Here is a 50,754-nt window from a genome sequence, read left to right on the forward strand (position 1 = left end):
TAGCGCTGTTCAACTGGTACAGATTGCTCGATTGATCGGGAGTCAGATGGTGAACCGCAGGGAACTGGACCCCGAGAGCGGCCCCGGGGCAGCTTTCGGCGCGCGTCTGCGGAGATTGCGGGATGAGCGTGGCTGGACACAGGAGGAGCTAGGGGAACTGCTTGGGTGTACCGGGTCGCACATTTCCGCCGTGGAAATTGGTCGGCGTCCGCCAACTCGACGCTTCGCGACGAGTGTCGATCGGGCGTTTGGCACCGGAGACCGGTTCGAACGTCAGAGCCTCGCCGTGAGGCAAACGGCGCTTCTGGAGGGGTTCCCGGAGTACGTCGCGCAAGAGGCGAGAGCGGCAGAGATCAGGCTCTACGAAGTGGGGGTGATACCGGGATTGCTCCAGACGCCGCAGTACGCATCAACCATCGAAGATCATGAGGTCATGCGCGGGGCCGCTACGCCTGAACAAGCCAGTGAACGAGTAGCACTGGTAGCGAGTCGGCAATCCTCACTCCTCCGAACCCCTCCACCCCTGGTGCTTGTGGTGCTGGACGAAAGCTGTCTCCGTCGCCCCGTGGGCGGACACGCGGTCATGGATGAACAGTTCGATCGTCTCGTTGAGTTCGCAGAACTCCCGAACACGGCGCTACAGGTGGCCCCGTTCACCATGGCGGAACGTCGCCCGTTCACTCTGCCGATCACCGTCCTGACGCTCCCGGACCGCTCGCTGATGTCCTATGCGCAGTCGTCCCACCGGGGACACCTTGAGCGTGACAGTGGATCAGTAGTGCCAATACTCACCACCTACCATCAGCTACAGGTAGGGGCGCTCTCACAGGACGCTTCTGTTTCCATGATCAATCAGATTCGAAAGGGCACTAAGTGACCGTCGACTCGGTGAACCCCCAGTGGTTCACGTCCACATACAGCGGCCAGGGTGGGCAGTGCGTAGAGGTTGCCGCCAACCTCGCAGCCTCGCACGGCGTTGTCCCTGTCCGTGACAGCAAGCGGACTGGCGGACCGGTCCTCATGGTCTCCAGCGACGCGTTCGCCGGACTGGTCGCACTCGCACAGACCAGCGCCGTCTAGCCTAACCTCACGGCCCCGAGCCCCGTCGATTCCAATCCTCCGGAGTCGGCGGGGCTTATGTCACTCGTCGCGGGCAGCGCGGTGCCTTGGCGGTGCGCGGCGGCACCAGGACGGCCCGGTTCCGTCGGGTGCGGGTGCCGGTCTCGGCCCGGGGTGCTGGGAGGTGGCTTCCTGGGGTATATTGATCTTGTGCTCGCGGCCGGGAATCCCGGTTGTGGGACCGGCGTTGGTGGTCCAAGGAAAGACACCCCACTTCCCGTGGGGGGATGCAGGTGCAAGGCCTGCCCAGCGCTCGATCAAGGCCCCGGCCTCCTCAGGGAGGCCGGGGTTCTTTTTGATCCGCTGCGGCCCCCATCGCCAGGCCCGTCAACCTCACCCCAGCAGCGAAGTGATCCGGAACGCCGAAGTGCCGAGCCCGGTCGGGTGGAAGGAACGGGCGGCCGGGCCGTGGTCGCGGCGGATCTCGGTCTCGCGGTAGCGCCGGGTGGTGCGGTGCCACTCCAGATTCCCGGCCAGGTACTGCTTGAGGTCCTCCGAGTACCGCTCCAGGGCCGCCCGGGCCTCCGGGGTCAAGTCGAACTCGTCGAACAGCGTCGGTAGGTCCTCCGCGATCAGGAGCTCGAACTGTCGTACGCGAGCGGTCGTCAGCCGCGCGACGATGTCCCTGGCCCGGAGCCGGTCCACCCCCAGGAAGTTCTCCACGACCAGCACCATATTGTGCATCTCACCGTCGAACTCGATCTCCCGCTGGTAGGAGAAGAGATCGTTGGTGAAGCTGTTGCAGTCCTGTACAGCGGTCTCCAACTCCCGGATCACACCGGTCTGATACACCTCGGACGGGACGGCGTCGGAGCGTGTGAACGCCGCCAGCTGCATGATCAGATCAGTCCCGAAGGTCCTGCGCCGCATCTCGACGTAGTCGATCGGGTCGGGGATCCGGCGCTGGGCCTGGTTGTCCAACTCCCATACCCAGCTGTCGGTCATATCGAGCACCGACGCACGGTAGGCCCGTCGGGCGGACTCCGTCAGCGGACCGGCGGTGCGCCGCCACAGGTCGGCGAGGCCGCGTTCGACCGGACTCATCGGAGTCGGGGTCGGGGTCGGGGTCGGCCCGGCGTCCAGCGGCATGAACTCAGCGAGCCGGCCGTGCCAGATCCTGCCCGCCACCGCGTCGCCGGTGGTCATGAAGGCCCGTACGAAGTAGTCGTCGGAGTAGGTGCCCCACAGGGCCCAGTCCGCGGAGAGCGTGAGCTGCTCGGGACTCGCGTCAGGGTAGAACACCGCGGTGAGGTAGGCGAGATCGTACTCCCGGCAGCGCCGCTCGTCCCACACCTCGCCGCCGTCGACCCCGGGCACCACGTCGAAGCAGCCCATCTCCCGCGACCAGGCCACCGTGGTCTCCCGCGCGAGGTCCACATGCGGGCTGGTCCGGAAGCCGAAGGGCATGTAGAACTCCGGCAGCGGCAGGGCGCCGACGGGTTGGCACGGCTGGTGGGCGTGCTGTCGGAGCCTGCGCGCCGTACCGTGGGCCAGCCCGGCCGGGAGCAGCGCCGCCGAGGTGCCCAGCCCGGTCGGCCCGCCCAGGCGCGGCGCAGACCCGTGGGCGGTGCCCCCGCGCATATACCGGCTGGACCTGAGATGCCACTCATGCCCGCCCGACTGCCAGTCCTGTAGCCCCTTGGCGTAGCCGGTCACGGCCGCCTGCTGGTGCGGGGGCACGGCCTCCTCCGCCAGCAGCGCGGGCACCTCGGTCAGGGCGGTGTTCTCGAACTGCTGGAGCCGCGAGGTCAAGAGGTCGTTGACCAGGTCGGCGGCCTGCTGGGTCGAGCAGTCGAGGAACCGTTCGAAGACGAGCACCGCGTTGGAGTTCTCCCCCTCCTGCTGCACCTCGCGCTGGTACGAGAAGAGGTCGTTGCGCAGGTGCACCGCGTCGGCGAAGGCGTCCGCCAGGACCGTCATCGGCCTGGCCCCGGCCACCTGCTCCGGTACCTCGGCGCCCGTGGCGTACTCGACGAGATTCGCCGACCAGGGGGCCCCGCCCACCCTGCGCCGCATCTGCACATACTCGATGGGGTTGGCGATCCTGCCCCGGTCGATGTTCTCCAGCTCCCACATCGACTCGACCATGAGGTTGTGGGTGCTGGTGCGGAACCGTCGCCGCCACTGTGCCGACATCGCCGGAGCGGTACGCCGCCACACGTCGGCCAGCCCCGCTTCGGCGGGGTTGGCCGGCTCCGGCGCCGCCCCGTCGGCGGTCATGAACAGATTGAGCCGGTCCAGATACGCCTTGGCGCCGCGCAGGTCGCGCGAGTACTTGAACTGCTCCAGGAAGTGGTCGTCGAAGAAGAAGACCCACACATACCAGTCGGTCACCAGGTCCAGGGTGGGACTGTCGCAGTCCGGGTGGGTGTAGGCGCAGAGCAGCGCGTAGTCCATCGCGTCCAGCGCGGCCTTGTCCCAGACCACGCCGCCACCGGGCCTGGGCGTGTCCAGCATGCCCATCCGGAGCGCCCACTGTCCCGAGTGCGCCCGGGCCTCTTCCAGATGCGGGTTCAGGCGAGCCGGATGGGGCACATAGAAGACCGGAAGCTCGAACGGCTGTGTCACGATCCATGACCTCTCGTCGGGAGTCGAGATATGACGGTCATTCACAGCTCAAGCGGTCCAGGAGGGTCCTGGTGCCGTGTCAGCCCGCCCCTTGCTCATTGCGGACCGGTCAACCGCTCGCGGCCCCCGCACAGTGTGGGCGCCGACCTGGGCGCCGCGCCGAGACTCCCCTCCGCATTCACACGTACGAGGTGCGAGCCGTCCTTCCGTCCGACTCGGCTTCCTTCACGGCACCTTCGGCCCGCCGATGAAGCTCCCGTCCTCGTCGTGCACCCAAGGGTTGGCAACACAGCCCTTGAGCCCCTTGATCTGCTGCATCATCGCCGACGCGGGCCGCCCGGGACCGGCGCAGCCCCGGTGGCCGTAGCCGAGCACATGGCCGACCTCGTGGTTGATGATCAGCGCGTGGTAGTCATGGGCCCGGTCCGGGTACTGCTCGCTCAGCTCGACCCAGCGCCGTACGTTGACCACCAGATCGGGCGCGTTGGCGCAGTTGACCTCGCCGCCGGTGTCCAGCCCCCAGGCCCCGCAGAGCCGGTCGGTCGTCCCCGGCGAGACCACGTGCACCACCATGTCGTACGGCGGTGAGCCGACCCGCTGGAAGGACGCCGCGCCCTGCCGGGTCCAGCCGCGCCGGTCGCGGAGGATGCCGTCGATCTCATCGGCCGTCTTCCCGGCGTCCAGGCCGGTGCCGTCCTCCACCTTCACCCCGTAGCGGATGAGCCTGCCTCCGCTGCCCACGCGCCGGCCGGTCCCCTCGGCCCAGGTATAGGTGCCGGGCCCGTTCTCCTGGTACCGGGGGGCCTTCGGCGGCTCGGGGGAGTCCCTCGGCTTCGGCGAGGGCGGCTTGGGATCGTCCGTCACGGTGTCCGCCGGAGTCGACCGCTCCGCCTGGTCCGGCGGAGCGGGAGCCGGAGCGGGAGCCGGGTCTGAGGGGCCGGGGGAGTCAGGCCGTACCGCGTGTGCGGCCCAGGCCACGGTCCCCGCGCAGAGCAGCGCGGTCAGCGCCCGGAACGCCTTCTTCCGGGGGGAGGCGCGCTTACGTCTGCTCATCCGCCGCCGGGATCGCGGAGCGGAGTCCGGACGGGCACGCCGCTGTCCGGCATCGGCGCGATCACGGTCCGGGGCGGTGGCGAGCAGGTCTGGCGACATGGTGGATCTGCCTCTGTGAGGGGGCGAGCGACCGCGGTCCACGCGGGGACTGGGAGCGTCGGGGGGACGCTCACCAGTGGACTCCATGGGCCGTACTGCCGCGGTGAGCAAACCCGCTCACACGGATTTCACCTCGGACCCGGATACTTGTCGCAGGTCATCCGGGTGAGGAGCGGGCGGGAACGCATGAGAGTGCTGCTGGTCGAGGACGAGGAGATGCTCGCCGAGGCGATGGCGGAGGGGCTCCGTCACGAAGGGTTCGCGGTGGACGTGGTCCACGACGGCGCGGCGGCGCTGGAGAACACGGCCGTCCACGCCTATGACGTCATGGTCCTCGACCGTGATCTCCCTCTGGTGCACGGGGACGAGGTCTGCCGGCGCACCGTCGCCTCCGGAGCCGAGGTGAGGGTCCTCATGCTCACGGTCTCCACCACGGTGGCCGAACGGGTCGCGGGGCTCGGGCTCGGCGCCGACGACTATCTGACCAAGCCCTTCGCGTTCGCCGAACTCGTCGCGCGGATACGGGCCCTGGGCCGCCGCTCACGGCCCGCGGTTCCCCCCGTGCTCGAACGGGCCGGCATCCGGCTCGACACCCATCTGCGCCAGATCACCCGCGACGGCCGGTACATCCCCCTGTCCCGCAAGGAGTTCGCGGTGCTGGAGGAGCTGCTGCGGGCCGAGGGCGCCCCGGTGTCGGCCGAAGCGCTGCTGGAGCGCGCCTGGGACCAGAACGTCGACCCGTTCACCACGGTCGTCCGGGTCACCATGCGCTCCCTGCGGCGCAAGCTCGGGGACGAGCCGGTCATCGAGACCCTCACCGGCGTCGGCTACCGCATCCGGTGATCCTGCGCGCGCTCGGCGGCAGCCTCAGGGTCCGGCTCACCGTCGTCTTCGGTCTGATGTTCTTCGTGGCCGGGGCGGCGATCTTCGGCGGCGCCCTGATCCTGGTGGGCAACAGCATGGAGTACACCCTCAATCTGCCGTTCACCGCCGTCCAACCGGTCCCTGTGCCCCCGTCCCCGGACGAGCCGCTGCCCACGGACAGGACGTCCCCCACCGCGCAGCCCTCTCCCGGGCGGACGGTGCTGCCCGACGGGAAGCGGCCCGCGCCGCCGGAGAGCTCGGAGCCGACCATCCGGCCGTCGGAGGAGCGGTGGGGGTACGCGACCTCGGAGCCGGTGCTGATCGATCCGGCGTCCCGCGCGACCGTGCTCGACTCCATGCAGAAGAACCTCATGGCCAAGGGCGGACTCGCCGTCCTCGGCGTGGGGATCGTCGCCACCACCTCGGGCTGGCTGGTCGCGGGCAGACTGCTGCGTCCGCTCAACCGCATCACCTCGACGGCCGAGCGCATCGCGGGCCGCACCCTGCACCGGCGTATCGACCTCGATGAACCGCCGGGCGAGGTGAAGCGTCTCGCCGACTCCTTCGACAGCATGCTCGACCGTCTCGACGAGGCGTTCGCCGGGCAGGACCGGTTCATCGCCAATGCCGCGCATGAGCTCAAGACGCCGCTGGCCGTGGGGCGGACCCTGGTCGAGGTCGCCGTGGCCCGGCCGGGTGCGCCCGCGGAGGTGCAGCGGCTGGGGGAGAACCTCCTCGCCGTCAACGAACGCCATGAGCGGCTGATCGACTCGCTGCTGACGCTGGCGCGCGCCGAGAGCACGGTCACCGGGGGGCTGCCCGTCGATCTCGCCGCGATAGCCGGGGCCGTGGTCGGCCAGGCGGGCCCGGCGGCCACGGCGCGGGGGATCACGATCACGGTCGAGGCGGGGGCCGCGCCCGCTGTGGGCGACCCCGTACTCCTCGAACAGCTCGTCCGCAATCTGGTCGACAACGCCGTCAAGTACAACCGTCCCGAAGGCTGGATCCGGGTGACGACCGGCACCGGCCGCGCGGGTGTCCGCATCACCGTCGCCAACACCGGCGCGGTCATCGGGACGCATGAGATCCCCGTGCTCTTCGAGCCGTTCCGCCGGCTGACCGACCGGGTCGGCTCCGCCCGGGGCAGCGGGCTCGGTCTGTCCATCGTGCGGGCGGTGGCGCGGACGCACAACGGCGACGCCACGGCGGTTCCGCTGCCGGACGGCGGCCTGGAGGTGACCGCGACCCTGCCCCCGGCCGACGGCACGGCCACCGGGCCTCGCGCCTCCGGCCGCCGCCGTCCGGCGGGGTGACGACGGACCGGGTGACGACGGACCGCGTGACGACGGACCGCGTGACGACGGACCGGCCCCCGGGACCGTGGACACGCGCCGGGCCGTGGACGCGCCTTGGGCGGCAGTACGGCAGCCGGCCCCGGAACCGAGCACCGGCCCCGGCTGCCGGGAGGCCCTGCCCGGCCACGGCTCGCGCCCGCCCCGGTCACTCCCGCCACCAGCGGCGCAGCACCTCCTCGGCGGGCTTGCCGTGCGGGGTGTAGGCCAGCCGTCGTTCGGTCTCGCCGCTGTCCGGCCAGTCGTCCCACATCCACCAGCACACCCCGGCCCACCACGCCCGGCCGTCGAACGCGGTCAGCAGGGCCTGATAGGCGGCGGACTGCTCCGCGGCCCCGGTGCGCTCGCTGACGGTCCAGGAGTACGGCGCGGACGCGGTGCCGCGCTGGCTGACATATCCCGCCTCGGTGAACAGGATCCTTCTGTTCTGCCGGGCGGCGAACGCGGCGAGTTCCGCGACGATCGGCCGCCAGCCCTTCGCGAGCCGCGCGGGGTCGGCCGTGGCGGACTCGGCGAGCGGCCAGTAGGCGTCCACGCCGATCAGATCGAGCGCGCCCCAGAACCGGACGCGGGCGTATTCGTCATAATTGGCGGCATAAGTCAGCGGGCCGTCGTAGACCTCGCGCACCGCGGTGATCACCTTCGTCCACCGCCGGCGGTCGCCCGAGGTGCCGGCCAGCTCGGTGCCCACGGCGAACTGCTCCACGTTCAGCTCCCGCGCCAGCCGCCCGTAGTGGGTGATGAAGCGCTCGTACGCGGTGAACCAGGCGTCCCGGTCGGCGGGCCGGATCTCCGCCCGATCACCGCCGTCCACCAGATCCACATGCGGTTTGAGCATCACCTTCAGCCCCATGGAGCGGGCCAGTGCGACGATCCTGCGCACACTGTTGTCGCTCGCCGTCTCCTCGCTGGTGCGCGGCAGGGAGCGGACGGTCCCGTTCTGGTACCAGGTGGGGGTGAAGACCACCCACCGCGCGCCGGTGTCGGCGATCTGCCGCAGATACTCCCGGGCCTCGGGCCGGTCGTAGTCGTCGACTCCCCAGGCGGGCAGGGTGACCCCCTGTATCCGCTCGTCCGGCGCGGGCGGGCCGTCCCCGCCCGCGCCGCATCCGGTCAGTACGGCCAGTACGGCCATGGCCGCCGCCACGGTGGCCGCCCGCCTCAGCGCTCTCATCGGGACCGGGCCTTTCCCGGGCCGGAGCGGGCCCGGATGACGCGAGCCGTTCCCGGCCCGCGCGAGGCGGACCGGGAACGGCGGGCGGTGCGAGTTGGAGCAGGGGTGGAGCAGAGGTGGAGCAGAGGTGGATCAAAGGTGGAACAGGCCGTGGAGCAGAGGTGGAACAGGCCGTGGAGCAGGCCGTGGAGCAGGCCGGATCAGAGCAGGCTCTCCGGGCTGACGAAGGTGTAGCCGAGGGCCACGATGCCCTCCACGACCTTCTTCAGCGGCGCCACATCGTGGTACGGGTGGTAGTAGAAGCTGGCGAAGCCGTCCCGTACGGCGAGGTTGGCCTTGGCGTTGTTGATCAGGTCGGCCTCAAGCCGGGGCGGGTTGTTGTTGTGGCCCACCGGCTCGTAGCTGCCCATGTTCTCCGGCAGCACCTTGGTGCCGTAGACGTCCGTCACCGGGTACGGGAAGAACTGGCCGAGGTAGCGGCTGGAGTCGACCGGGGTGCCGGTCAGCGTCCCGGCGAAGTACAGCGAACGCTCCAGCCGGGCCTCGAAGTTGCGCGCGAACACCTTGTAGTCGGTGGCCGAAGCGGCGTAGTGCGGGGTGGTCCACAGCCGGGGCTTCGGCAGCCCGACCCGCGCGAACTCGGCCAGCGCGGCGGTGACCCTGCCCTGGGCCCAGGCGTCGGAGTCCTCGGTCACCGGACCGTCGTAGATCACCGCGCCGTTCGGCGTCTCCTCGTGAGCGCGGAAGAACTCGAAGTCGTCGGCCGACAGACCGTTGTACGGGTTGTTCACATTCGAGTACTGATGGGTGTAGCCGTGATCCATCAGCACCGCGCCGTTGGCCAGCATGTACTTGATGGTGCTCACCAGACCGGGCCGCTGGGAGAGCCGCACGGTACGCGGCACACCGTTGCTCTGCACGCCCTTGGGGTCGTTGTAGACCGGGATGACGTTGATGCCGTAGGGGATGTTCTGCGACTTCAGATAGTCGGCGATCGCCCGGAGCCGGGTGGCGTCGGACAGCGGTGTGATGTCCTCCAGGCGCACCATGGCCCGGTGCTGCTCCGCCGTCTGCGGGGCGAGCGCGTCGAACAGCAGATCATGGAAGGCGATGATCCGGTCCGACTCCGAGACGAAGGTGAAGGGGATCTCGCCGAGGTAGGTCAGATTGCCGGAGCGCAGCCCCCACGGGAAGGTCGCGGCCCCGCCGCCGGTGGTGTCCACCGCCGTGGCGATCTCGGTGACCGGCGCGGCGCCCGGGTTGGTGCTGATCTTGGGACGGAGCACGCCGGCGTCCTGGCCGAAGGGCATTTTGCGGGTGAGCGTCTGGCCCTTGTAATTGACCTTGGTGACCTGGCCGATTCCGCTGCCGTTGTCGTAGTAGGACGACGTCGGATCCCAGCCGTACCGGAACTCGAACTCCTGGATGCTGATGGAGTTCGCCATGTTCCAGATATTGCCGCCCATCCAGATCACCGGACGCTCGGATAACAAGGTGTCCAGGTAGAAGTCCTGGGGCACGGCGTCCGGAAGCGTGTCGCTGTAGTAGGTGGAGCCGATGTAGACGGTGGCGTCGTAGGTCTCCATCAGGGCGGGGGTGTACTCCTGGACCGGCTTGGCGGTCACGGTGCCGAAGCGTCCGCCGAGGTTCGCCACCCCCATCGCGTACAACTCGCCGAGGTGGCCGAACGGGCCCGCGTTGTCGTACAGGACCAGCGTCTTGGCCTGGCCCGGCAGCGGTGCGCGCGGCGCCCGCCTCGGCATCGGCCCGGCGGCCTCGGAGCGCCGGATCTGCTTCGATGTCCGCTTTTCGCTGGAGCTCTTTCCGGCCGATTCGGCGCGGCGTTCGGCGTCGGCCGACCGCTGCGCGGCGGCCCAGCCCTTGAGATCCTTGGCGTCCAGACCGGTGGCGAGGTCCTGCGAGGCCATCCGGTCGACGTCCCCCCGGCCGCCCCGGGCCGCCGCGGCCGTCGGAGTCAGCAGGCTGCTCGCCATCAGAGTGGCGATGGCGAGAGCGATCAGAGCCAGCCAGGCCGGCCGCGATCTTCTCCAGCTTCTCCAGGGTTCGCGCATACTCTTTTTACCCCCTCGATTCTGGTCCCGCATTGCGTGGAACAAGACTCTGAGAAGGCGACGGATCATGGCCGATTCGTAGCGCAAGAGGCCATGCCCGGGCCACCACAGATTTCCACAAGCGGATTGTGGAGCTCAACGACCCGGGATTCTTCTGACGATTCCGGTCGGCTGTCAATGGGGCATGGGGGCAGAAAAATCAAGCCTTGAAATTTCAACAGAATACCCCCTCCGGGTGGATCCGTCTGGTACTTTCCGTAGGCGCGCAGAGGCCGGTCCGTTGGGGACGCGCCAGCCGCTCCTGCGCAGAGTTGAAGGTGGGGGGACGATGTACGGTAGGTCTGCTCTGGGATCAACGCTGCCCTTGGTGGGCTTGGCGGTGGCACCGGACGAGATACCCGGGATCGAGGTGGCCAGAGTTCTACAGGCGACCGCCGGCGCGGGGTTTCTGCTGTACTGCCTGGTCGCTCTCGGACTGCTGGCGGCGCGTCTGCGATTACGAGCACGAACCTCCGTGACCGGTGTCGGCCCCACAGGGTGGCAGGACCGGGCCGCGGCGGACCGGTCGTGACCGATGTACCGCTGATATGGGCAAGTGTCGGCCTCATCGCGATGGCCGGAACATATAATTTTGGCCTCTTTCTGCTCTCCCGCCGTAAGGTGCCGCACCGCCCCGACACCGGCGACCAGCGCTTCTATGTCTTTATGCTCGCCTGCCTCAATGAGGAAATGGTGCTCGGCGAGAGCCTCGCCCGGATCACCGCGCTGCCGGCCGGGAACTGCGTCGCCCTGGTCATCGACGACGCGTCCGAGGACCGCACGGCCGAGATCGCGCGATCGGCGGACCCCCAGCGGGTCTGGCTCCACCAGCGCCATCTGCCCGACGCCCGGCGGGGCAAAGGCGCGGCGCTCAACGACGGCGTCCGGCTGCTACGCGCGTCGAGTCTGCTCGGCGACCGCGATCCACACGATGTCATCGTCTGCGTGGTGGACGCCGACGGCAGGCTGGACCGCCATGTGATCGACGCCGTCGACCCGTTCTTCAACGACCCGTGGACCGGCGCCGCCCAGATCGGTGTCCGGATGTACAACCGCCGGGAGGGGCTGCTCGCCCGGCTCCAGGACATGGAGTTCGTCGTCTACGGCGATATCTTCCAGAGCGCCCGACGATTCATCGGCAGCGTCGGCATGGGCGGCAACGGCCAGTTCATGAGGCTGTCGGCGCTCGACTCGCTGGGCGAGAACCCCTGGAGCGACAGCCTCACCGAGGATCTGGACCTGGGCGTCCGGCTGATCGCGCGCGGCTGGACCAATCAGTACTGCACCACGGCCGCCGTCTCCCAGCAGGCCGTGCTCGATCTGCGGCGGCTGGTCCGCCAGCGCTCCCGCTGGTTCCAGGGACATCTCCAGTCGGCCCATCTGGCCCCGCTGATACTGCGTGAGGTCCCCGGCCGCCGGGCGGCGATGGACCTCATCTACCACCTCTCCAGCCCGGTGCTGATCCTGCTCACCTCGGTACTGCCGCTCTCCTTCCTGGTCGCCGTGCTCGGCGCGATCATCGGAACGATCCGGACCGGTCATCCCATGGTCTCCACGATGTGGTTCATCGGCCCCTATGTGCTGTCGTTCACCTCCGCCTGGATCTACGGATTCGTCTACCACCGGCGCGAGCGGTCGATCAGCGCACTCCACGCGGTGCGCCTCGGCCACGCCTTCGTCCTCTACGGCTATATCTGGTTCGCGGCCGGGTGGTGGGGGCTGTGGCGGGCGATCACCGGCAAACGGACCTGGCTGAAGACCGACCGCAGCTGACCCCGTACGACACGACTCCCCGCGCCGGTGCACCCCACGCTCGTTCCGCACCGCCCTGTTCCGCTCCGTAACGCGCTCCTTCCGCTCATCTCGCCAAGGGAGACCCATGTCCTTATCAGGCAGACCGCACTCCCCGTCCACGGACGGCGGCGTCCGCACCATGGTCGTGCTCGGCACCCGCCCGGAGGCCATCAAACTGGCCCCGGTGGTACGGGCGATGACCGCATCCCCGCTGTTCCGGCCGATGGTGGTGACCACCGGCCAGCACCGGGAGATGCTTCAGCAGATGCTCGGCCTGCTCGGCGTCGGGGTGAAGACCGATCTGGCGGTGATGCGGGAGCGGCAGCGGCTCTCGGAGCTCACCGCCCGTCTGGTGGAACGGCTGGGCGAGGTGATCCGCGCCGAACAGCCCGATCTGGTGGTGGTCCAGGGCGACACCACCACAGCTTTCTGCGGCGCGCTCGCCGCGTTCTACGAGCGCACACCCGTCGCCCATGTCGAAGCGGGCCTGCGTACCGGCGTACCGGACAACCCCTTCCCCGAAGAGCTCAACCGCCGGCTGATCGGCCGGGTGGCGCGCTGGCACTTCGCCCCCACCGCGCGGTCCGCCGGCCATCTGCACGCCGAGGGAGTGCCGGCCGGTCAGGTGATCACCACGGGCAACACCGTGGTCGACAATCTGCTCTGGGTACGGGAGCAGGGCGGCGGGCTCAGCGCCTTCCGCACCGGCCTGCGGAAGGTGCTGCTGACCCTGCACCGCCGGGAGAACCAGGGCGACCGGATGCGTGCGATGGGCGCGGCGCTGCGCCGGCTGGCGGACCGGGGAGATGTGGAGATCGCGCTGCCGCTGCACCGCAGCCCGGCGGTGCGCGAGGCCCTGCTCCCGGAGCTGGCGGGCCACCCCGGGGTGACGGTGGTGGACCCGCTCGGCTATCTGGACTTCGTGGCCACCCTGGCCGACTGCGATCTGGTGCTGACCGATTCCGGCGGGCTCCAGGAGGAGGCCCCGAGCCTGGGGAAGCCCGCGCTGGTGCTGCGGACCACCACCGAGCGCCCGGAGGCGGTGGAGGCGGGGGTGGCCCGGCTGGTGGGCACCGACCCCGAGCTGATCCTGGCCGCCGCCCAGCGGCTGCTGGACGATCCGGCCGAGTACCGGAGGATGGCGGCGCCGGGGAACCCGTTCGGCGACGGCCGGGCCGCCGACCGTATCGTGGCGCGGCTCAACGGGGACTTCGGCGGCGCCCCCGGCCCGGGGATCGCGCCCTTCGGCGCCGGGGCCGGTGCCCAGGGCGCTCCGGGGGACGGCGCGCGCCCGCCGGGTGATCCGGCCGCCTCCTCCGTACCAGGGCACGGCGATCCGGCCGGCTCGTATGATCCGGTGGTATGAGGCCCACGCGATGGCGTCACCGTCTGCGGATCGGAGGGCTCGTCCTGGCCCTCGCCCTGACGGCGGCCGTCGGCATGGCGGTGGTGGACCGGTGGGACGGGGAACGGCGGACGCCGTCGGTCGAGTCCTGGCGGGACGGATCGGTCCACGGCCCCTGGCGGTCGGTGTTCCACGGCTATGGAACCAACACCGGCGGAGCGGACGAGCTGACGCTCACCCCGCACGCCGCGAGCGAGCGCAAACGCACCCATGCCTGTCTGGTGATCTCCACCGAGCGCTATGAACGGCTGGACTACCGGGCCCGGATGCGCACCGCCGAGCAGCTCAGGGCGGCGAGCCCCAATCCGTGGGAAGTGGCCTGGCTGGTGTGGGCGTACACCGACCCCGAGCACTTCTACTATCTGGCGCTCAAGCCCAACGGCTGGGAGCTCGGCAAACGGGATCCCGAATACCGGGGCGGACAGCGGTTCCTGGCCACCGGTCTGCCCCGCTTCCCGGTCGGCGACTGGTCGCAGGTCCGGGTGCGGCAGCGCGGCGCCCGGATGACGGTGTCGGTGGACGGACGCACGGTGGTCGCCTTCACCGACCGGGAACGCCCCTATACGGCGGGGAGCGTGGGGGCCTACACCGAGGACGCGCGCGCGGAGTTCCGGGAGATCGCCGTCGCCCCGGAGCGGTGAGCCGCGCTCGCCCCAGCCGCCCTCCCCGGTGCCGCACCGGGGAGCGGGCGACCGCGTGCGGCCCGGCGCCCGCCGTCTCGTATGCTCCCGGCCATGAGCGGCGGGGAGAGCGGCAGACGGGTCATCGACGGGCGGTTCGCGCTGGAGACGCGCCTCGGCGGCGGCGGCATGGGCACGGTGTGGCGGGCACGCGATCTGGTCCTGGACCGGGCCGTGGCGCTCAAGGAGGTGAGGCCGCCCGATCCCGGGCTCGCCGAGTACGACCCGGAGTCCGCGCTGCTGCTGCGGCCGGACGGCCGCCCCGTCCTCACCGACTTCGGCATAGCCGCCATCCGGGAGTCGACCGCGCTGACCGCGACCGGGTCCATGATCGGCACGCCGGACTATATGGCCCCCGAGCGGATCACCGGGGGCGACGGAGGTCCGAGCGCCGATCTGTGGTCGCTGGCGATGATGCTGTACGTCGCGGTCGAGGGCCGTCATCCACTGCGCAGGGGTACGACGCTGGCCACCCTCGCCGCCGTCCTCTACGACCCGCTGCCGCCGCCGGTCCGGGCGGGAGCGCTGGCCGGGGTGCTGGGCGCCGTGCTGGTCAGGGACCCGGCGGCGCGGCCGGACGCGGAGACCGTGGACCGCATGCTGGCCGCGGCTGTACGGGGCGACGCGGACCCCTCCGTACGGCCGGGGACGACGTCCTACCGGCTGTCGCCCCCGGCGGCCCCGCCTGCCGGGCCGTACCCCGGCGAGCGGACGGTCCCGCCCGCCGGGCCGTCCGCTGCTCAGGACGCCGCTCCCCGGCCGGCCGCCGCCGGGCCCGCTCCGGCGGATGAGCGCCGGGGCCGGCGCTCCCGCCGTGCCGCGATCGGCTCCTCGATCCTCGGCATGGTGCTGACGGGGGTGCTGGTGTGGACGCTGCCGCTGGGCGACGCGGACGGCGACGGCTCCCCGTCCGCGTCATCGGGCGGGGCCGACGCCGGCTCGCGCACGCCCAGTGCCCGGCCGTCCGGGACATCGTCCGTCACACCCTCCGGCACACCGTCCGCTTCGCGGCCGGGGCAGGACGCACCGAAGGAGACGGGGGATGGGAAGGGGAAAGCGAAGGCCGCGGATCTGCTGACACCGGGCGGCATCCGCGTGGCCCTCAAGAAGCTCAAGGCCGAGATGGGCACCGACCAGGTGGGCTATCTGGTCGTGTATCCGGGGTATCTGTTGGCGCGGGGCATGGTGGACGGCAGCGACAAGCGGTACGACACCTACACCTACTACGTCGGCCAGGGCGTCTCCCGGAGCTCGAACAGCGGCTCCCTGAAGGGCGGCGACCTGCCGGTGAGTCTCGACGCGTTCGACTGGGACGCGCTCCCCGCGCTGCTGAAGCGGGCGGAGAACGATCTGAACGTCGAGAAGCCGACCTTGCGCTATCTGTCGATCCGGCAGCCGAACGAGCTCTTCAACACGTCCGCGGCGATGGCCGTCTATCTGTCCGACGCCTACAGCAGCGGATATCTGGAGGCCGACGCAGACGGCCGGGTGACCCGGGTGACGCCCGCCGGGTCCTGAACGCCGGCGGGACCGGCCGGGCCCGGCTGACGCGGATCGCCCGGCCGCTCGGCGGGGTGTCCAGCGAAGGGGCCTGCCGCTCGGCGTAACCGGTGAACGCCCCGCCGAGCGGCCCGCCGTCCGTCAGTCGCGCCTGCCCGTCGTCCGCGCGAGCACCCCGCCGGCGGCCGTCTCCCGCTTCCGGGGCTCGTAACCCGCCTTCTTCGGGAGGTCGGCCGAACCGTCCGGCCCGATCTTCGGCAGACTCCGCTGCGGCGTGTAGAGGAGCGCCTTCTCCTTGTCGATGACACCGTCCTCGGAGACGCCGTACAGCGCGTTGTAGATCTTGCGCACGGCGGGCGCCGAGGCGCCGGAGCCCGTACCGCCCTGGGAGATCGTCAGGACGATCGAGTAGTCCTTGGTGTACGTGGCGAACCACGAGGTGGTCTGCTTGCCGTAGACCTCGGCGGTGCTCGTCTTGGCGTGCATCGGTATCTCGTCCTGCGGCCAGCCGCCGAACCGCCATTCGGCCGTGCCACGGGTGGCGACCCCCGCGAGGGCGCCGTCTATCGCGTCGCGGGTCTCCTTCGTCATGGGCAGCCTGCGCTGCGCCTTGGGCTTGATCTCCTTCACGCTTCTGCCGTCGGCGCTGACGATCGCCTTGCCGACGGAGGGCTGGTAGAGGGTGCCGCCGTTGGCGATGGCCGCGTAGATCGAGGCCATCTGGATGGGGGTGGCGAGGGTGTCGCCCTGCCCGATGGAGTAGTTGACGGAGTCACCGGCCCGTATCTGGTTGCCCTGGCGGCAGTTCTCGTAGGCGATCTGCTCGACGTAACTGCCGTCCTTCTTCCCCTGCTCGCACCAGGCGTCTTTGTTGGCCTCCCAGTACTTCTGCTTCCACTCGTGGTCGGGGACGCGTCCGCTGACCTCGTTGGGCAGATCGATGCCGGTCACCTTGCCGAGGCCGAACTGGTGGGCGGTCTTGTAGAACCAGTCGTCGGCGCCCTTCTTCGGCATGAGACCGCCGTCCTCGCGCCACTCCTTGTGCGCCAGCCGGTAGTACACGGTGTCGCAGGAGACCTCCAGCGCCCGGCCGAGGCTGATGGGGCCGTACCCCCTGGACTCGAAGTTCCCGAAACTCCGGCCGCCGATCGAGTACGAGCTGGAGCAGTCGTAGCGGCCGTCGAACGGGTAACCCGCGTTGACCGCGGCCGTGGTCGGAACGACCTTGAATATGGAGCCCGGAGCCGCCTGGCCCTGGATCGCGCGGTTCAGCAGCGGGAGATTGGAGCCCTTGCCCGTGAGCTTCCCGTAGTCCTCGGCGGAGATGCCGCCGACCCAGGCGTTCGGGTCGTACGTCGGATTGGACGCCATGGCGACGACCCGGCCCGTCCTGGCCTCCATCACCACGACCGCGCCGGAGTCCGCCTTGTAGTTCTCCCTGGTGTTGCGGTCCCACTCCTTGCGGGCTTCCTTCAGGGCCTCGTTCAGCTCGTACTCGGCGATGCGCTGGACGCGGGCGTCGATGGTGGTGACCAGGTTCGAGCCGGGCTGAGCCGGGTCGCTCTCGGCCTCGCCGATGACCCGGCCGAGATTGTCCACCTCGTAACGGGTCACACCCGCCCTGCCGCGCAGCTCGTCGTCGTACTCGCGCTCAAGACCGCTGCGACCCACCTGGTCGGAGCGGAGATAGGGCGAGTCGGTGTGCTGGGCCCGCCGGATCTCCTGATCGGAGACGGGCGAGAGATAGCCCAGCACCTGCGCGGTGTTGGCCCCGCCCGGGCCGGGATAGCGGCGCACGGCCACCGGCTCGGCGGAGATGCCGGGGAACTCCTCGGCGCGCTCGCGGATCTGGAGCGCCTGCCGGGCGGTGTCCTGGTCGGTGATGGGGATCGGCTGATACGGCGAACCGTTCCAGCACGGCTGCGGCGTCTTCGCGTCGCAGAGCCGGACCTTCTCCCTGACCCGCTCGGGCTTCATGCCCAGAACGCCGGCGAGCTTGGTGAGGACCGCCGCGCCGTCGTCGTCCATCGTCAGCAGCTCGGTACGGGAGGCGGAGACGACGAGCCGGGTCTCGTTGTCGGCGATCGGGACACCGCGTGCGTCGAGGATGGAGCCGCGTAACGCGGGCTGGACGACCCGCTGGACGTTATTGGCGGACGCCTGCTGGGAGTAGACGTCGCCCTTGCGGATCTGGAGATACCACAGTCTGCCGCCGAGGGTGAGAAGGAGCGAGAAGACGAGTATCTGAATGACGACGAGCCGTATCCGGACCCGTGGGGTCCGGCCCGTCTCCGGAATGTTGGTCACGCGCGATCCCTCTGCTGTGCCGTCGGCGGGCGCCCTGCCGGGGCCCGCTCGCTTGGTGCGGCGCTGCGCCCGATCTCTCGCGGCTGTCGCGAAGTGCGCTGAACCGGCGGCGCGTTGGCGGCTTCGGGAGCTCTCCGGCTGGGTCGGGCAGTCCTGCCACCACAGAGCCTAGGCGACCGGCCGCGCTCGACGCAGCCCGGGATCACGTCACCTTCGGCCGGGTACGGCCCGTCCGGGCGGAGACGCCGGCCAGGACGACGGGCGTTGCGGAGGCGCCGGCCAGGACGGCGGGCGTTGCGGAGGCGCCGGCCAGGACGGCGGGCGTTCCTATGCGCCTCGCCCACCGCCTATGCACATCTCGGCCCGAACCGTGACCAGAGTGCCGTCGGCGGGTTCAACTGGTCCCGATTTTCCGAGTCCAGTCGAGTGTACGGCGGAATGACGGAGGCTGTTCGATGACCACACCCCTGGCCGACTATGCCGAGTTCGCGGGCAAACGCGTCGCGATCGTCGAGCACATGCAGAACCACCCCTTCGTGCTGGGTCTGCACCAGGCGCGAGCGCACGGTCTTGAGGTCTGGCTGCTCACCGGCGACCGGTCCTGGTACACCCACGGCCACGACTGGGACTCCCACCCGCTCGCGGCGGCCGTCGACCGGGTGATCGACGTGGACACCACCGACCTGGAGGCGGTGCTGGCGGCGGTCACCGGCGACGACGGACGGCCCCAGGTGGACGGTCTGACGTCGTTCTCCGACTACCACACGGTGATCGCCGCGCAGGCGGCCCAGCGGCTCGGACTGCCCGGCCCCGACCCCGCCTCCGTGGAGACCGCGAACGTCAAGGACCGGCTGCGCGTCGCCCTCGGCGATGTGCCGTACAACATCCCCCACGCGCTGGTGAGCAGCCGGGAGCAGCTTGAGGAAGCCGTCCGCAAGCTGGGCTTCCCGATGATCGCCAAGCCCCCCGCCGAGGCCATCAGCTACGGAGTCCGGCGCGTCGACGACATGGCTCAGCTCGTCGAGGCGTGGGAGGAGCTGTCCGGGATGCGCCACAGCCTGCGCGGCCAGCCCCGCTCCGGTGATGTGCTGCTGGAGACCTATGTCGAGGGCGTCGAGGTCAGCGTCGAGACGATGACGGTCGACGGTTACACCCATGTCTTCGGCGTCACCTCCAAGGACCTGTTCGGGGACCCCGCGTACATCGAGTGCGGGCACACCTTCCCGGTGCCGCTGTCCGACGACGAGCGCGACGCGCTGTACTCCGTCGTCCGTGACACCCTCGCGGCGATCGGCTACCGGCACGGCCCGTGCCACACCGAGGTACGGCGCACCGAGACCGGCTGGCGCGTCATCGAGGCCAATCCGCGGACCCCGTCGAGCTGTATGACCATGCTGGTCACGGACGTCACCGGACGCAGCCCGATCCTGGACGCCTGGCTGCTCACGATCGGCGCGGTCCCGCGGATCGAGCCCGTCGTCCACAACGGCGGCGCGGCCGTGCGCATGATCTACCCGGAGCGGCGCGGCACCCTCAAGCGCGTCGACGGCGTCGAGGCGGCTGCCGCGGTCCCCGGCGTCCAGGTGCTGCTGCATGTGGAGAAGGGCGACAAGCTGCTCCAGCGCATGGACAACTCCTCCTGCGTCGGCTTCACCTACTGCACCGGACCGGACCGGCTGGAGGCCCAGGCCCTCGCCGACAAGGCCGCCGGATACCTCGACTTCGTGGTCGAAGAGGACGAAGAGGACGCGGAGCAGTGAGCGCCGACACGGCCGGGCCCGGGGAGCACGGCGGGGCGGATGTGACGCGGGTGGCCGACGCCGCCGGGCTGCCCGGGGCGGGCTGGTCGGATCTGGTCGGCCCCGAGGACTTCTTCCAGACCCCCCGCTGGCTGGCGGTACAGGAGCGCAACTCCGGCACCACGATGGACTTCCTGGTCCGCCGCCGGGCCGGGGCGCCCGTCGCGGCCCTGGTGACCGCCTGGGCGGACGATTCGGTGCCCTGGCTGCTCGCCCGGCCCGACGCGATGCTCGCCCGGGGGCTCGCCGACGAGACGCCCGAGCCCCAGGCGGCGGCCCGCCTCGCCGACGTGGCCGGGGGCGACCCCGCGTCGCTGCTGCCGTCCCTGGTGTGCGGCGGTCGCCACCTGGGCCGCACCCGCCCGCTGGCCGCGCCCGACGCGCTGCCGTCGGATGTCGAGGCGCTGGTGGCCGAGGCCGAGCGGCTCGCCGCGGAACGCGGCGCGGCCTCCGTGTGCTTCCCGCACGTCGACGAGCGCGACACCGGGCTCGTGGACCTGCTGAACAGCCGCGGCTACCGGTCGCACCCCTCGGCGCACTACGCCTGGCTGGCGATCCCGCCCGGCGGCTGGGACGAGTTCATCGCCGGGATGAGCAAGCACCGCCGCCGCCGGGTCAAGCTGGAGCGCCGGGCGCTGGCCGAGGCGAAGGTGGACGTGCGGATCGAGCCGCTCACCCAGGACCTGGTGCCCCGGCTGGGCGAGCTCGACTGCAATCTGCTGCGCAAGTACGGCAATCCGGCGAGCCCCGAGCACTCGGCGGGGCTGCTGAGCTGGATCGCCGAGGTCATGGGCGACGACGTCATGGTCTCCGTCGCCCGCAAGGACGGGGAGATCATCGGCTTCGGCATGGTGCTGCGCTCCCGGGCCCGGGGCCGCGAGGAGTGGTTCGGCCACCGCGCCGGATTCGACTACGACGCCCAGGGCAAGCTGCCGCTCTACTACGACGTCCTGTACTACCGGGTGCTGGAGGCCGCGGCCCAGGAGGGCGTGTCCGTCCTGCACGCCGGCATCGGCAGCGTCGAGGCGAAGCTCGCCCGCGGCTGCCAGGCCAGCCAGGAGCACTCCTTCCTGCTCCGTCTGCCCCGAACCGACACGGATTCCGAGAGGACCGCACGATGACCACGGAACGGCGACGACTCGCCCCGGCGAGTGCCCACGCCGGCTGGGACGCCGCCGTGGGGTCGATGGTGAACCCCTCGGAACGGCGCGGCGGCACCCTGCGGCTGGCCTCCTCGGCCGATGTGGACTCGCTCGACCCCGCGCGCACCTACTACGTATGGGTATGGCTGCTCCAGCGGATGCTCAACCGCACCCTGATGGCCTACCCCACCGACCCGGGGCCCGCCGGGCTCGTGCCCGTACCGGACCTGGCCGAGGGCCCCGGGCAGGTCAGCGACGGCGGCCGGACCTGGAGCTACCGGCTCCGCCCCGGTCTGCGCTTCGACGACGGCACCCCGATCACCTCGGCCGATGTGCGCCACGCCGTGCAGCGGGTGTTCGCCCAGGACGTGCTGCCCGGCGGCCCCACCTACCTCATACCGCTGCTGGACGACCCCGCCCGGCCCTACCCCGGCCCGTACCGGACCGAGGAACCGCTGCGGTCCGTGCGCACGCCCGACGACCGCACGATCGTCTTCCATCTCAACCGGCCGTTCTCCGACTTCGACCATCTGATGGCCCAGCCCTGCGCCGCGCCGGTGCCACAGCACGCCGACACCGGCGCGGAGTACGGCGCCGCCCCCCGCTCCAGCGGCCCGTACCGCGTCGCCGAGCACCGGCCGGGAGCCTTCCTCCACCTGGAGCGCAACCCGCACTGGGACCCGGCCACGGACCCGATCCGGCCCGCGCTGCCCGACCGGGTGGAGCTGACCATCGGCATGGACGTCGACGAACTCGACGACCGGCTGATCGACGGGGAGTTCGACATCAACCTGGAGGGCCGGGGCCTCCAGCACGCGGCCCAGAATCTGGTCACCGCGGACGATGTGCTGCGCTCGCACACGGACAACCCCCGTACGAGCTTTCTGCACTTCGTCGCGATCCAGCCGCACATCCCGCCGTTCGACGATGTGCGGGTGCGCCGGGCGGTGCACTACGCGGCGGACAAGATCCTGCTCCAGGAGGCGCGCGGCGGCCCCGTCACCGGCGGCGACCTGACCACGGCGCTCTTCCCGCCCACGCTGCCCGCACACCAGGACCTGGACCTGTACCCCACGGGCCAGGACCTCCGCGGCGATCTGGACGCGGCCCGCGCCGAGCTGAAGGCGGCCGGACTCCCGGACGGCTTCGAGGCGGTGATCGGCACCCAGCGCGGCAAGTTCCGGATGGTCGCCGACGCGGTCGCCGAATCGGTGGCCAGGGTCGGCATCCGGCTGACCGTGAAGGAACTCGACGTAGCCACGTACTTCAGCCTCGGAGCCGGGCACCCCGAGACCGTCCGCGAGCACGGGCTCGGCCTGATCGTCACCGACTGGGGCGCCGACTTCCCCACCGAGTACGGCTTCCTCTCCCCGCTCGTGGACGGCCGTCAGATCAAGCGCAACGGCGGCAACTGGAACCTCCCCGAACTCGACGATCCGATGGTCAACGATCTGATCGACGAGACCCTCCACACCACCGACCCCGCCGAGCGCGCCCGCCTGTGGCAGGCCGTGGAGCGGCGGGTGATGGAGCACGCCGTGCTGCTGCCCCTCGTCCACGACAAGACCCTGCACTTCCGCAACCCATGGGTCACCAATGTCTACGTCCACCCGGCGTTCGGCCTGTACGACATCCAGGCGATGGGCCTCGACTCGGTCGCCGGCGCCGGTGCTGGTTGATAAAGACGCCCACCGTTTCAGCCCGACCCGTTCCAGAGCGACCCGACCCGTTCCAGATGAAAGACCCTGAGGGACCCCTATGAGCGACACCCCGAGCGACCTGGAGTTCGTCCCGCTCGCCGCGGACGACGACGAGACCGTCGGCCAGTGGCTCAGCCTGCTGGCCGACGCGGCGGAGAGCGGACCGCGCGCCGCGCCTCCGTGCACCGCCGACATGACCGGCTCGCTGCGCTTCGCCCCGCCCGCCACCGCCCTGGACGACTGGGTCGTGCGCAGCGGCGGCCGGGTGGTCGGCGCGCTGCGGCTCGCCCTGCCCGACGGTGCTCCGTCGGCCCGGGTGGACCAGCTGCTCGTCCACCCCGGGCTGCACCGCCGGGGCATCGGCCGGGCGCTCCACGATCACGCGCTGCGCCGGGCCCGTGAGCACGGCCGGTCCACGCTCTCCGCGACCGTCGTCGAAAGCCTCCCCGGCGGCCCGCCGCAGGATCCGGGTCCCGCCGCGTTCGCCGCCGCGATGGGCGCGGCCCGCTCGGACATCCCGGCGGGCGTGCACCAGTGGCTCGACCTGGACCGGCACGACCCGCTGGCCGGCGGCGTCCCCGCCACACCCGCCGGCTACTCCCTCGTCACCTGGGGCACCGTCACCCCGGACGAGTACGCCGTGCAGGTGTCGGAGCTCGAACTGTCGCTGGGCGACGCACCCGTGGACCGGGCCGCGCAGGAGGTCAGAACCAGCTACGCGCGACAGTTCGAGACCATGCGCCAAGGCCGGGGGCGGCGGGCCTACCACACCGGGGTCGTCCACGACGGGAGCGGCCGTCTCGCCGGCTACACCAGCGTGTCCAAGACCACCGGCAACCCCGCCTACGCGCTCCAGGGGATGACCGTGGTCCACCGCGAGCACCGCGGCCACCGCCTGGGCATGCTTCTCAAACTGGCCAACCTGGAGTACGTCCTGCGGCATGAGCCCGCCGTACGGCTGCTGGACACGGCGAACGCCGAGGACAACCAGCCGATGATCGCCGTGAACGCCGCGATGGGCTTCGAGCCCTATGACCGCTGGGTGTTCTGGACCCGTTCAGTGGACTTGCCGGGGTCGGGCTTGTCGGGCTGATCCGGCTCGGCCCGGGTCCCCACGAGGACGCCCGCGACGACCGCCAGGCCGGCCCCGGCCGACCAGGCGGTCAACTCCTCGTCCAGCGCCAGCCAGGCCGCCGCCACGGCGACGACCGGCACCAGCATGGAGAACGGCGCCACGGTCCCCGCCTCGTACCGCTTCAGCAGGGTCGACCAGATCCCCGCGCCGACCACCGAGCCCGCGAGCGCGGTGTACAGCAGCGCTGTCAGACCGGGCAGACCGTCGACGCTGAAGGACTCGCCGAGCGCGCGCCAACCGGTGGTGGGGCCCTCCAGCACAGCGGAGAGCGCCAGCAGCGGAATCGGCGGCAGGACGGTCATCCAGAGCGCGAAACGCAGCGGATTGTCGGGGCGGGCCTGGCGCCCGGCGATATTGCCGAGCGCCCAGCCGAACGCCGCGAGCAGGGTCAGCACCAGCGGCAGCAGGGCGGCGTCCCGGGCGCGTTCCACCGCGATCGCGGTCATGCCGAGCACGGCGATGCCGATGCCGGCCAGCTGCCGCCGGGAGATCCGTTCCCCCAGCAGCAGACCGAGCAGCATGGTGAAGGGCGCCGCCGCCTGCACCACCACCGACGCCTGCCCGGAGGGCATGCCCGTGTCGATGGCGATGAAGAGCAGCCCGAACTGCATGACCCCGAAGCCCATGCCGTAGACCACCAGCCAGCGCAGCGGGGCCTTGGGCCGGGGCACGAACAGCAGCACGGGCAGGGCCACGACGAGAAAGCGCATCGCCGAGAGGAAGACCGGCGGATAGTGGTCGAGGCCGATGCGCACGGCGAGGAAGTTCAGGCCCCACAACACCGCGACGAGAGCGGCGAGGAGCCGGTCCCTCCCAGTCATCATGGGGTGCTGACCCCGTCCGCCTGTCTGGCGCGCGCGCCGACGGCCGCGCCGGACTCCAGCAGGCCGGACTCGATGACACGGGCGCCGACTCCGCGCAGATACAGGCCGTCGCCGATGGGCTTCTGCTCATCGGCCATCTGCCGCAGCACCAGGACATACGTTTCGCCGGCCCGGTTCTGGAGCAGCCAGCAGAACATCATCACGCCGGGGGACGAGCCGGCCTTGAAGTACACCCTGCCCCAGATGGCGGGGTCGGCGACGATGCCCGGATAGGCGGTCAGGATCCGCTCGACGGCGCCGGTGGTATCCCGCTCACTGTCCTCCATGAGCCCCGCCAGGACATGGAGCACGTCGTAGGCGTTCATCATCCAGTCGATGCCCAGCTGGTGCACCGTCTCGCCCAGGTCGGAGCCGCGCACGGTCATCGGCCCGGTGATCCCGCGCAGCATCTCGCGCCGCCCGGCCTCGTCCCGCCGCGTCCACTCGGCACGCCTCTCCCGCGCGCCCCAGCCGAGTTCGAAGAACTCCTGGCTGCTCAGGAACGGACGCATCAGGGCCGGGTCATGGTGCCCGGAGGCCGCCACGGCGCGCTCCACGGCGTCCCGGCCCAGCCGGTCCACGAAGATGTCGGCGGCCGTGTTGTCGCTCAGCACGATCATCTTGTGCGCCGTCTCGCGCACCGAGACCCGGGTCCCGTCGGGGAGGTCCTGCATATCGCCCGTGGGCAGACTGCGCAGCTCCGGTGTGACGGTGACCTCGTCGTCCCAGCTGATCTTCCCGCTCTCCAGCGCCTCGATGAGCGCGCGCATCACATAGAGCTTGTTCGCCGACCCGGTGGCCATCGGCCGGTCGGCGTCCGTCTCATGCAGGACGACGGGCCCCGAGGGGGTGAGCCGGGCGGCGAGCACGGAGTGCTCGATGCCGGGTATGCGCAGCGCCTCCTCCAGCTCGTCCCAGGTCCGCGTCTGCGGGATCGCCATTTCGGGCCGGAGGGTGAGGATGCGGATCACCCCGTTGGAGTCGAGCGTCAGCGACAGGGTGTGGCGTTCGCCCGCAGGCCCCGTCAGCGTGACCCAGCTCTTGTGGGCGACCGCCTGGTAGTCCTCGACGGTGTAGGGGCCCTGCGCCCGCCACTCGCGAAGAGTGGGGGAGAACTTGCCCGCGACTCCGGCCCCGAAGGTGGGCATGAAGCGTGCGGCCATTTCCTCGTCAGAGGCGATGTCGGGCGCCGTGAGTAAATTCACCGCCCACCGGGCCGCCTCGCCCATCGGGGAGCCGTCGGCGGCGAGCGCGGCCTGGGCGGCGCTGGGGACGGAACCGGCAGCTTCGATCATCATCGCTCCTTGTCGGCCGCTGTGCGGGGAGCGGCGTCGTGGTGACGCACGCTCTCAGCCCTCGGTGACCGTGATGGCTTCGCAGGGGCAGAGCTCGGCGCAGAGCCGGGCCGGTGCGTGCAGTTCGGGCGGGGGGGTGGCGTCGAGCAGGACCACGGTCCCCGTGTCGGGGTCCTGGTCGAAGACCTCGGGCGCCGTGGCCGCGCAGCGCCCCATCGCGCAGCAGGCGGCCGGGTCGATCGAGATGGTGAGCCGGGGTATGTCGCTCACCGGGTCACCAGGTGACCGGGAGGGAGCCGAGGCCGTAACTGGACACCTCGTGGCGGAATTCCAGCTCCTCGAAGGGAATGGCCAGCCGGGCGCCGGGCATCCAGCGCAGCACGGCGGCGTAGATCTCCTCCAGTTCGACCCGGGCGAGCCACTGCCCCAGGCACTGGTGCATCCCATGGCCGAAGGCGAAGTGGCGGCGGGCGTCGCGGTGCGGGTCCAGCCGGTCCGGATCGGGGAAGATCTGCTCATCGCGGTTGGCCGCCGACAGCGACAGCACCACGCCCTCGCCGGCGCGGATGACGACGTCGTCGAGCTCTACGTCCTCGGTGGCGGCGCGGGCCAGGCCGTTCTGCACGATGGAGTGGAAGCGCAGCAGTTCCTCGACCATCTTGGGCATCAGGCCCGGGTCCTCGGCCAGCGCCTCGGTCAGCCCCGGGTCGGTGATCAGGCTGAGCAGACCGAGGCCCGCCTGGCTGGTGGTCGTGCCATGGCCCGCCACCAGCAGCAGCCGGCACATCGGCACCATCTCGTCGATGCTCAGCTTGCCCGGCCGCACCTGGTCGAGGACCAGACGGCTGATCAGATCGTCGCCGGGGTCGGCCAGCCGCTCCTCGACGAGCTCGCGCAGATAGCCGTCCAGCTCGTCGCGGGCGGCGGCGACCTGGTCGGGGGTGTATCCGCGGTCGACGAGGATGGCGCTGCGGCTCTCGATGAACTCGCGGCGGTCGTCACCGGCCCCGAACAGCAGGGTGATCACCCGTGACGGCACCGGGATGGCCAGCCCGGCGACCAGGTCGACGGGCCGTTCCCCGGTCACCAGCTTCGCGAGCATCTCGTCCAGCAGCTCCCGCACGGCCGGGCGCAGCGCCTCGGCGCGGCGGGCCAGGAAGTCGCGGGTGAGCATCGAGCGCAGCCGGGAGTGTTCCGGGTCGTCCATGCGGATGAACGACGCCGACGCGGGCTTGGCGCGCACCAGTTGAGAGATGCGGGTCAGCATCGGAAAGCCGGGCGCGCTGGTCACCGCGGTGAAGCGGCGGTCTCCCAGTACGGCCTTGACGCCGGCGTGCGACGTCACCAGCCACACCTGACTGCCGTCCCAGAGGGTCACCCGGCTCGCGGCCTTCCCGGCCCGCAATTCGGCCAGCGGGGGCGGGGGATCCACGGGTGAGACGCGAGGCATCGGGTATACCGGTGCCGACTCCTCCGCCAGAGGCGCTGTCTCGTTCATCCTCCACCACCCGTCCCTGCGCTCGCCATGTCGTCCTGCGGCCAATCTGCCGCAGGCCCCTGGGGCCGGACGTGATCACCGGCGCGGCGTGCATAACCCGGCGGAGAACGTCATAACCGGGGCCGCCGAAAGAAATTCACTGGACAATGCCGCGCTGATAGCGTCTGGCGGGACCGAGCGGCACTCCCGTTCCGCGGAGCTCTTCATTCCACCGGCATTCAGCAGCTCCCCGGAAATCCGTACACCCCAGCTGCCGCACACGCAACAGCCGTACACGCAGCCGCCGTACACGCAACAGCCGCACCCGAAAACCGCCGCACCACGTGGGAGAAACGATGCCATCCGCACTGCAGGGGAAAGTCGCGCTCATCACGGGCGCGAGCTCGGGAATCGGCGAGGCCACGGCCCGGGCCCTGGCGGCCGAGGGCGCCGCGGTGGCGATAGCCGCGCGCCGCGTCGACCGGCTGCGCGCGCTCGGCGAGGAACTGACCGCCGCCGGGACGAAGGTCCACGTCCTCGAACTCGACGTCGCCGACCAGCAGGCCGTGGACGAGGCCGTGCGCTCCACCGTGGAGGCGCTGGGCGGGATCGACATCCTGGTGAACAACGCCGGCGTCATGCTGCTCGGGCCCGTCGAGGACGCCGACACCTCCGACTGGCACCGCATGATCGAGACCAACCTCCTGGGGCTGATGTACATGACCCGGGCGGCGCTGCCGCATCTGCTGCGCAGCCGGGGCACGGTGGTCCAGATGTCCTCGATCGCCGGACGGGTGGTCGTCCGCAACGCCGCCGTCTACCAGGCCACCAAGTTCGGGGTGAACGCCTTCAGCGAGACGCTCCGCCAGGAGGTCACCGAGCGAGGTGTGCGCGTGGTCGTCATCGAGCCGGGCACGACCGATACCGAGCTGCGCGGCCACATCACCCACGCTCCGACGAAGGCGGCCTACGAGGAGCGGATCAGCAAGATGCGCAAGCTCCAGAGCGAGGACATCGCCGAGGCGGTCCGCTACGCGGTGACCGCGCCGCCGCACGCGACCGTCCACGAGATCTTCATCCGGCCGACCGACCAGGTCTGAGCCCCATCGGGCCGACCGGCCAGGCCCGAGCTCCATCGGGCCGGCCGACCAGGTCTGAGCCCCATCCGGCCGGCCGACCAGGCCCGAGCCCGCAGCGCCCGGAGACCGGGCCGCTCCCCACCGTGCACCCGACCGACCGGGCGGCACACGGACGGGGAACGGCCCGGTCTCTCCGCGTTCTCTCGGCATCCCCCGCGACGGGGAGATTCCGAAGAGGGGCCCTGCCTAGGATCGATTCCCTCACCAATTCCAAAGCCAATGCGGACAATTCAGCGGTACAGTCCTTGACGGAAAAGGGAACCGATATTGTCTCTCGGGCCAGAACCGACGTCCGCTGCCGTCAGCCGGCATGATCTCTCGCTCCTGGACGCGGTGGGACAGTGCGGGGATCTCGTGGAAGTGGCACGCCGCGCCGGAACCCGCCACGGCACCGTGGAGCGCCGGCTGGACCGGCTGGACCGGGCCGTCGGGCTTCCGCTGACGCTGCGCAGCCGCCACACCGCCCGGCTCACCGCCGCGGGCACCCGCATGCTGATCGCCGGGCGCCGCTTCTTCCATCAGATAGACCTCGCCGCGCGGACGCATATCTTCGGCCACGGCTCCGAAGCCGTCGAGGCTCCCGAGGTGCTGTCCATCGCGTCCACCGAACCGCTGCTGGAAGAGGTGGTGGAGGACGCCGCGGCCTCGCTGGGTCTGCTGCTGTCGATCCGACACGAGTCACCTCACCAGGTCGCGGCCCAGCTGGCCGGCTACCACGTCGACGCGGCGTACACCTGGAGCCTGGACTCGCCGCGCCACTCGCTCGAACGCGCGACGCGCACCTACGACGTGCTCGACGATCCGCTCTGGGTCATCCTGCCGCGGGACCATCCGCTGGCGGGCCGGGACAAGGTCTCGCTCGTCGATCTGCGGGAGGAGGCATGGGTGTCCGAGACCGGGCCCAGCTCCGAGATCCTGGTGGCCCGGGTCTTCCAGGCCGCCGGCCTCCCGGCGCCCGCCCGGCTCCAGGTCACCGGCGCCTCGGTCGCCCGGGGCATTCTGCGCCGGGGGGACGCCATAGGGCTCGGCTCGCCCACCCACCCGGCCGTGCTGGAGCCGTCCCTGGTCCGGCGCTCCCTCGTGGAGCGACCGCGCCGGACCACGAGTCTGCTCGTCGACCCGACGATCGTGCCCCGGGCGCTGGCCGGCCGGCTCGCCGCGCTGATCGCCGACAGCCATCTGCGGCGCTTTGTCGAGCACCACCGGGATCTGCTGGACGAGCGCTGGTGGGCGCAGTGGTACGCGGAGCAGACCGGCCATCTCGCCCGCTGCGCGGGGAGCGTCCCGGAGGCGGACGCCCCGCCGGGGCCGGCCGAGGTCCGGAAGCTGGACGTCGAGGATCTCCATCTGCTCCAGGCCGTGGCCCGGCACGGCAGCATCAACCGGGCGGCGACGGTGCTCTCCATCAGCCAGTCGGCGCTGACCCGCCGTATCCACCGGCTGGAGCAGGCCCTCGGCGCGCGGCTGCTGCTGCGCAGCCCGCGGGGCACCAGCCTGACCGGCCCGACCCGTCAGTTCCTGGTCCAGCTGACCCGGTACGAAGCGGAGTTCCGCGACGCGGCCATTGCCGGCCGCACCGGCGACCGGCAGCTGCCGCACAGTCACTGGCCCGCGCGGCACAGCGCCCCGGTCGCCGCCCAGCTGTCGGGCTGAGGCGGGCGTCCGGGGGGCGGGGCAGGGGTCCGGGGGCCGGGGTCCGGCCCGGCGGGTCGCTCACAGCAGCGGCCCCGCCGGGACGGACCCCGCGCTCACTCGGCCCCGAGCGCCACGTAGTCGTACATCCCGAACGAGCCGGTGACATAGACATTGCGGGCGTCCGGGTGGCGGTAGAGCAGGGAGCGCGGGTACAGATACGGCACGATCACCGCGTGGTCCATCGTCAGCTGGTCGATCCGGTGCCAGATCTCCGCCCGCCGCGCCGGGTCGCCGCACTGGGCTCCCTCGTCGAGCAGCGCGTTGATCTCCGGGTCGTCGAGCTCGCCCATGTTCTGGTTGCCGCGCTCCTTGATCGCCCGGCCGTCGACGATCTGCTGCAGAAAGCCGTAGCCGTCGGGGAAGTCGGCGCCCCAGCCGAACATGATGATCCCGATGCCGTGCTCGCGCAGATACTCCGGGCAGCCGCCGTAGCGGTCGAAGTAGTCGCCCGAGGGGAAGTCCAGCACCTCGGCCTCGATGCCGACCCGGGCCAGCCCGGCCGCCAGCGCCTCGGCGGCCCGGTACTCCTTGAGCCGGTCCTTACGGGCGGCGATCTTCGTCCGGAAGCCGTCCGGCATCCCGGCCGCCTTCAGCTCCGCGCGGGCGGCGTCCAGGTCGCCGGAGCCGTCCGGGCCCACCGGGTAGCGGTCGAAGGGCTGGTGGCCGTCGAGCGTCGGCGGCAGGATGGTGGTGGCGATGTCCCCGCCCACCGGACCGCCGTACGCCTCCTGCATCGCGGCCTTGTCCGTGGCGAACTGCACGGCACGCCGGCAGTGGACGTTGTCGAACGGCGCGATCCGGCTCGACAGGCAGTAGATCCAGGTGAAGCCGGTCAGCGGGTTGTCGGCGTTGGCGCGCAGCGCCGGGTCCGCGAGGATGCGCTCCTGCGCCGCGGGCTGCACCCCGAATCCGGCCAGGTCGACATGGGCCTCGCCGCTCAGCAGCATGCGGTCCACGTCGTGCGGGTCCTTGCCGAGGTGGACCTCGATGCGCTGGGCGCGCCGCACGCGCACCGGGTCGGTGGCCGGGTCCCAGTGCGGATTGGGCTCCAGCACGGCCAGTTCGCCGCGGGTGTAGGAGGCCACCCGGTACGGTCCGGTCGCCACCGGCTTCAGCCGGTAGCCGGCCCCCGTGTCCAGCCGGCGCGGCACCGGGGTGGTGCTCGGCATCGTCGCCAGCAGATCGAGGCCGGCGAACGGCTCCTTCAGCCGGAAGATCAGCGTGCGCTCGTCGGGGGTCTCCAGCGTCACCGGGCCGTCGACGTCCGGCTCCCGCCACGGGCCGCCGTACTCCGTGCCCAGCAGATGCCGGAAGTAGGTCGGCCCGGCGCCCAGCACATCGGTGCCGTAGTTGCTGCGGGCGATCGCGTACTTGACGTCGCCCGAGGTGACGGGGGAGCCGTCCTCGTAGCGGAGCCCCTCGCGCAGCCGGTACGTCCACACCCGGCCGCCCTCGGACGATTCCCCGAGCGACTCGGCCAGGTCGGGCACGAGCCGCTGGCCGGCCTTGCCGGGGGCGGTGTCGAAGGTGACGAGGGTCCGGCCGATGAGCCGGAGGAAATTCCAGGTGTAGGCGTAATAGGTGTTGCCGGGGTCCAGCGAGTCGAAGTCGTCCGTGCGGGTGAGCCGGAGCGTGCCGCCGGTGGCGTCGGTCGGCTGGACCACACCCCGTACAGCGGCGTCGAAGCCCTCGTCCGCGTTTGTCGACCGAGTGGTCACCATGTCCCTCCAGCTCTTGTGGCGATGCACGTCCGTTCCATCGTGCGGGCATCGCGCACCGGGCGGGGGCCGCGGCGGGCCGCGCGCATAGCCGGGGGCCGGTCGGTATAGCCGGGGACGGCGGCGCGGGCGCCCGCGCCGCCGCCCCCGGGGAAGCGATCTCAGGTGGTGTACTCCGAGTTGAGGCGCACATAGCCCTCGGTGAGATCGCAGCCGTACACCGTGAACGCCCCGTCCGCGACGGCGAGATCGATGCCGATGATCACCTCGTCGCCCTGGAGGTGCTCGGCGACGGCGGCCCGCAGCGCGTCGTCGTCGTGGCCGCCCTCGGCGCGCGGCGGGTAGACCTCGACGTCCCCGAAGCGGATGGCGACCCGGTCCTGGTCGATGTCGGTGTCGGCGGAGCACTTGCCGATCGCCATGGCGACCCGGCCCCAGTTGGGGTCGCAGCCGTGCACCGCGGTCTTCACCAGCGGGGAGTTGACGACGGCCTTGCCGACCCGCTTGGCCTGGGCGTCGTCACGGGCGCCGGTGACCTGGACCTCGATCAGCTTGGCGGCCCCCTCGCCGTCGCTCGCGATGTCCTTCACCAGGGCCAGCGCGGCGGTGTAGAGCGCCTCCTCGAACTCCGCGGGGTCGACCTCCCCGGCCAGCCCATTGGCGAACAGCACCGCCGTGTCGCTGGTGGAGGTGTCGGTGTCGATGCTCACCGCGTTGAAGGTCCGGTCCATCACGCGCCGGAAGAGGCGGTCCTGCTCGGCCGGGTCGAGCCGGGCGTCGGTGGCGAAGAACGTCAGCAGCGTCGCCATGTCGGGCTCCAGCATGCCGACCCCCTTGGCGATGCCCACCAGGGTCGCCCCGCCGACGCTCACCCGGACCTCCTTGGGCCGGGTGTCGGTCGTCATGATGGCGCGGGCCGCGCGGTCGAAGCCGCCCTCGGGGAAGGGCCATTCGAGCGTCTTGAGGTGCTCCCGGATGCTGTCCATCGGGTACTGGCGGCCGATCACCCCGGTGGAGGCGATGAGGAGTTCGTCCTCCGGTACGCCGAGGGTGCGCGCGACGGACTCACGGATCTCGCGCGCGTTGGCCTCGCCCTCCCGGCCGGTCGCGACGTTCGCGTTGCGGGCCACCACCACCACTCCGCGCGCCCGGCCGTCCGACGCCGCCTCCCGGCTCAGCACCACGCTCGGCCCGGAGAACACGGAGCGGGTGAAGACCGCGCTCACGGCGGCCGGCACGGTGGAGGCGAGCACGGTGAAGTCGTCCCGGCCGTCGTCGGCCAGCCCCACCGGCGCCGTGTGCACGACGAATCCCTGGGGTGTCTGGGGGGTCTGGGGTGCGGTGTCGGGCATGTCAGCGTCTCCTGTCACGGAATGGCGTGGCGACGGCCGGGCCCATCGCCCGACTGCATTATGTCCAATGGTTCAGCATATTCATGCATGACAGTCCGCAGCTGCCCCCTCACCGGGCTCGGTGAGGGGGCAGCGTGTGGGGGGCGGACCGGTCAGCTGGTCAGCGGCGCGGCGTGAAGGCGATGACATCGCCCGCGCGCTCGCCGCCGGACAGCTGGCCGTTGCGGTCGGTGCGGATGTAGACGCGGTGCAGCCAGCGGTCCTGGCCGTCCCAGCGCGGGGTGAACGGCGTACGGGCGTGCGTGGTACGGAAGTTGTCGATGATCAGCAGGTCGCCGGGGGTGAGCTTCACCGACTCCGTGACATCGTCCAGGGCCTGGGACAGAGCGGCCACGGCCTCCTTGTCCTCCGGCTCCTCGGGCGCGAGAAGCTCGCGGTCGTACCCCAGGTACGGGTCGTTCACATTCCCGTACAACGGCTTGACCTCGGCGATCGCGCCCGGGTCCTCCTCACCGCCGCGGAACGCCACATCGACGCAGCAGGGCAGCTTGCGGTCGAACAGCCGCGTCCGCACCTCCTCGCTGAGCAGCGGCAGCGCCCTGCGGACCGACCCGACGAGGGTCTCGGCGCGGCGCTCGTGGTCCGCCCGGGAGCAGGCCAGCATGACGTAGTTCGGCTGGAGGACGTGGTACGCCATCTCCGTGTGGAACTCCAGCAGGGTCTCGGAGGTCTCCGAGGACAGGTAGTGCGCGCCGGGCGACGGATAGACGTCGTGGTAGACCGTGCCGGAGCGCAGTTCCTGGTATCCCGTGTGCAGTCCGAGCCGCCGGCCGGCCAGCGCGAGCATCGCCTCCATCGCCGTCCGCCGGCGGTCCACCGGGGCCGGGGTGGAGGAGGGCGTGGGAGGCAGCTCGTCCTCGACGACCGGCAGCCCGCGCAGGAGCAGATACCCCGCCTCGCTGCCCTCGGCGTTGAACGAGTCCAGGGCGGCGGCCAGGCCCTCCGGCAGCCGCTCGGACAGCTCCTTCGCCTGCTGGAGGAATCCGTACAGATCCGCACGCGGCACCTCGGGGAGCTCGGCGACGAGGGCCAGCAGCTGTTCGCGGTACGGAGTGCAGTCGACTATTTCAGAAGCCATGACGCGATCTCTCCTTCACATCAGGGTGTGTGGTGGGCGCGGGCGTACTGGTAGAGCAGCTCCGCACCGATCTCCGTGGCCAGAATCGAGGTGATCCCGCCGTGGTCGTAGAGGGGGGACACCTCCATCACGTCGAAGCCCACCGGCTTGAGGTCCCCCACGCAGCGCAGCAGGGCGAGGACCTCGCGCGAGCTGAGCCCTCCCGGGGCGGGGGTGCCCGTACCGGGAGCGAAGGCGGGATCGACCACATCGACGTCGACCGAGACGTACACCGGCCGGCGGCCCACCCGCTCGCGGATCAGATCGGCGGTTCCGCCCACCCCCAGCTCCCCGAACTCGTCCGCGGTCACCACGCGTACACCGTGGCCGCGGGCGTAGTCGAGCGAGTCCGGCTTCGGGTTGTGGCCGCGGATGCCGATCTGGACCATCGCGGACGGATCGATGAGCTTCTCGTCGATCCCGTGCCGGAACGGGGTGCCGTGGTGGTAACGGCCGCCGTAGAAGGACGGATTGGTGTCGGAGTGCGCGTCCAGATGGACCACGGCGACCGGGCCGTGCTGCTCGGCCACCGCGCGCAGGGCCGCGATGGTCAGCGAGTGGTCGCCGCCGAGCATCAGAAAGGCGGCGTTGCCCTTCAGCAGCGTCGACAGATGCCGCTGCGCCGTCTCGACCGCGATGTTCATGTCGAACGGGGTGAGATCCATGTCCCCGCCGTCGATGCAGTTGATCAGATCGAAGGTGCCGGGGCCGCGGTCGATGCCGACGCCGTGGATGAGACCCGACTCGGCGCGGATGGCCTGCGGGCCGAACCGCGCGCCGGGGCGGTAGCTGGTGCCTCCGTCGTACGGGGCGCCGATGACCACCACGTCGTAGCCGCGGGGATCCCGGTCGTGCGGCAGGCGCATGAACGTGGGGATCTGCGCATAACGGGGTGACACGTGTGAATTGATGCGCTCCACGGTTTCAGCTCCCTTCCTGGGAGTCGGCGGCGGTCGGGGACGGGGCCGGACGGGTGGGCGGGGTCATGCCGCCCCCCGCGCGAACCGCTCGGCGGCGGACCGCACGACCTCGGCGGTGCTCACCTCCGAGGGATGACGGCCGCCTCCGACGGTGAGGTCGAAGAGCTCCCGCACCACCAGCCGCTTGACCTCCTTGACCGCCGGCTCCGCGACACCGTGCTCGATGAGCAGCCGGGAGAACGACGAGGTGGTGCCCGAGCCCTCGTGGACGCCGAGCTTGGGCCGGGTGATGGTCTCCTCGGGCAGCGCGTCGGCCAGTGCGGCGCGCAGCACCCACTTGTCCCGTCCGTGCCGCCGCTTGAGCCCGGCCTCCAGGGAGACGAGCAGATCGAGCACGTCCCGGTCCCAGTAGGGGTGGGTGCTCCAGTGGCCGCTCAGCGCGGACAGCACCGGGGACATCTCGTTCAGACCGTCGAAGGTCGCCATGTCGTACACCACGGCGGTGTCCAGATTGGGCAGCCGGTCCTCGCGGTGCATGCCCGCGAGGGGGATGTCCGCGCCGTATCCGGTGAGGATCCGGCGGCCGGAGCCGTCGAGCGCGCGGTAGAGCGCCACGAGCGGGAGCAGATACTCGATGATGTCCGGGTCCACCGACTCGGACGCCCACACGGCGTACGGGAGCTGCGCCAGCAGGTCGGCGCTGGGGATGGTGATCTCCCGGTGCCGGGTGCCCAGATGGTCGACGACCGCCCGGGCCTGGGCGAACTCATCGGAGGTGTCGGTGCCCATGGACACCGTGTCCAGCGACCCGGCCGCGCGGTGCGCGCAGGCCGCGACCCCGGAGGAGTCGATGCCGCCGGAGAGCACCACCAGGGGGGTGTCGCCGGGTGCGACGCGTGCCGCGACGGCCTGGTCGAGAGCCGCGCGGACGGCCGCGGTGGCCTCGTCCTCCGGCATGATCCGCCGTCCCAGCTGCGGGGTCCAGGTGCGGTGGATCGTGGCCGTGCCGGAGTCGAGGTCGATCTCCGTCACGGAGCCCGCCGGCGCCTGGTAGACGCCGGTCAGGCCCGGGACGCGCCGGGCGTCCGCGAGCGGGAAGCCGCGCGGATCGCGCTGCGCGGCCAGTGTCTTGGCCTCGGTGGACGCGCTGACCTCGCCCGGGGCCACCCGGGTGTACAGCGGTACCGAGCCGGCGTGGTCGGTGGCCAGCAGGACCCGCCGCCCGGTGCTGACCATCGCGGCGAAGCGCCCGTTGATCAGCCGGAAGGCGTGCAGACCGTAGCGGTGGAGCAGCTGGAGGAGCAGCTGCGCGTCGCCGTCCGGCTCGCTGCCCGGGGGCAGTACGGAGTGGAGGGCGGCGCGGTTGTAGAACTCGCCGGCGAGGAGCACGGCGGTGTCCGTGTCCCGGGCCTGCGCCGCGTCGGGCGCGATCCCGGGGGCGTGCACCAGTGTCGCGATGAGGGACTGGTCGGGCAGGGCTGTGTCGACGCGGGTGTGACTGCCCCGGGTCGCGAAGACCGCATCGGGGACCCGGCCCCCGCCCGGACGGGCGGAGGCCAGGAAACCGAAGGCGGCCGGGAGGGCCGGTTCAGTCATGTCAGATGCTCAGGGCGCCGAAGCCGCCCGGCTGGAAGTCGTACTCGATCGGGACCTCGATCAGGAAGGGACGGCCCAGCTCGGCGCCCTTGCGGAGCGCGGCCAGCAGCTCCTGCCGGTCGTTCGCCTTGGTCGCCTCGATGCCGTTGGCCTGGGCGAGGGCGACGAAGTCGACACCGGTGAACTTCACGGCCGGGTCGTGGCTGCGGTGGTGACCGAGGTTCTGGTAGAGCTCGATCAGACCGTTGGTGTCGTTGTTGACGACCACCGTCACGATCGGCAGGTTCAGCCGGGCGATCGTCTCCAGGTCGGCGCTGTTGGAGTGGAAGCCTCCGTCACCGGCGATCAGGAAGGTGGGCTGGTCCGGACGGGCCATCTGGGCGCCGATCGCGGCCGGGATGCCATAGCCGAAGCTGGAGCAGCCGGCCGAGGTGAGGAAGCCGAACGGCTGGTCGGCGCGGGCGAACAGAACGCCGTAGTGCCGGAAGAAGCCGATGTCGGAGACGATCGTGCCCTCGCCCGCCTCGGCGGTCTCCGCCATGACCGTGTTCATCGAGTCGATGACCTGGTGCACGCGCATGCCGTCCTCGTAGGAGGTCGGGTCCGCGAGGAACTCCGCGATGCGCTCGCGCAGCGGGGTGATGTCGTGCCGGTTCTTGGCCGCGAGGGAGGCCGTCGCCGCGTCGAAGTGCTCGACGAACGCGAGCACGTCGGTGACGACGTCGACGTCGGGCCGGTACACGCGCGGGACCGGGTTGGCCGTCGGCGAGACGCGGACCGTCTGCTTCTTCTCCCCCTTCTGCCACATGGACGGCCGCAGGTCCTCGGCGTAGTCGTAGCCGACGGTGAGGACCAGGTCCACGGGGGCGAACAGGGTGTCCAGGGCGGGGAAGCCGAGGATGCCGTCCATGTAGCCGGTGACGGCGCCGTAGTTGAGCTCGTGGCCGTGCGGCAGGACGCCCTTGGCGATGTACGTCGTGATGACGGGCACGTTCAGCCGCTCCGCCAGGGCGCGGATGGCGGGCACCGCTCCGGAGCGGATCGCCGCGGCGCCGACCACGAGAACGGGGTGCTCGGCCTCGGCGAAGAGCGCGGCGGCCCGGTCGGCCTCCGTCTGCCAGCCGTCCGCGTACGCGCCGATCGGCTTGGCCGGGGTGTTGGCCGGCGGGTTCGGCACCGAGGTGTCGATGCCCTCGGAGGAGCCGAGCAGGTCGACGGGGAGGGAGATGAAGGACGGCCCCACCGGCTCGGTCATGGCCGCGGTCACCGCGGAGTCCACGAGGTCGGTGACCTCGTGCGGACGCTGAAGCTCCACCGCGTACTTGGACATCGGGGCGATGATCGCCACGGAGTCCAGGCACTGGTGGGTGTCGTTGGGGAAGATGTCGTGCGACTCGGACTGGGCGGCCAGGGCGATCAGCGGCGACCGGTCGAGCATGGACGTGGCGATGCCGGTGGAGAGGTTGGTCATGCCGGGGCCCAGGGTGGCCCAGCACGCCTGGGGGCGGCCGGTGATGCGAGCGAGGACGTCGGCGGCTACACCGGCGGTGAATTCGTGCCGGGTGAGGACGAAGTCGATGCCCTCGACCTCGTCGAAGAGGATCGACGCGGCCTCACGGCCGACTACCCCGAACACCTTGCTCACACCATGATCACGCAGCCGTGACAGCAGCGCGTGCGCGGCGGTAGGCTCGTTGCTGGGGCCGGTCGATACACGGGACATTTGGTGGTCTCCAGACTCCGTCGGCGGTTGACGGTTCTCGGCAACCCTGACCAGGCCCACTCTTGGCCTTCTCTCCTCCATCTATCGGAGACGTCGTGGAGAGTGTGTGAAGAGATCACGAAGAGCCGCGACACTTTGGCAAGTGCGAGCCAAAGGCCGGGCAAACCAGTGGCAAACTGCAGCGGCCGGACGGCTCGATCTCCGTAGGATTTTCTGAATCGATCGCTGAATCGATGGGATTGAGTCAAGTCGGCTCGGAAAGATGCCCGTTCGAGGGCTGTATTCCGCCAGTGGTCTAATCCAATCGCCCGGTGCAGGGCGACTGATTCGAGCCGACCTCTCCCCATATGTTCCGGCCGGGTGCGCCCAGGACGGCCCCCTGGCCGCGGCGTCGTCCGGCCATCGCCCGTGTTCGCGGACGGTTTGTTTCAGTTGCCGGCTGTCCTGAACACCGTGTGCCCGGAGTGGCGATAGATCAAGATCGCATAGCCTGGGCCTCATGACGCATTCCGACAACTATGGCGATCACTCGCCGTACCGCAGGCGTCGATCCCGTGGTCGGACGATCGCTCTGACGATCACCGCGCTGGCCGTGACGGCGGGGATCGGCTACTGGGGTTACTCCAGCCTGGTTGCCGACGAGAGTTCCGAGGACCCTGAACTGAAGGCCGCTACAGAGGAGTTGGAGAAATTCCTCGGCGCCTGGGAGGCGGGCGACGCCCAGCGGGCGAGCCGGCTGACGGACACCCCGGACAACGCCGAGTCGCTGATCAAATCCGTCATGACGAACCTCAAGCCGTCGAAGACCGAGATCAGCGCAGGTGCCGGTGAGAAGAACACCGAAGGGGAAGTAGAGGTTCCGTTTACCGTCAAGATGACCCTTCCGGGGGCGGGTGGCTACTCATGGGACTCGGAGGCGAAGGTCACCGAGGCCGACGGTAAGTGGAAGGTCGGCTTCAACACCGAGATGATCCACCCGAAGATGGTTCCGGGGCAGACCCTCGCCCTCAAGTCGCGGGACCGGGCCCCCATCCTCGACACCAACGGCGACGAGCTCCAGTCCGCCTCCCTCGTCGGCGTGGTCGACCCCAAGACCGGCAAGGGTGCGTCAGGTCTTCAGGCGCGCTATGACAAGCAGCTCACGGGCGGCTCGGGCCAGGCGAAGTCGGTCGTGGTCGTGGACCGCGAATCCGGCCAGGTGGTGAAGGAGCTCACCGGTGACGGGGCGAGCCAGGGCAAGCCGGTGCGGACGATCATCGACCCGGAGATCCAGGCCGCCGCGGCCGACGCCCTGGCCGGAGTGAAGAAGAACGCGGCGATCGTCGCCCTGGACCCCACCAACGGTCATATCCTCGCCGCCGCGAACGTGCCGTCCGGCATGAACCGCGCGCTGGAGGGCCGCTACCCGCCCGGCTCCACCTTCAAGGTGGTGACGACCGCCGCGCTGCTGAAGCAGGGGATGAGCCCCGAGGACAGTGCGGAGTGTCCGAAGTTCGCCCATGTCAACGGGCAGCGCTTCGAGAACCAGGACCAGTTCACGCTGCCGAAGGGGTCGACCTTCCGGGACAGCTTCGCCCACTCCTGCAACACCTTCTTCGTCAACTCCCGGGGCAAGCTCTCCGAGTCGACCCTGCGCGACACCGCGACGGCGTTCGGCATCGGCGGCTCCTGGGACGTGGGCACCACCACGTACGACGGCAGCGTTCCGCTCACCAAGACCGAGAACGACAAGGCCGCGTCCACCATCGGACAGGCCAAGGTGGAGGCGTCCCCCCTGGTGATGGCCTCGATAGCGGCGACCGTCAAGGAAGGCGTCTTCAAGCAGCCCGTGCTGGTGCCCGACGCCGTGAAGAAGCGTCACGAGGCGACCTCGCAGCTGGACGCGGGCGTCGTCGACTCGCTGCGGAGCATGATGCGCGCGACCGTCACCGACGGCGCGGGCGACGCCCTCCTCGGCATCCCCGGCGAGCCGCACGCGAAGACGGGCACGGCCGAGTTCGGCACCGAGACCCCTCCGCGCACCCACGCCTGGATGATCGGCTACCAGGGCGACCGGAACCTCGCCTGGTCGGTCCTGCTGGAGGACGGCGGCTCGGGCGGCGCCGACGCGGGCCCCATCGCGGCGAAGTTTCTCAAGAACGTCATCGGATGACCATTCGGTAATTCCGTATTCCTGAATCCGAACGACCTCCCGCCAGGGCTCCCGTCGCGAAGAAGCGACAGATCCGACTATTGGTTCAAGACGGCAGGAGGGAAGAGTCTCCGAACGCGGCGTGATCGACACAGCGGGCGCACATCACCTCTCCGCAGGATGTGAAAAGCGCCACAACACCTTCACGGTTTCGATTCCCGGCGAGATCTGAACGGCACTACGACGCCCTTACGGCGGCGGTCTCTCGACTCAAAGCGACCGCCGCCGCTTTGGCGACCCTTTCCGCGGGGATAAGCCGGATGTGCATTCTGTATCAGAACAATCACGCGGGGTGTAGCCCTACCGTTTTGGAACGACAAGCGGAAGCATGGTGAGCACTGCGAAATACGCCGATGCCATGTCCACCCCTCACTCGGGCGAGGGCGTGGTTCCTTCACAAGGGGGATCCGCCATGAACACCTGGAATGACGTGACGATCCGGCTTCTCGGTTCGGTGACTCTCGTGAAAGATTCTGTTTCGATCCCCATCCGGGGGCAGCGGCAACGGCGATTTCTCGCTTCCCTGGCGCTGCGCCCCGGACAGGTCATCTCCAAGGAAGCGATCATCGAGGACTCATGGGACGGTGAGCCACCCCGAACCGTCGCCGGACAGTTGCAGACCTCGGCCTGGATGCTCCGCACCGCTCTGGAGGACGCGGGACTCGGCCGGGACGCCCTCGGCTCGCACGACCGCGGCTATGAGCTGCGGGTGCGGACGGACTCCATCGACCTGTTCGTCTTCCGGGAAGCGGTCCGCAGCGTCCGGGAGCTGCACGCCCGGGGCCGGCACCGGGAGGCCTCCGAGCGGCTCGACGCCGCACTGGCCCTGTGGAAGGGACCGGTCTTCGCCGACGTGACCTCCAGCCGGCTGCGGCTGAAGGGGGAGACCCTGGAGGAGGAGCGGACGGCGGCGGTGGAGCTGCGCGCCCTGATCGACGTCGGCCTCGGACACTACGGCGACGCGATCACCCAGCTGTCGGAGCTGGTCGGCCGTGACCCCTTCCGGGAGGACCTGTACGTCAGCCTCATGAAGGCCTATTACGCGGAGGGCCGCCAGGCCGACGCGATCCAGGTCTTCCACCGGGCGAAGCACATCCTGCGGGAGGAGATCGGGATCAGCCCGGGGGAGCGGATGACCCGGGTGATGCAGGCCATCCTCCGTCAGGACGAACAGGTCCTGCGGGTCGGCGCTCCGGCGTGACATGAGGACGACTCCCGAGGCGACGGCGTCAGCTCCGCTCTGAAACTTCAGTTGAAGAAACGTTCATCTTGTTTTTTTCCGAAGTTCTCGGGGCTCCCGGAGTTCTCGGGGTTCTCGATGAGACCGCTCCAAGAGTCGATCAAGAGGCTCGCGGAGTGGAATGGTTCCCGGCCGGAGCGCGCTCCCCTGCGCTCCGGCCGTTTTCTTTCGCCGGCTGACGCCGGCTCTCTTTTCGGCGGCTGACGCTGGCTTGAAATCGCCCCCTCGACTGTCACCTGTCGTAACGTCCCCCTCGCTCTGAGCAGTCACAGAAAGCGTGGGTGGAACATTGACCGGGCGGCGGACGGTACTCAAGGGAGCCCTGGCGGCATCGGGTGCGGCGGCGGTCGCGGCCGGAGTCGTCGGCACGGGGGCGGCGGCCCGGCAGCGCGATCCGTACCCCACCCCGGTGGAACTGCGCTGGCTGGGCGTCTCCGGCTGGGAGATCGTCATCGACGGCGGGCGCAGCATCCTCTTCGACCCCTATCTGAGCCGTATGCCCTGCAAGGGCCGGTCGGGGGCGCTCGATCCGCGGCTCCCGCTGCGGCCCGACCGGGCCGCCGTCGAGCGCGTGGCGGCGCGTCATCTCCGGGGCGCCCCCGAGCTGATTCTGGTCAGCCACGGCCACTTCGACCATCTGGCGGACGTGCCGCAGCTGCTGGCCCGCCCGGCCTGGCGGCGGGCCCGGATCCGCACCCTCTGCGATGAGACGGTCCGTCATCTGCTCACGGCCATGGGGACGCCGCAGGCGCGCGCCGACGATGTCATCCAGGTCAAGGGCGGCGAGTATCTGCAGTTCGACGGGTACACGGTGGAAGTGTTCCGCAGTCTGCACAGCCAGCTGGCCGACCACGGCTACTTCGCCCCGGGCCGGCGGGTGGCGCGTCCGCGGCGGCCGGCCGTGCTCGGCGACCTCGTCGAGGGCGACACCCTCTCCTACCAGGTCTCCGTCGACGGCGGGCCGACGATCCTGCTCATGGGCGCGGGCAATTTCGTCGAGCGCGAGCTGACCGGCATCCGGCCGGACGTCGCACTGGTCCCGATGAGCTCGCACTCGGCGGTCCACCGGTACGTCGAGCGGTTCCTGGGAGCCCTCGGGCACCCTCCGCTGCTGATCCCCAGCCACCACGACGACATGGTCACCCCCCTCACCGGCACGCCCCGTCTGCTCGCGGCCTCGGTCCGGCCCGCGGCGGCCGTGGAACTGTCGAAGGCTGCCGCGCCCGGCTCGCACGTCCTCACCCTCCGGCATCTGGAGCTTCTGAGCCTCACGGCCGCGCTCCGCTGATCCCTTGTCGCTGAGCCTTACCGCCGTGCTCCGCTGACTCCCTGCCTCTGAGCTTCACCGCCGCGCTGCGCCGATCCCTCTGCCGCCGGGCGTCGCCGGGGCGCGGCAGCTCCCACCGCAGTTCCCGCAGCAGCTCCTACAGCAGCTCCTTGAGCGCGTCCGCCAGCCGGTCGATCTCGTCCTCGGTGTTGTAGAAGTTCGCCGAGACCCGGAGCAGCGGGCCCTCCGGCCGCTCGGCCGCCGCCGCCTCGATCCGGAAGCGCTCCCAGAGCCCTTGGCGCAGTTCGTCCGCTCGCGCGCCCCGGGGCAGCCGGAACGTCACCATCGCGCCGGACAGGGCTTCCGGTTCGGGTGTGACGGGCGCCAGGCCCAGCCCGCCGGCGAGGCGCAGGCGCGCGTGGTCCGTCAGCTCGCGTCGGCGGGCGCGGATCGCGTCGTGCCCGAGCCCCGCCTGGAAGTCGATCGCCTCCGGAACCGCGAGCCAGGGGCAGATGTCCCGTGTCCCCTCGCATTCGAGCCTGCGCAGCCGCGGGGTGCTGCCGAACCGGTCGCGCCCGTCCGGCGGCCCGCTCCCCGGCGGGGGCTGATAGGCCCAGCTCACCTGCGGCGGCTCCAGCCGCTCCAACTGCCCTGGGCCGAGGTGCAGAAACCCGACGCCGGTGGGGGCGAGAAGCCACTTGTGGCCGCTTCCCGCGTAGAAGTCGCATGGCATGCCGGCCAGGTCCAGATCGAGGAACCCCGGCGCGTGGGCGCCGTCGACCACGGTGGTGATCCCGCGCCGGCGGGCCTGTTCGCACAGCTCCGCGGCGGGCAGGACGAGTCCGGTCGCCGACACGACATGGCTGAAGGACAGCAGCCGGGTCCGCGGGCTCATCGCGGCGACGGCGGCGTCGACGATCTCGCCGGGGTCCGAGGGCAGCGCCGGCAGCCGGAACGTCCTCACCTCCAGGCCCTGTCGCCGCGCCATCCGCTCCCAGCACCAGCGCATCGGCGTGTACTCGTCGTCGCTGAGCAGGATCTCGCCCGGCGCGGCCAGGTTCAGCGAGGACGCCACCATATTGACGGCCCCGGTCACATTGGCGGTGAGGGCCAGGCGGTGCGGTGCGCCGCCCAGAAAGCCGGCGAGGCGTTCCCGTGCCCTCCACAGCAGCGGGGGCACCTCGCGGAGCAGAAAGTCCATCGGCTCGCCGGCGAGATGGGTGCGGAGGGCGGTCACACGGTCGAAGACGCCGCGCGGCAGCGGTCCGCCGGAGCCGGTGTTGAGGTTGACGACGGCGGGGTCGAGCAGCATCCGGCCGCGGGCGTCATCCCAGTCGGCAACGGCCATGTCGTGTATCTCCCGTGAATTCAGAAAAAACAAGCGGCCTGCGGCATTAGGTCGACGTGTGAGGCACAGTAGCAGTCGTCGCGCGATCTGGAACAGGCCCTTTCCCGGCGTTGTCGAAAAACAGTGGAGAGCTCTTCGAGAGAGCTCGAAGAGCCCCTCAAGAGCAGTATGGGTCAGCATTAGGAGCTCTAATTAGACCAGTTCACCGCCATGGTTAGCCGGAGCCCCAGAGTTCTGACAATTCATCCTGCTTTACAGGAGTTTTCATAAATGGGTGAAAAAGAAGGTCATTCCGACTGTAGCCTTTCCGGAGCGGGAAGCCTGAACGCTCGGGACGTACATCGTGCGCTTGAGCCCCACGTGCTCGTGGACGGCTACGACATTGTTCTCGACATTCCCGCCAGTTCAGGTACATGGCTTGTCGACGCGGTCACGAAGAACCGTTATCTCGACCTTTTTTCATTCTTTGCCTCGGCCCCGCTCGGCATTAACCCTCCCTGCATCGCCGAAGACCCGGATTTCATGCGGGAGCTTGCCGCGGCGGCCGTGAACAAGCCGTCCAACCCGGATATCTACACGGTTCCCTATGTCCGGTTCGTCAAGACCTTCGCCCGGGTGCTCGGCGACCCGGGGCTGCCGCATCTGTTCTTTGTGGACGGCGGGGCGCTGGCCGTGGAGAACGCGCTCAAGGCCGCCTTCGACTGGCGGGCGCAGAAGCTGGGCCTCGACGACGACGCCGTCGACAAGCTCCAGGTGCTGCACCTTGAGCGGTCGTTCCACGGCCGCAGCGGCTACACCATGTCGCTGACCAACACCGAGCCGTCGAAGACCGCCCGCTACCCCAGGTTCGACTGGCCGCGGATCCCGTCCCCCGCCCTGCGGTACCCGCTGGAGGAGCACGCCGCCGCCAACGAGGAGGCCGAGCGGCGGGCGCTGGAGGCCGCCGAGGCGGCGTTCCGGGACGCGGACGGCATAATCGCCTGCTTTATCGCCGAGCCGATCCAGGGCGAAGGCGGCGACAACCACCTCAGTGCGGGCTTCCTCCAGGCGATGCAGCGGCTCTGCCATGAGCACGACGCCCTGTTCGTGCTCGACGAGGTCCAGAGCGGCTGCGGGATCACCGGCACCGCATGGGCCTACCAGCAGCTGGGCCTGACGCCCGACCTGGTGGCGTTCGGCAAGAAGACCCAGGTCTGCGGAGTGATGGGCGGCGGCCGGATCGACGAGGTCCCGGACCATGTCTTCGCCGTCTCGTCCCGGATCAGCTCGACCTGGGGAGGCAACCTCGCCGATATGGTCCGCGCCACCCGGATACTTGAGACGATCGAGGACACCCAGCTCTTCGACACCGTCGTCCAGCGCGGCAAATACTTCCGCGACGGTCTCGAAGTCCTCGCCGCCCGGCATCCCGCTGTCGTGACCAATGCCCGCGGCCGAGGTCTGATGTGCGCCGTCGACTTCCCGGACGCCCAGCTCCGTGACGACGTTCTGCGCAGGATGTACCGGGACCGTCATGTGATCGCCCTGCCGTGCGGCGAACGCAGCCTCAGATTCCGCCCGCCGCTGACGATCAGCGAGAGCGAGATCGACCTGGCGCTTGAGGCGCTGGCACGCGGAGTCGAGCCGCTCACCGCCTGACGTACGGCGTGTAGTAACCACCCATAGAGATCAGAACGACACCTGGCGCGTCGCCTGGGGCCCCCATGGACCCCAGGCGGCATCCTCGCGCCGTCTCGACGGCACGTTCGCATAAATCCCGCATGACGGAGAGCCCACGAATGATGTCAGCACGGTACCCGAAGACCGCCGCGGACTGGACTGCCCGCATTGAAGGAGCGTCAAGCGAGCGCTGCGATCTGGAGATGCTGCTCAAAGACGAGTGGCGCAACAAGATCGCGGTGCGCGACGACGATCCTGGTATTCGTGTGACGAGATACCAGGACATAGTCATCGATGGGCAGGACTACACCACGCTCAGGGACTCCCGGCGCGGTGACGACGGTCTGTCGGTCGGTGCGTTCGCGCTCGCCGCGCTGCACAGCGTCATGCGCGCGTACGGCCACGGGAACCAGACGGTCGCGGCGTTCGTCGACGCCACCGGAACGGACGACCTGGGACAGGCACGCGTTCTCCCGGTCGTCGTCGACCACGCCGAGCAGGCCCGGCTCACCTGCGCCGCCGCGGTGCGGGAGCTTGAGGAGGCGCTGCGCCGGAAGGAGTCGTACGCGCGTCCGGACGAGCTGCTCCAGCGCGGCCTCTTCGACGCCCTGCTCGTGGTCGCCGACCATGAAGTGGCCCTGGACGGGCTGCCGTCGACCCCGCTCGCCATGATCGTCCGGGAGAGCGAGGCCGACGGGTGCCTGCGGTGGACGATGGCCTACGCGGGGGAGCTGTTCGAGGACAGCACCGTCGCCGGTGTGCTCGACGTCGTACGCGAGGTGCTCGGCCAGTTCCTCACCCGCCCCGCCCACCTCGTCGCGGGCATCGAGCTGGCGTCGGAGGAGCAGCGGGAGCAGCTGCACAAGTGGAACGCCACCGACGGCGACTTCCCGGAGGGGAAGCGGCTCAACGATCTGTTCGAGGAGGCCGCCCGGCGGTCCCCGGACCGCGAGGCCGTCGTCTTCGGCGACACCAGGCTGACCTACCGTGAGGTCGACGAGCGGTCCAACCAGGTCGCGAACTGGCTGCTCGGCCCCGGGATGGGGGTGCGGCCCCAGGAGCTGATCGGGCTGTATCTCGACAAGAGCGACCTGGGCGTCGTCGCCACCCTCGGGATCTGGAAGTCCGGCTCGGCCTATGTGCCGATCGATCCGGCCTACCCGGCGGACCGGATACGGTTCGCCGTCCGCGACACCGGCCTCGCCGGCATCGTCACCAACCGCCGCCACGCCGCACGGCTGAGGGAGACGCTCGGCCCGGACCACGCCGATGTGCGCGTCATCGAGATCGAGAGCGTGCTCGCCGAGCAGGAGGCCGCCGAGGGCTCGACGCGTGAGAAGCCGCGGCTCTCCCTGGGCAGTCGGGACCTCGCCTATCTCACCTACACCTCCGGAACCACCGGTGTGCCGAAGGGCGTTCCCAAGTACCACGACAGCGTCGTGAACAGCATCACGGACCTGTCCGAGCGGTACGACATGCGGCGGCCCGGTGAGGAGCGGGTCGCGCTCTTCGCCTCGTACGTCTTCGAACCGCATCTGCGGCAGACGCTGATAGCGCTCATCAACTCGCAGACGCTGGTGATCGTCCCCGATGAGATCAGGCTGGACCCCGACCGCTTCCCCGAGTACATCGAGCGCCATGGCGTCACCTATCTCAACGCCACGGGATCGGTGTTGCAACACTTCGACCTGCGCCGATGTACGAGCCTCAAGAGGCTGCTGCTGGTCGGCGAGGAGCTGACGGCGGCCGGGCTCCGGCAGCTCCGGGAGAAGTTCTCCGGGCACATCGTCAATGAGTACGCCTTCACGGAGGCGGCCTTCGTCACCGCGGTGAAGGAGTTCCCGCCGGGCGCGACGGAGCGCAAGGACCGCAGCATCGGCCGGCCGGTGCGGAACGTGAAGTGGTACGTACTGAGCCAGGACCTCAAGCAGCTGCCCGTCGGCGCCATCGGCGAGCTCTACATCGGCGGCTGCGGCGTCGCCCCGGGCTATCTCAACCGGGACGATCTGACCGCGGAGCGGTTCACCCCGAACCCGTTCCAGTCGGAGCAGGACCGGGCGCGCGGCATGAACGCCCGTGTCTACCGGACCGGGGACCTGGCGCGGATGCTGCCGTCCGGCGAGGTCGAGTTCATGGGGCGCAGCGACTTCCAGCTGAAGCTGAACGGCGTCCGGGTGGAGCCGGGCGAGATCGAGGCGCAGGCGACCGAGTACCCGGGGGTGCGCAAGTGCACCGTCGTGGCCCGCGAAGGGGCCGGCGGCACCGGTGACCGCCATCTGATCGGGTACTACGTCACCGAGCCCGCGGCGGAGGTCTCCGAGGACGAACTGCTCGCCTTCCTGGAGCAGCGGCTCATCCGGATCATGGTCCCCGCCCGGATGGTCCGTCTCGACGCCATCCCGGTCAACATCAACGGCAAAGTCGACTGGCGCGCGCTGCCCGAGGTGGACACCGCCCGTCCGGGCGGTCCGTCCGGGCCCGCCGCCGACGCCCGCCCGGCGGGTGCGGCCGGCGGCGTCCTCGACGAGCTCCGGGAGATCTGGAGCTCGGTCCTCGGAGTGCCGGCGGCCCGGATCGGCGCCGGCGACGACTTCTTCCGGCTCGGCGGCCAGAGCATCTCCTGCATCCTGCTCATCGCCCGGGTGCGGCAGCGGCTCGGCGTCTTCGTCAGCGTCCAGGACGTGTTCACCCTGCGTACGCTGGGCGAGCTGGCGCTCCACCTGGAACAGCAGCGGCAAGGGACGGAGCCCGTGCCGGCGGAGGCCGCCGAGCCGCTCCCGGCCGAAGGCGAGTCCGTCCGGCTGCTCGCGAACGGCCTCCAGCAGGGCCTGCTCTACCACGCCCTCAAGCGCCGGAACGGCGACGACGCGTACGTCATGCAGTCGGTGCACCGCTACCACTGCGAGATCCGCCCCGATCTGATGAAGGAGGCGTGGCAGCACGCCCGGCGGAAGTACCCCGCGCTGCGGCTGCGTTTCGAGTGGGCGGAGCAGGCGCTCCAGATCATCGACAACGACGACAAGCCGTTCGACTGGCGGTTCGTCGATCTGAGCGGCACGGCGGACGCCGCCGAGCAGGACGCCCGTATCAAGGACCTCCAGGAGCGGGACCGGACCGAGCCCTACGATCCGGCCGCGGGCCGGCTGTTCCGGGTGTATCTCATCAAGCAGCGCGAGGACCTGTTCTCGCTGATCTTCAGCTGCCACCACATCATCCTGGACGGGTGGAGCCTGCCGGTCCTCCACGACGATGTGCACCGCACCTACCTCCGGCTGCGCCAGGGCGGCGCGATCGAGCCGGCTGTGGACAGCGCGTACGTCACGTCGCAGCGGGACTGGGAGGCGCACCGGAGTGACGACGTCGAGTACTGGACGCGGCAGGTCGAGCGGATCGACGAGCGCGGCGACTTCGGCGGGCTGGTCAAGGAGGACATCCGGTACCAGGTCGCGCTCAGCGAGTACGACCATGTGCGGGAGCACCGGACGCGGAAGCTGAGCCTCGGCGCGGAGCGGACCGCCGCGCTCAAGGCGGTGTGCGCCGCCCACCGGGTCACCCTGCACTCGGTGCTGCAGTTCGTGTGGCACAAGGTGCTGTACGCCGTCGGCGGCGGGAACACCACCGTGGTGGGGACGATCGTCTCCGGGCGCAACCCCCATATCGACGGCATCGAGAACTCGGTGGGCCTGTTCATCAACACGCTCCCGCTGATCGTCGACCACGACGACCAGGCGGCGAAGAGCGTCGGCGCGGCCATCGGCGAGATCCAGACCGCCGTCAACACGATGAACAGCAAGAGCACCGTCGAGCTGGGCCGGCTGGAGACCGGCGGCATGAAGCGCCGGCTCTTCGACACGCTGCTCGTGCTGGAGAACTACCCGCGGCTCCTGTCGGAGGACGAGGAGCGGGAGCACGACGAGTTCCTCGCCTTCGAGAAGGCATACGACGCCGACAAGGTCGACTACCCGCTGGCCGTCGTGGCGCGCGAGGAGGACGACGAGCTGACCGTCACCCTCTGGTACGCGGGCGAGCTCTTCGAGGACGGCACGATCGACACGCTGCTCGACGTGACCCGTACGCTCTTCGACCAGGTGGCCGACGACATCACACGGCCCGTCGACCGCCTTGAGCTCGTCTCACCGGCGATGATCGAGCGCTACGACGCCTGGAACCGCACGGCGGCCCCCTTCCCGGCCGACAAGACCCTGCACCGGGTGTTCGAGGAGCAGGCGGCGGCCTGGCCGGAGGAGATCGCGGTGGTGTACCGCGACACCCGGCTGACCTACCGCGAGCTC

Annotated in this window: 36 protein-coding genes; 20 read left to right on the forward strand and 16 right to left on the reverse strand. The window is 70.4% G+C overall.

The annotated features are described in order from the left end of the window. Window positions 1-46 precede the first annotated feature (46 nt). Both FF041_RS20865 and FF041_RS20870 read left to right on the forward strand, forming a co-directional pair. A complete protein-coding gene (locus tag FF041_RS20865) occupies window positions 47-877 on the forward strand; it encodes a helix-turn-helix domain-containing protein (RefSeq protein WP_153524194.1) in 831 nt (276 codons plus the stop codon). Between the two features lie 11 nt (window positions 878-888). Further along, window positions 889-1,080 carry a DUF397 domain-containing protein gene (locus FF041_RS20870; protein ID WP_407698183.1) on the forward strand — a complete coding sequence of 64 codons (192 nt, stop codon included), beginning with the start codon at window positions 889-891 and terminating at the stop codon, window positions 1,078-1,080. A gap of 372 nt (window positions 1,081-1,452) precedes the next feature. Here FF041_RS20870 and FF041_RS20875 read toward each other — a convergent pair whose 3' ends face one another. After that, entirely contained in the window at window positions 1,453-3,687 is a 2,235-nt protein-coding gene (locus tag FF041_RS20875; RefSeq protein ID WP_323392288.1) for a terpene synthase family protein, read from the reverse strand. 225 nt (window positions 3,688-3,912) lie between these two features. Beyond that, window positions 3,913-4,740, reverse strand: a complete 828-nt coding sequence (locus FF041_RS20880; protein WP_228388446.1) for a DUF3152 domain-containing protein — start codon at window positions 4,738-4,740, stop codon at window positions 3,913-3,915. A gap of 285 nt (window positions 4,741-5,025) precedes the next feature. Between FF041_RS20880 and FF041_RS20885 the strand changes: the two genes are divergently transcribed. Further along, window positions 5,026-5,682, forward strand: coding sequence for a response regulator transcription factor (locus FF041_RS20885; protein ID WP_153524195.1), 657 nt, complete (start codon window positions 5,026-5,028; stop codon window positions 5,680-5,682). Next, a complete protein-coding gene (locus FF041_RS20890; protein WP_323392290.1) occupies window positions 5,679-7,016 on the forward strand; it encodes a sensor histidine kinase in 1,338 nt (445 codons plus the stop codon). The genes FF041_RS20885 and FF041_RS20890 overlap by 4 nt, the downstream gene beginning before the upstream one ends. Window positions 7,017-7,203: 187 nt before the next feature. Here the strand turns inward: FF041_RS20890 and FF041_RS20895 are convergent, their stop codons facing one another. Together FF041_RS20895 and FF041_RS20900 are read right to left on the reverse strand one after the other, a co-directional pair. After that, window positions 7,204-8,229, reverse strand: coding sequence for a glycoside hydrolase family 113 (locus FF041_RS20895; RefSeq protein ID WP_153524196.1), 1,026 nt, complete (start codon window positions 8,227-8,229; stop codon window positions 7,204-7,206). 200 nt (window positions 8,230-8,429) lie between these two features. Further along, the gene (locus tag FF041_RS20900; RefSeq protein ID WP_228388447.1) at window positions 8,430-10,223 is read right to left on the reverse strand and encodes a DUF2334 domain-containing protein; all 1,794 of its coding nucleotides are present in this window, start codon (window positions 10,221-10,223) and stop codon (window positions 8,430-8,432) included. 445 nt (window positions 10,224-10,668) lie between these two features. Between FF041_RS20900 and FF041_RS20905 the strand changes: the two genes are divergently transcribed. The 5 genes from FF041_RS20905 (at window position 10,669) to FF041_RS20925 (ending at window position 15,737) form a co-directional block, all read left to right on the forward strand. Beyond that, window positions 10,669-10,872, forward strand: a complete 204-nt coding sequence (locus FF041_RS20905) for a hypothetical protein (RefSeq protein WP_153524198.1) — start codon at window positions 10,669-10,671, stop codon at window positions 10,870-10,872. Next, the gene (locus FF041_RS20910; protein WP_323392292.1) at window positions 10,869-12,113 is read left to right on the forward strand and encodes a glycosyltransferase family 2 protein; all 1,245 of its coding nucleotides are present in this window, start codon (window positions 10,869-10,871) and stop codon (window positions 12,111-12,113) included. Before FF041_RS20905 ends, FF041_RS20910 begins: the two co-directional genes overlap by 4 nt. Window positions 12,114-12,219: 106 nt before the next feature. Further along, window positions 12,220-13,500 carry a non-hydrolyzing UDP-N-acetylglucosamine 2-epimerase gene (wecB, locus tag FF041_RS20915; protein WP_228388448.1) on the forward strand — a complete coding sequence of 427 codons (1,281 nt, stop codon included), beginning with the start codon at window positions 12,220-12,222 and terminating at the stop codon, window positions 13,498-13,500. Next, a complete protein-coding gene (locus FF041_RS20920) occupies window positions 13,497-14,180 on the forward strand; it encodes a family 16 glycoside hydrolase (RefSeq protein ID WP_153524199.1) in 684 nt (227 codons plus the stop codon). Before wecB ends, FF041_RS20920 begins: the two co-directional genes overlap by 4 nt. A 93-nt stretch (window positions 14,181-14,273) precedes the next feature. Continuing rightward, window positions 14,274-15,737 carry a serine/threonine-protein kinase gene (locus FF041_RS20925; RefSeq protein WP_194292110.1) on the forward strand — a complete coding sequence of 488 codons (1,464 nt, stop codon included), beginning with the start codon at window positions 14,274-14,276 and terminating at the stop codon, window positions 15,735-15,737. Between the two features lie 123 nt (window positions 15,738-15,860). On the opposite strand, the gene mrdA is transcribed toward FF041_RS20925, so the two are convergent. Further along, entirely contained in the window at window positions 15,861-18,026 is a 2,166-nt protein-coding gene (gene mrdA / locus FF041_RS20930; protein ID WP_323392294.1) for a penicillin-binding protein 2, read from the reverse strand. Window positions 18,027-18,481: 455 nt separating this feature from the next. Between mrdA and FF041_RS20935 the strand changes: the two genes are divergently transcribed. The 4 genes from FF041_RS20935 to FF041_RS20950 all read left to right on the forward strand — a co-directional run bounded on the left by FF041_RS20935 (window position 18,482) and on the right by FF041_RS20950 (window position 23,760). Beyond that, window positions 18,482-19,786 carry an ATP-grasp domain-containing protein gene (locus FF041_RS20935; RefSeq protein WP_153524202.1) on the forward strand — a complete coding sequence of 435 codons (1,305 nt, stop codon included), beginning with the start codon at window positions 18,482-18,484 and terminating at the stop codon, window positions 19,784-19,786. After that, the gene (locus tag FF041_RS20940) at window positions 19,783-20,946 is read left to right on the forward strand and encodes a GNAT family N-acetyltransferase (RefSeq protein ID WP_323392296.1); all 1,164 of its coding nucleotides are present in this window, start codon (window positions 19,783-19,785) and stop codon (window positions 20,944-20,946) included. The genes FF041_RS20935 and FF041_RS20940 overlap by 4 nt, the downstream gene beginning before the upstream one ends. Continuing rightward, the gene (locus tag FF041_RS20945) at window positions 20,943-22,646 is read left to right on the forward strand and encodes an ABC transporter substrate-binding protein (protein ID WP_153524203.1); all 1,704 of its coding nucleotides are present in this window, start codon (window positions 20,943-20,945) and stop codon (window positions 22,644-22,646) included. The genes FF041_RS20940 and FF041_RS20945 overlap by 4 nt, the downstream gene beginning before the upstream one ends. Window positions 22,647-22,725: 79 nt before the next feature. Further along, window positions 22,726-23,760 (forward strand): GNAT family N-acetyltransferase, encoded by a 1,035-nt coding sequence (locus tag FF041_RS20950; RefSeq protein ID WP_153524204.1) that lies wholly within the window; start codon window positions 22,726-22,728, stop codon window positions 23,758-23,760. On the opposite strand, the gene FF041_RS20955 is transcribed toward FF041_RS20950, so the two are convergent. The 4 genes from FF041_RS20955 to FF041_RS20970 are packed head-to-tail and all read right to left on the reverse strand — an operon-like array spanning window position 23,697 to window position 27,392. Then, a complete protein-coding gene (locus FF041_RS20955; protein WP_228386532.1) occupies window positions 23,697-24,626 on the reverse strand; it encodes an EamA family transporter in 930 nt (309 codons plus the stop codon). The two genes, FF041_RS20950 and FF041_RS20955, sit on opposite strands and share 64 nt — an antisense overlap. After that, window positions 24,623-25,963, reverse strand: coding sequence for a serine hydrolase (locus tag FF041_RS20960; protein WP_228388450.1), 1,341 nt, complete (start codon window positions 25,961-25,963; stop codon window positions 24,623-24,625). Before FF041_RS20960 ends, FF041_RS20955 begins: the two co-directional genes overlap by 4 nt. A 51-nt stretch (window positions 25,964-26,014) precedes the next feature. Continuing rightward, the gene (locus FF041_RS20965) at window positions 26,015-26,230 is read right to left on the reverse strand and encodes a ferredoxin (protein WP_407698178.1); all 216 of its coding nucleotides are present in this window, start codon (window positions 26,228-26,230) and stop codon (window positions 26,015-26,017) included. A 4-nt stretch (window positions 26,231-26,234) separates the two neighbouring features. Continuing rightward, window positions 26,235-27,392, reverse strand: coding sequence for a cytochrome P450 (locus FF041_RS20970; RefSeq protein ID WP_323371422.1), 1,158 nt, complete (start codon window positions 27,390-27,392; stop codon window positions 26,235-26,237). A gap of 401 nt (window positions 27,393-27,793) precedes the next feature. On the opposite strand from FF041_RS20970, the gene FF041_RS20975 reads away from it, so the two are divergent. Further along, window positions 27,794-28,537: an SDR family oxidoreductase gene (locus tag FF041_RS20975; RefSeq protein WP_153524205.1), complete on the forward strand. Its 744-nt coding sequence runs from the start codon at window positions 27,794-27,796 to the stop codon at window positions 28,535-28,537. 393 nt (window positions 28,538-28,930) lie between these two features. Next, window positions 28,931-30,229, forward strand: a complete 1,299-nt coding sequence (locus tag FF041_RS20980; protein ID WP_407698179.1) for a LysR family transcriptional regulator — start codon at window positions 28,931-28,933, stop codon at window positions 30,227-30,229. A 95-nt stretch (window positions 30,230-30,324) separates the two neighbouring features. Here FF041_RS20980 and FF041_RS20985 read toward each other — a convergent pair whose 3' ends face one another. The 6 genes from FF041_RS20985 to FF041_RS21010 all read right to left on the reverse strand — a co-directional run bounded on the left by FF041_RS20985 (window position 30,325) and on the right by FF041_RS21010 (window position 38,757). Continuing rightward, on the reverse strand, window positions 30,325-31,992 hold the full coding sequence (locus FF041_RS20985; RefSeq protein ID WP_153524206.1) for an ABC transporter substrate-binding protein: 1,668 nt from the start codon (window positions 31,990-31,992) through the stop codon (window positions 30,325-30,327). Window positions 31,993-32,150: 158 nt separating this feature from the next. Continuing rightward, window positions 32,151-33,341, reverse strand: a complete 1,191-nt coding sequence (argJ, locus tag FF041_RS20990) for a bifunctional glutamate N-acetyltransferase/amino-acid acetyltransferase ArgJ (protein ID WP_153524207.1) — start codon at window positions 33,339-33,341, stop codon at window positions 32,151-32,153. A 160-nt stretch (window positions 33,342-33,501) separates the two neighbouring features. Next, window positions 33,502-34,479, reverse strand: coding sequence for a clavaminate synthase Cs1 (gene cs1 / locus FF041_RS20995; protein WP_153524208.1), 978 nt, complete (start codon window positions 34,477-34,479; stop codon window positions 33,502-33,504). A 20-nt stretch (window positions 34,480-34,499) separates the two neighbouring features. After that, on the reverse strand, window positions 34,500-35,438 hold the full coding sequence (speB, locus tag FF041_RS21000) for an agmatinase (protein WP_323371423.1): 939 nt from the start codon (window positions 35,436-35,438) through the stop codon (window positions 34,500-34,502). A 63-nt stretch (window positions 35,439-35,501) separates the two neighbouring features. After that, window positions 35,502-37,034: an asparagine synthase-related protein gene (locus tag FF041_RS21005; protein ID WP_153524209.1), complete on the reverse strand. Its 1,533-nt coding sequence runs from the start codon at window positions 37,032-37,034 to the stop codon at window positions 35,502-35,504. Between the two features lies 1 nt (window position 37,035). Further along, window positions 37,036-38,757, reverse strand: a complete 1,722-nt coding sequence (locus FF041_RS21010) for a thiamine pyrophosphate-binding protein (protein ID WP_153482535.1) — start codon at window positions 38,755-38,757, stop codon at window positions 37,036-37,038. Window positions 38,758-39,256: 499 nt separating this feature from the next. Here FF041_RS21010 and FF041_RS21015 point away from each other — a divergent pair, with 499 nt between their 5' ends. The 3 genes from FF041_RS21015 to FF041_RS21025 all read left to right on the forward strand — a co-directional run bounded on the left by FF041_RS21015 (window position 39,257) and on the right by FF041_RS21025 (window position 43,476). After that, complete coding sequence (locus FF041_RS21015) at window positions 39,257-40,909, forward strand: penicillin-binding transpeptidase domain-containing protein (protein WP_153524210.1); 1,653 nt, start codon at window positions 39,257-39,259, stop codon at window positions 40,907-40,909. 502 nt (window positions 40,910-41,411) lie between these two features. Next, window positions 41,412-42,149, forward strand: coding sequence for an AfsR/SARP family transcriptional regulator (locus FF041_RS21020; protein ID WP_323392299.1), 738 nt, complete (start codon window positions 41,412-41,414; stop codon window positions 42,147-42,149). Between the two features lie 316 nt (window positions 42,150-42,465). After that, window positions 42,466-43,476 carry an MBL fold metallo-hydrolase gene (locus FF041_RS21025; RefSeq protein ID WP_323392300.1) on the forward strand — a complete coding sequence of 337 codons (1,011 nt, stop codon included), beginning with the start codon at window positions 42,466-42,468 and terminating at the stop codon, window positions 43,474-43,476. Window positions 43,477-43,612: 136 nt separating this feature from the next. Here the strand turns inward: FF041_RS21025 and FF041_RS21030 are convergent, their stop codons facing one another. After that, window positions 43,613-44,803 carry an aminotransferase class V-fold PLP-dependent enzyme gene (locus FF041_RS21030; RefSeq protein ID WP_153524211.1) on the reverse strand — a complete coding sequence of 397 codons (1,191 nt, stop codon included), beginning with the start codon at window positions 44,801-44,803 and terminating at the stop codon, window positions 43,613-43,615. A 270-nt stretch (window positions 44,804-45,073) separates the two neighbouring features. Between FF041_RS21030 and lat the strand changes: the two genes are divergently transcribed. Together lat and FF041_RS39170 are read left to right on the forward strand one after the other, a co-directional pair. After that, the gene (lat, locus tag FF041_RS21035; RefSeq protein ID WP_153524212.1) at window positions 45,074-46,441 is read left to right on the forward strand and encodes an L-lysine 6-transaminase; all 1,368 of its coding nucleotides are present in this window, start codon (window positions 45,074-45,076) and stop codon (window positions 46,439-46,441) included. Window positions 46,442-46,581: 140 nt separating this feature from the next. Then, window positions 46,582-50,754, forward strand: a 4,173-nt coding sequence (locus tag FF041_RS39170) for a non-ribosomal peptide synthetase (protein WP_228388453.1), incomplete at its 3' end; no start/stop codon positions are given.

The organism is Streptomyces jumonjinensis (assembly GCF_009600885.1).
In the GTDB taxonomy this organism is placed as follows: Bacteria; Actinomycetota; Actinomycetes; order Streptomycetales; family Streptomycetaceae; genus Streptomyces; species Streptomyces jumonjinensis.

Bases quoted from the DNA above. Each gene is read 5' to 3' on its own strand.
- FF041_RS20985 (WP_153524206.1), bottom strand. From the start codon at position 31,992: ATGGTGACCACTCGGTCGACAAACGCGGACGAGGGCTTCGACGCCGCT.
- FF041_RS20960 (WP_228388450.1), bottom strand. From the start codon at position 25,963: ATGATGATCGAAGCTGCCGGTTCCGTCCCCAGCGCCGCCCAGGCCGCG.
- FF041_RS20895 (WP_153524196.1), bottom strand. From the start codon at position 8,229: ATGAGAGCGCTGAGGCGGGCGGCCACCGTGGCGGCGGCCATGGCCGTA.
- cs1 (WP_153524208.1), bottom strand. From the start codon at position 34,479: ATGGCTTCTGAAATAGTCGACTGCACTCCGTACCGCGAACAGCTGCTG.
- FF041_RS20975 (WP_153524205.1), top strand. From the start codon at position 27,794: ATGCCATCCGCACTGCAGGGGAAAGTCGCGCTCATCACGGGCGCGAGC.
- FF041_RS20925 (WP_194292110.1), top strand. From the start codon at position 14,274: ATGAGCGGCGGGGAGAGCGGCAGACGGGTCATCGACGGGCGGTTCGCG.
- argJ (WP_153524207.1), bottom strand. From the start codon at position 33,341: ATGCCCGACACCGCACCCCAGACCCCCCAGACACCCCAGGGATTCGTC.
- wecB (WP_228388448.1), top strand. From the start codon at position 12,220: ATGTCCTTATCAGGCAGACCGCACTCCCCGTCCACGGACGGCGGCGTC.
- FF041_RS20865 (WP_153524194.1), top strand. From the start codon at position 47: ATGGTGAACCGCAGGGAACTGGACCCCGAGAGCGGCCCCGGGGCAGCT.
- FF041_RS20880 (WP_228388446.1), bottom strand. From the start codon at position 4,740: ATGAGCAGACGTAAGCGCGCCTCCCCCCGGAAGAAGGCGTTCCGGGCG.
- FF041_RS20885 (WP_153524195.1), top strand. From the start codon at position 5,026: ATGAGAGTGCTGCTGGTCGAGGACGAGGAGATGCTCGCCGAGGCGATG.
- FF041_RS20920 (WP_153524199.1), top strand. From the start codon at position 13,497: ATGAGGCCCACGCGATGGCGTCACCGTCTGCGGATCGGAGGGCTCGTC.
- FF041_RS21005 (WP_153524209.1), bottom strand. From the start codon at position 37,034: ATGACTGAACCGGCCCTCCCGGCCGCCTTCGGTTTCCTGGCCTCCGCC.
- FF041_RS20950 (WP_153524204.1), top strand. From the start codon at position 22,726: ATGAGCGACACCCCGAGCGACCTGGAGTTCGTCCCGCTCGCCGCGGAC.
- FF041_RS21015 (WP_153524210.1), top strand. From the start codon at position 39,257: ATGACGCATTCCGACAACTATGGCGATCACTCGCCGTACCGCAGGCGT.
- FF041_RS20935 (WP_153524202.1), top strand. From the start codon at position 18,482: ATGACCACACCCCTGGCCGACTATGCCGAGTTCGCGGGCAAACGCGTC.
- FF041_RS21010 (WP_153482535.1), bottom strand. From the start codon at position 38,757: ATGTCCCGTGTATCGACCGGCCCCAGCAACGAGCCTACCGCCGCGCAC.
- FF041_RS20955 (WP_228386532.1), bottom strand. From the start codon at position 24,626: ATGATGACTGGGAGGGACCGGCTCCTCGCCGCTCTCGTCGCGGTGTTG.
- FF041_RS20900 (WP_228388447.1), bottom strand. From the start codon at position 10,223: ATGGCGAGCAGCCTGCTGACTCCGACGGCCGCGGCGGCCCGGGGCGGC.
- lat (WP_153524212.1), top strand. From the start codon at position 45,074: ATGGGTGAAAAAGAAGGTCATTCCGACTGTAGCCTTTCCGGAGCGGGA.
- FF041_RS21030 (WP_153524211.1), bottom strand. From the start codon at position 44,803: ATGGCCGTTGCCGACTGGGATGACGCCCGCGGCCGGATGCTGCTCGAC.
- FF041_RS20945 (WP_153524203.1), top strand. From the start codon at position 20,943: ATGACCACGGAACGGCGACGACTCGCCCCGGCGAGTGCCCACGCCGGC.